Annotated in this window: 55 protein-coding genes (1 of these 55 running past the window's edge); 49 read left to right on the top strand and 6 right to left on the bottom strand. The window is 72.1% G+C overall.

Annotated features, from left to right (window positions below; genetic code table 11):
* Together IE245_RS19920 and IE245_RS19915 are read right to left on the bottom strand one after the other, a co-directional pair.
* Window positions 1–808 carry the start of an AbeC-like domain-containing protein gene (locus tag IE245_RS19920; RefSeq protein WP_189949465.1) on the bottom strand. The gene continues 851 nt to the left of window position 1, outside the view, so only the first 808 of its 1,659 coding nucleotides appear in the window; it begins with the start codon at window positions 806–808; its stop codon lies beyond the left edge, outside the window.
* Between the two features lie 198 nt (window positions 809–1,006).
* Entirely contained in the window at window positions 1,007–3,214 is a 2,208-nt protein-coding gene (locus IE245_RS19915; protein ID WP_189949463.1) for an elongation factor G-like protein EF-G2, read from the bottom strand.
* Between the two features lie 262 nt (window positions 3,215–3,476).
* Here IE245_RS19915 and pgsA point away from each other — a divergent pair, with 262 nt between their 5' ends.
* The 16 genes from pgsA (at window position 3,477) to IE245_RS19835 (ending at window position 19,278) form a co-directional block, all read left to right on the top strand.
* Window positions 3,477–4,139 (top strand): phosphatidylinositol phosphate synthase, encoded by a 663-nt coding sequence (gene pgsA, locus IE245_RS19910; RefSeq protein WP_189949461.1) that lies wholly within the window; start codon window positions 3,477–3,479, stop codon window positions 4,137–4,139.
* On the top strand, window positions 4,136–5,041 hold the full coding sequence (locus IE245_RS19905; protein ID WP_189949459.1) for a phosphatidylinositol mannoside acyltransferase: 906 nt from the start codon (window positions 4,136–4,138) through the stop codon (window positions 5,039–5,041). Before pgsA ends, IE245_RS19905 begins: the two co-directional genes overlap by 4 nt.
* Entirely contained in the window at window positions 5,038–6,192 is a 1,155-nt protein-coding gene (locus IE245_RS19900; RefSeq protein ID WP_189949457.1) for a glycosyltransferase family 4 protein, read from the top strand. The genes IE245_RS19905 and IE245_RS19900 overlap by 4 nt, the downstream gene beginning before the upstream one ends.
* A gap of 165 nt (window positions 6,193–6,357) precedes the next feature.
* Window positions 6,358–6,990: an MBL fold metallo-hydrolase gene (locus tag IE245_RS19895; protein ID WP_189949680.1), complete on the top strand. Its 633-nt coding sequence runs from the start codon at window positions 6,358–6,360 to the stop codon at window positions 6,988–6,990.
* Window positions 6,991–7,001: 11 nt separating this feature from the next.
* Window positions 7,002–7,544 carry a hypothetical protein gene (locus tag IE245_RS19890; RefSeq protein ID WP_189949455.1) on the top strand — a complete coding sequence of 181 codons (543 nt, stop codon included), beginning with the start codon at window positions 7,002–7,004 and terminating at the stop codon, window positions 7,542–7,544.
* Between the two features lie 135 nt (window positions 7,545–7,679).
* The gene (pdxS, locus tag IE245_RS19885; RefSeq protein ID WP_030745427.1) at window positions 7,680–8,588 is read left to right on the top strand and encodes a pyridoxal 5'-phosphate synthase lyase subunit PdxS; all 909 of its coding nucleotides are present in this window, start codon (window positions 7,680–7,682) and stop codon (window positions 8,586–8,588) included.
* 6 nt (window positions 8,589–8,594) lie between these two features.
* Window positions 8,595–9,185: a pyridoxal 5'-phosphate synthase glutaminase subunit PdxT gene (gene pdxT, locus IE245_RS19880; protein WP_189949453.1), complete on the top strand. Its 591-nt coding sequence runs from the start codon at window positions 8,595–8,597 to the stop codon at window positions 9,183–9,185.
* Window positions 9,186–9,248: 63 nt separating this feature from the next.
* Window positions 9,249–10,001 (top strand): YebC/PmpR family DNA-binding transcriptional regulator, encoded by a 753-nt coding sequence (locus tag IE245_RS19875; RefSeq protein ID WP_189949450.1) that lies wholly within the window; start codon window positions 9,249–9,251, stop codon window positions 9,999–10,001.
* Window positions 10,002–10,118: 117 nt separating this feature from the next.
* Window positions 10,119–10,649, top strand: a complete 531-nt coding sequence (gene ruvC, locus IE245_RS19870) for a crossover junction endodeoxyribonuclease RuvC (protein WP_189949449.1) — start codon at window positions 10,119–10,121, stop codon at window positions 10,647–10,649.
* Complete coding sequence (ruvA, locus tag IE245_RS19865) at window positions 10,646–11,278, top strand: Holliday junction branch migration protein RuvA (RefSeq protein WP_189949447.1); 633 nt, start codon at window positions 10,646–10,648, stop codon at window positions 11,276–11,278. Before ruvC ends, ruvA begins: the two co-directional genes overlap by 4 nt.
* 38 nt (window positions 11,279–11,316) lie before the next feature.
* Window positions 11,317–12,408 (top strand): Holliday junction branch migration DNA helicase RuvB, encoded by a 1,092-nt coding sequence (ruvB, locus tag IE245_RS19860; RefSeq protein ID WP_189949445.1) that lies wholly within the window; start codon window positions 11,317–11,319, stop codon window positions 12,406–12,408.
* A gap of 201 nt (window positions 12,409–12,609) precedes the next feature.
* Window positions 12,610–13,044, top strand: coding sequence for a preprotein translocase subunit YajC (gene yajC, locus IE245_RS19855; protein ID WP_189949678.1), 435 nt, complete (start codon window positions 12,610–12,612; stop codon window positions 13,042–13,044).
* 148 nt (window positions 13,045–13,192) lie between these two features.
* Window positions 13,193–14,956: a protein translocase subunit SecD gene (secD, locus tag IE245_RS19850; RefSeq protein WP_189949443.1), complete on the top strand. Its 1,764-nt coding sequence runs from the start codon at window positions 13,193–13,195 to the stop codon at window positions 14,954–14,956.
* A 1-nt stretch (window position 14,957) separates the two neighbouring features.
* Complete coding sequence (gene secF / locus IE245_RS19845) at window positions 14,958–16,034, top strand: protein translocase subunit SecF (protein ID WP_189949442.1); 1,077 nt, start codon at window positions 14,958–14,960, stop codon at window positions 16,032–16,034.
* Window positions 16,031–16,582 (top strand): adenine phosphoribosyltransferase, encoded by a 552-nt coding sequence (locus IE245_RS19840; RefSeq protein ID WP_189949439.1) that lies wholly within the window; start codon window positions 16,031–16,033, stop codon window positions 16,580–16,582. The genes secF and IE245_RS19840 overlap by 4 nt, the downstream gene beginning before the upstream one ends.
* Window positions 16,583–16,827: 245 nt before the next feature.
* Window positions 16,828–19,278 carry a RelA/SpoT family protein gene (locus tag IE245_RS19835; RefSeq protein ID WP_189949437.1) on the top strand — a complete coding sequence of 817 codons (2,451 nt, stop codon included), beginning with the start codon at window positions 16,828–16,830 and terminating at the stop codon, window positions 19,276–19,278.
* A gap of 77 nt (window positions 19,279–19,355) precedes the next feature.
* Here the strand turns inward: IE245_RS19835 and IE245_RS19830 are convergent, their stop codons facing one another.
* A complete protein-coding gene (locus IE245_RS19830) occupies window positions 19,356–20,585 on the bottom strand; it encodes a DUF349 domain-containing protein (protein WP_189949435.1) in 1,230 nt (409 codons plus the stop codon).
* Between the two features lie 227 nt (window positions 20,586–20,812).
* Window positions 20,813–21,565 (bottom strand): peptidylprolyl isomerase, encoded by a 753-nt coding sequence (locus IE245_RS19825; RefSeq protein WP_189949432.1) that lies wholly within the window; start codon window positions 21,563–21,565, stop codon window positions 20,813–20,815.
* 154 nt (window positions 21,566–21,719) lie between these two features.
* Here IE245_RS19825 and IE245_RS19820 point away from each other — a divergent pair, with 154 nt between their 5' ends.
* The 5 genes from IE245_RS19820 (at window position 21,720) to rpsD (ending at window position 26,831) form a co-directional block, all read left to right on the top strand.
* Entirely contained in the window at window positions 21,720–22,427 is a 708-nt protein-coding gene (locus IE245_RS19820; protein ID WP_189949430.1) for an MBL fold metallo-hydrolase, read from the top strand.
* 11 nt (window positions 22,428–22,438) lie between these two features.
* Window positions 22,439–23,701 carry a histidine--tRNA ligase gene (gene hisS / locus IE245_RS19815; protein ID WP_189949427.1) on the top strand — a complete coding sequence of 421 codons (1,263 nt, stop codon included), beginning with the start codon at window positions 22,439–22,441 and terminating at the stop codon, window positions 23,699–23,701.
* Between the two features lie 137 nt (window positions 23,702–23,838).
* Window positions 23,839–24,453, top strand: a complete 615-nt coding sequence (locus tag IE245_RS19810) for a vitamin K epoxide reductase family protein (RefSeq protein ID WP_189949425.1) — start codon at window positions 23,839–23,841, stop codon at window positions 24,451–24,453.
* 46 nt (window positions 24,454–24,499) lie between these two features.
* The gene (locus IE245_RS19805) at window positions 24,500–25,849 is read left to right on the top strand and encodes a replication-associated recombination protein A (protein ID WP_189949423.1); all 1,350 of its coding nucleotides are present in this window, start codon (window positions 24,500–24,502) and stop codon (window positions 25,847–25,849) included.
* A 367-nt stretch (window positions 25,850–26,216) separates the two neighbouring features.
* Window positions 26,217–26,831 (top strand): 30S ribosomal protein S4, encoded by a 615-nt coding sequence (rpsD, locus tag IE245_RS19800; protein WP_030745475.1) that lies wholly within the window; start codon window positions 26,217–26,219, stop codon window positions 26,829–26,831.
* A 34-nt stretch (window positions 26,832–26,865) separates the two neighbouring features.
* Here the strand turns inward: rpsD and IE245_RS19795 are convergent, their stop codons facing one another.
* A complete protein-coding gene (locus tag IE245_RS19795; protein ID WP_189949421.1) occupies window positions 26,866–29,025 on the bottom strand; it encodes an ATP-binding protein in 2,160 nt (719 codons plus the stop codon).
* Window positions 29,026–29,205: 180 nt separating this feature from the next.
* On the opposite strand from IE245_RS19795, the gene IE245_RS19790 reads away from it, so the two are divergent.
* The 15 genes from IE245_RS19790 (at window position 29,206) to nusB (ending at window position 42,838) form a co-directional block, all read left to right on the top strand.
* Entirely contained in the window at window positions 29,206–29,646 is a 441-nt protein-coding gene (locus tag IE245_RS19790; protein WP_189949419.1) for a DUF948 domain-containing protein, read from the top strand.
* A 5-nt stretch (window positions 29,647–29,651) separates the two neighbouring features.
* Window positions 29,652–30,002: a DUF6167 family protein gene (locus tag IE245_RS19785; protein ID WP_189949417.1), complete on the top strand. Its 351-nt coding sequence runs from the start codon at window positions 29,652–29,654 to the stop codon at window positions 30,000–30,002.
* Window positions 30,002–32,671: an alanine--tRNA ligase gene (gene alaS, locus IE245_RS19780; RefSeq protein ID WP_189949415.1), complete on the top strand. Its 2,670-nt coding sequence runs from the start codon at window positions 30,002–30,004 to the stop codon at window positions 32,669–32,671. The genes IE245_RS19785 and alaS overlap by 1 nt, the downstream gene beginning before the upstream one ends.
* A 2-nt stretch (window positions 32,672–32,673) precedes the next feature.
* Window positions 32,674–33,138 (top strand): Holliday junction resolvase RuvX, encoded by a 465-nt coding sequence (ruvX, locus tag IE245_RS19775; RefSeq protein WP_063766091.1) that lies wholly within the window; start codon window positions 32,674–32,676, stop codon window positions 33,136–33,138.
* A 101-nt stretch (window positions 33,139–33,239) separates the two neighbouring features.
* Window positions 33,240–35,003, top strand: a complete 1,764-nt coding sequence (gene mltG / locus IE245_RS19770; protein WP_189949413.1) for an endolytic transglycosylase MltG — start codon at window positions 33,240–33,242, stop codon at window positions 35,001–35,003.
* On the top strand, window positions 35,000–35,827 hold the full coding sequence (locus IE245_RS19765; protein ID WP_189949411.1) for a shikimate dehydrogenase: 828 nt from the start codon (window positions 35,000–35,002) through the stop codon (window positions 35,825–35,827). The genes mltG and IE245_RS19765 overlap by 4 nt, the downstream gene beginning before the upstream one ends.
* 47 nt (window positions 35,828–35,874) lie before the next feature.
* Entirely contained in the window at window positions 35,875–36,102 is a 228-nt protein-coding gene (locus tag IE245_RS19760; RefSeq protein ID WP_189949409.1) for a hypothetical protein, read from the top strand.
* 114 nt (window positions 36,103–36,216) lie between these two features.
* A complete protein-coding gene (aroC, locus tag IE245_RS19755) occupies window positions 36,217–37,401 on the top strand; it encodes a chorismate synthase (protein WP_189949407.1) in 1,185 nt (394 codons plus the stop codon).
* The gene (locus IE245_RS19750) at window positions 37,398–37,916 is read left to right on the top strand and encodes a shikimate kinase (protein ID WP_189949405.1); all 519 of its coding nucleotides are present in this window, start codon (window positions 37,398–37,400) and stop codon (window positions 37,914–37,916) included. Before aroC ends, IE245_RS19750 begins: the two co-directional genes overlap by 4 nt.
* The gene (aroB, locus tag IE245_RS19745; RefSeq protein WP_189949403.1) at window positions 37,913–39,010 is read left to right on the top strand and encodes a 3-dehydroquinate synthase; all 1,098 of its coding nucleotides are present in this window, start codon (window positions 37,913–37,915) and stop codon (window positions 39,008–39,010) included. The genes IE245_RS19750 and aroB overlap by 4 nt, the downstream gene beginning before the upstream one ends.
* Window positions 39,007–39,459 carry a type II 3-dehydroquinate dehydratase gene (gene aroQ / locus IE245_RS19740; RefSeq protein ID WP_189949401.1) on the top strand — a complete coding sequence of 151 codons (453 nt, stop codon included), beginning with the start codon at window positions 39,007–39,009 and terminating at the stop codon, window positions 39,457–39,459. The genes aroB and aroQ overlap by 4 nt, the downstream gene beginning before the upstream one ends.
* 238 nt (window positions 39,460–39,697) lie before the next feature.
* Window positions 39,698–40,600 (top strand): AAA family ATPase, encoded by a 903-nt coding sequence (locus tag IE245_RS19735; protein ID WP_189949399.1) that lies wholly within the window; start codon window positions 39,698–39,700, stop codon window positions 40,598–40,600.
* Window positions 40,601–40,669: 69 nt separating this feature from the next.
* On the top strand, window positions 40,670–41,782 hold the full coding sequence (locus IE245_RS19730) for a M24 family metallopeptidase (protein ID WP_189949397.1): 1,113 nt from the start codon (window positions 40,670–40,672) through the stop codon (window positions 41,780–41,782).
* Window positions 41,783–41,831: 49 nt separating this feature from the next.
* Window positions 41,832–42,398, top strand: a complete 567-nt coding sequence (gene efp, locus IE245_RS19725) for an elongation factor P (RefSeq protein ID WP_189949395.1) — start codon at window positions 41,832–41,834, stop codon at window positions 42,396–42,398.
* A 2-nt stretch (window positions 42,399–42,400) separates the two neighbouring features.
* A complete protein-coding gene (nusB, locus tag IE245_RS19720; RefSeq protein ID WP_189949393.1) occupies window positions 42,401–42,838 on the top strand; it encodes a transcription antitermination factor NusB in 438 nt (145 codons plus the stop codon).
* A 176-nt stretch (window positions 42,839–43,014) separates the two neighbouring features.
* On the opposite strand, the gene bldD is transcribed toward nusB, so the two are convergent.
* A complete protein-coding gene (gene bldD / locus IE245_RS19715; RefSeq protein ID WP_015032294.1) occupies window positions 43,015–43,515 on the bottom strand; it encodes a transcriptional regulator BldD in 501 nt (166 codons plus the stop codon).
* Between the two features lie 257 nt (window positions 43,516–43,772).
* Here bldD and pyrR point away from each other — a divergent pair, with 257 nt between their 5' ends.
* The 13 genes from pyrR to metK form a co-directional block, all read left to right on the top strand.
* Window positions 43,773–44,336 carry a bifunctional pyr operon transcriptional regulator/uracil phosphoribosyltransferase PyrR gene (gene pyrR, locus IE245_RS19710; RefSeq protein ID WP_189949391.1) on the top strand — a complete coding sequence of 188 codons (564 nt, stop codon included), beginning with the start codon at window positions 43,773–43,775 and terminating at the stop codon, window positions 44,334–44,336.
* 85 nt (window positions 44,337–44,421) lie between these two features.
* Window positions 44,422–45,408, top strand: a complete 987-nt coding sequence (locus IE245_RS19705) for an aspartate carbamoyltransferase catalytic subunit (RefSeq protein WP_189949389.1) — start codon at window positions 44,422–44,424, stop codon at window positions 45,406–45,408.
* 2 nt (window positions 45,409–45,410) lie between these two features.
* Entirely contained in the window at window positions 45,411–46,697 is a 1,287-nt protein-coding gene (locus IE245_RS19700) for a dihydroorotase (protein ID WP_189949386.1), read from the top strand.
* Window positions 46,694–47,266 (top strand): PH-like domain-containing protein, encoded by a 573-nt coding sequence (locus IE245_RS19695; protein ID WP_189949384.1) that lies wholly within the window; start codon window positions 46,694–46,696, stop codon window positions 47,264–47,266. Before IE245_RS19700 ends, IE245_RS19695 begins: the two co-directional genes overlap by 4 nt.
* Window positions 47,263–48,402 carry a glutamine-hydrolyzing carbamoyl-phosphate synthase small subunit gene (gene carA / locus IE245_RS19690; protein WP_189949381.1) on the top strand — a complete coding sequence of 380 codons (1,140 nt, stop codon included), beginning with the start codon at window positions 47,263–47,265 and terminating at the stop codon, window positions 48,400–48,402. Before IE245_RS19695 ends, carA begins: the two co-directional genes overlap by 4 nt.
* Window positions 48,395–51,703 carry a carbamoyl-phosphate synthase large subunit gene (gene carB, locus IE245_RS19685; RefSeq protein ID WP_189949373.1) on the top strand — a complete coding sequence of 1,103 codons (3,309 nt, stop codon included), beginning with the start codon at window positions 48,395–48,397 and terminating at the stop codon, window positions 51,701–51,703. The genes carA and carB overlap by 8 nt, the downstream gene beginning before the upstream one ends.
* Window positions 51,704–51,758: 55 nt before the next feature.
* On the top strand, window positions 51,759–52,871 hold the full coding sequence (locus tag IE245_RS19680; protein WP_189949365.1) for a quinone-dependent dihydroorotate dehydrogenase: 1,113 nt from the start codon (window positions 51,759–51,761) through the stop codon (window positions 52,869–52,871).
* Window positions 52,868–53,704 (top strand): orotidine-5'-phosphate decarboxylase, encoded by an 837-nt coding sequence (gene pyrF, locus IE245_RS19675; RefSeq protein WP_189949363.1) that lies wholly within the window; start codon window positions 52,868–52,870, stop codon window positions 53,702–53,704. Before IE245_RS19680 ends, pyrF begins: the two co-directional genes overlap by 4 nt.
* Before the next feature lie 309 nt (window positions 53,705–54,013).
* Window positions 54,014–54,337, top strand: a complete 324-nt coding sequence (locus tag IE245_RS19670) for an integration host factor (protein WP_030493613.1) — start codon at window positions 54,014–54,016, stop codon at window positions 54,335–54,337.
* A gap of 73 nt (window positions 54,338–54,410) precedes the next feature.
* A complete protein-coding gene (gene gmk, locus IE245_RS19665; protein WP_189949361.1) occupies window positions 54,411–54,974 on the top strand; it encodes a guanylate kinase in 564 nt (187 codons plus the stop codon).
* Between the two features lie 75 nt (window positions 54,975–55,049).
* On the top strand, window positions 55,050–55,322 hold the full coding sequence (rpoZ, locus tag IE245_RS19660; protein WP_030493615.1) for a DNA-directed RNA polymerase subunit omega: 273 nt from the start codon (window positions 55,050–55,052) through the stop codon (window positions 55,320–55,322).
* Window positions 55,323–55,378: 56 nt separating this feature from the next.
* Window positions 55,379–56,644, top strand: a complete 1,266-nt coding sequence (coaBC, locus tag IE245_RS19655; protein WP_189949359.1) for a bifunctional phosphopantothenoylcysteine decarboxylase/phosphopantothenate--cysteine ligase CoaBC — start codon at window positions 55,379–55,381, stop codon at window positions 56,642–56,644.
* Window positions 56,645–56,882: 238 nt separating this feature from the next.
* A partial coding sequence (gene metK, locus IE245_RS19650; protein ID WP_189949357.1) for a methionine adenosyltransferase occupies window positions 56,883–57,671 on the top strand: 789 nt, incomplete at its 3' end.

Genomic DNA, 57,671 nt, shown 5'->3' with positions numbered 1-57,671 from the left:
CGAGGATGCCCTTGGGGCCGGCGTAGAAGACCACGTTGGACTGCTGCTCGGCGGAGAGCTTCTCCAGGTTGAGCCGGAGCTCCTCCGCGGACTTCTCGCCCGGGTCGGTGGGGACGGACTTGGGGACATGGGCGCCGACGCCGCCGCCGCTCAGCAGTCCGGTCCACCGCTCGCGCAGGTCCACGGCGGCGCTGAGGCAGATCCGGCTCGCGAGGTACCAGCCGATCACCGGGGCGACCATCATCGCCCGCAGGTAGTTGGGGAGTATGCCGTCGAAGGGGAGCTTGAGGAGGAACAGGACGGCGACGATGCCCATCGCCCACATCAGGACGGTGCCCACGAGGCTGGTCTTCCTGTTCGCCTTCCCGGCGGCCATGCGGCGCAGCTGGATCACGCCGAGCCAGAGCAGAAGCCCGGGCAGGAAGAGGACGCCGCAGACGACCGTGATCACGGTCAGCTTGACGTCGCGGCGCCGGCGGATGTGGGTGGCCGCCAGGCAGTGCTCGACGACCGGCTGGGGCTCGGCGCCGAAGGACTGGATGAGCGCCTTGCGGCCGCCGCCGAGCATCCGGACCTGCACGGCCCGGGAGAACGCCTCGCCGAGGTCGGGGCGGAAGAGCTTCTCCCACTTGCCCTTCTTGACCCCGGTCTTGTAGTGCTCGTTGTCGGCTTCCTGGATGGTCTCCAGGGGGCTGTCCCGGTACGCGGCCGACGCCAGCGCGTTCGTCGCGCCGGTCAGGCCGCTGCCGCCCTGGAGCGGGATCTGTGCCCCCGGTCCGAAACCGTCGATCGCCACTTCCGCCCCCATCACCGCGATTACCTGTGCGGGCCGTTCCCGACTGCCGCGCCCGGCACAGCCGCCGAGCTGGGCACCACAGCGTAACCGGGCGGCGTGGTATGCGTCACCGGCTGTGGACAACCCCGGCCGGAACCTGTGGACGAGCCTGACCGGAACCCGGCCGCCCGGTACGGTGCCGGGTGGCCGGGGCCGCTGACGCCCCGTCGACTAGGAGCGCTTGCCCGCCTGTTCGCGGAGGCGTTCGGCGATCTGGGAGGGCATCGGTTCGTGCCGGGCGTAGCTCCGGTCGAAGCGGCCCGTGCCGTGCGAGACGGACCGCAGGTCGATCGCGTACCGCCCGATCTCGATCTCCGGGACCTCGGCCCTGACCACCGTGCGGCCCGGCCCCGCCTGGTCGGTGCCGACGACCCGGCCGCGCCGTCCGGACAGGTCGCCCATCACGGCGCCCACGTACTCGTCGGGGACGAGCACCCGCACCTCCGCGACCGGCTCCAGGAGGTGCACGGGGGCCTCGGCGGCCGCCTCGCGCAGGGCGAGCGCGCCGGCCGTCTGGAAGGCGGCGTCGGAGGAGTCCACCGAGTGCGCCTTGCCGTCCTTGAGGGTGACCCGGACGTCGACCAGCGGATGCCCGGCGGCGACCCCGCGCGCGGCCTGGGCCCGTACGCCCTTCTCGACGGAGCCGATGAACGGGCGCGGGACCGCGCCGCCCACCACCTTGTCGACGAACTCGATGCCGCTGCCCGGCGGGAGGGGTTCGACGTCGATCTCGCAGATCGCGAACTGGCCGTGCCCGCCGGACTGTTTGACGTGCCGTCCGCGGCCGGAGGCGGGGGCGCCGAAGGTCTCGCGCAGCGGCACCCGGTACGGCACCGCGTCCACGCGCACCCCGTAGCGGCCGCGCAGCCGCTCCAGGACGACGTCCTGGTGCGCCTCGCCCAGGCACCAGAGGACGACCTGGCCGGTGTCCTGGTTCTGCTCCAGGCGCAGGGTCGGGTCCTCGGCGACCAGCTTGGCCAGGCCCTGCGAGAGCCGGTCCTCGTCGGCCTTGCCGTGCGCCTCGACGGCGAGCGGCAGCAGCGGTTCGGGCATCGGCCACGGCTCGATCAGGAGCGGATCGTCCTTGGCGGACAGGGTGTCGCCGGTCTCGGCCCGGCCGAGCCGCGCCACGCAGGCGAGGTCCCCGGCGACGCAGTGCGCCATCGGGCGCTGCTGCTTGCCGAAGGGGGAGGTGAGGGCGCCGACCCGCTCGTCGACGTCGTGGTCCTCGTGGCCGCGGCCGACGAGGCCGTGCCCGGAGACGTGCACCGTCTCGTCGGGGCGGAGCGTGCCGGAGAAGACCCGGACCAGGGAGATCCGGCCCTGGTAGGGGTCGGCGGCGGTCTTCACGACCTCGGCGACCAGCGGCCCGTCGGGGTCGCAGGCGAGCGGCGGGCGGGGCTCGCCGGCCGGGGTGGTGACGGCGGGCGGCTCGTGCTCCAGCGGGGAGGGGAAGCCGCGGGTGATGAGCTCCAGGAGCTCGACGGTCCCGAGGCCCTGGCCCCCGCCGTCGGCGGCGGGGGCGGCCGCGATCACGGGATGGAAGCCGCCCCGGGCGACCGCCTTCTCCAGGTCGGCGACGAGGGTGCCGACGTCGATCTCCTCGCCGCCCAGATAGCGGTCCATCAGGGTCTCGTCCTCGCTCTCGGCGATGATCCCCTCGATGAGCCGGGCCCGCGCCGCGGCGATCGGCTCCCGGTCGCCGTCCCCGGGCGGCCGCTCGCTCCGGACCCCGGTCGCGTAGTCGAAGACCCGCTCGGAGAGCAGGCCGATCAGGCCGGTGGCGGCGGCGTGGCCGTCGGCGCCCTCCGGGCCCTGCACCGGCAGGTAGAGCGGCAGCACGGCGTCCGGGTCGTCGCCGCCGAAGAGCTCGGCGCAGACCCGGGTCAGCTCCTCGAAGTCCGTGCGGGCGGTGTCGAGGTGGGTGACGACGATCGCGCGGGGCATGCCGACGGCCGCGCACTCCTCCCAGAGCATCCGGGTGGAGGCGGCGACCGCGTCGGCCTCCTGGGCGGCCGAGACGACGAAGAGGGCCGCGTCCGCCGCGCGCAGACCGGCCCTCAGCTCTCCGACGAAGTCGGCGTACCCGGGGGTGTCGAGCAGATTGATCTTGATGCCGTCCCAGCCGACCGGCACGAGGGAGAGCTGGACGGAGCGGTGCTGCCGGTGCTCGATCTCGTCGTAGTCGGAGACGGTCGCCCCGTCCTCGACCCGGCCCGGCCTGCCGAGCGCCCCGGCGGTCCGGGCGAGCGCCTCGACCAGCGTCGTCTTGCCCGAGCCGCTGTGGCCGACCAGCACCACGTTCCGTACGTCCGAGGGCCGGTCGGCCGTCGGTGCCCTGCCGGCGGCTCCGGCGGGGGTGTGCGCCTTGTCGCCCATGATGTCCTCCCGACTGCGAGGCGGTGAGGGGAGCGGGCGCGGGGGAGCGGCTTCGCGGTGCGGCTCCGGCGGTGCCCGCGGGGTGCTCCTTCGAGCTTTGCACCGACGCCGGGACGCGTCCATCCGTCGTACACCGGTGGGCCTCCGGGGGTACGGTGACGCGGCGGGACGGGTGCGCTCCCGTGCGGCGCCACGCGCGTGGCTACGATGGGTGAGCCGGTGGTCATGGGACCGCGCGGCCCGCCGAAACCTCGGGAAGGCCATGCTGAACAAGTACGCGCGTGCGTTTTTCACGCGTGTCCTCACACCGTTCGCCGCGTTTCTGCTCCGCCGGGGCGTCAGCCCCGACGCCGTGACGCTGATCGGCACGGCGGGAGTGGTCGCCGGTGCCCTGGTCTTCTTCCCCAGGGGCGAGTTCTTCTGGGGCACGATCGTCATCACCCTCTTCGTCTTCTCCGACCTCGTCGACGGCAACATGGCCCGGCAGGCCGGGATCTCCAGCCGCTGGGGCGCCTTCCTCGACTCGACCCTCGACCGGGTCGCCGACGGGGCGATCTTCGGCGGCTTCGCCCTCTGGTACGCGGGCAAGGGCGACGACGACGTGCTGTGCGCCGTGGCGATCTTCTGCCTGGCGAGCGGCCAGGTCGTCTCGTACACCAAGGCGCGCGGCGAGTCGATCGGCCTGCCGGTCGCGGTGAACGGCCTGATCGAGCGGGCCGAACGGCTCGTGATCTCGCTGGTCGCCGCCGGTCTCGCCGGACTGCACGCCTTCGGCGTGCCGGGGATCGACGTGCTGCTGCCCGTCGCGCTGTGGATCGTGGCCGTCGGCTCCGCCGTGACCCTGGGACAGCGGGTCGTGACGGTCCGCAGGGAATCGGCCGAGGCGGACGCCGCGGCCGCGGGGGGAAGCGGGGCGGCGACGTGAGCGCGCTCAAGGACAAGGTGGCCGACGGGCTCTACGGCCTCGGCTGGGCCACCGTCAAGAAACTTCCGGAACCGGTGGCCAAGAGCCTCGGCCGGAAGATCGCCGACACCGTCTGGAAGCGGCGCGGCAAGGGCGTGCTGCGCCTGGAGGCCAACCTCGCGCGCGTGGTGCCCGACGCCACGCCCGAGCGCCTCGCCGAGCTGTCGAAGGCCGGCATGCGCTCGTACATGCGCTACTGGATGGAGTCCTTCCGGCTCCCCACCTGGAGCCGCGAACGGGCCGCGAACAGCGTCACGATCAAGGGCGAGGACATCCTGAAGGACGCCCTGGCGTCCGACCGCGGCGTGGTCCTCGCCCTGCCGCACATGGGCAACTGGGACCTGGCCGGCGTCTGGGTGACCCGTGCCCTCGGCGTGCCCTTCACCACCGTCGCCGAACGGCTCAAGCCCGAGTCGCTGTACGACCGCTTCGTCGCCTACCGCGAGTCCCTCGGCATGGAGGTGCTCCCGCACACCGGCGGCGCCGCCTTCGGGACCCTCGCCCGCCGGCTGCGCGGCGGCGGCCTGGTCTGCCTGGTCGCCGACCGCGACCTGTCCGCCTCCGGCGTCGAGGTCTCCTTCTTCGGCGAGGCCGCCCGGATGCCCGCGGGACCGGCCATGCTCGCCCTCCAGACCGGCGCGGTCCTGCTGCCGGTGACCCTCTGGTACGACGACACCGACGTCATGCGGGGCGAGGTGCACGCGCCCGTGGAGGTACCCGAGTCAGGCACTCGCGGCGAGAAGGCGTCCCTCATGACACAGGCCCTCGCCGACACCTTCGCCGGGGCCATCGCGGACCACCCGGAGGACTGGCACATGCTCCAGCGCCTCTGGCCGGCCGACCTGGAGGAGCGCACTTCGTGAGGATCGGAATCGTCTGCCCGTACTCCTGGGACGTACCGGGCGGCGTCCAGTTCCACATCCGCGACCTCGCGGAGCACCTGATCCGGCTGGGGCACGAGGTCTCCGTGCTGGCCCCCGCCGACGACGACACCCCGCTGCCGCCGTACGTCGTCTCCGCCGGCCGCGCCGTGCCCGTCTCGTACAACGGCTCGGTCGCCCGGCTCAGCTTCGGCTTCCTCTCCGCCGCGCGGGTCCGCCGCTGGCTGCACGACGGCACCTTCGACGTCGTCCACATCCACGAGCCGACCTCGCCCTCGCTGGGGCTGCTCACCTGCTGGGCGGCGCAGGGCCCGATCGTCGCCACCTTCCACACCTCGAACCCGCGCTCCCGGGCGATGCTCGCCGCCTACCCGATCCTCCAGCCGGCCCTGGAGAAGATCAGCGCCCGGATCGCGGTCAGCGAGTACGCGCGCCGGACGCTGGTGGAACACCTCGGCGGCGACGCCGTCGTCATCCCCAACGGCGTCGACGTCGACTTCTTCGCCGGCGCGGAACCGAAGGCGGAGTGGCAGGGGGAGACGCTGGGCTTCATCGGCCGCATCGACGAACCCCGCAAGGGCCTGCCCGTCCTGATGAAGGCGCTGCCCCGGATCCTCACCGAGCGCCCCGGCGCCCGCCTCCTGGTCGCCGGGCGCGGCGACGAGGAGGAGGCGGTGGCGACGCTGCCGCCCGGGATGCGCTCCCGGGTCGAGTTCCTCGGCATGGTCAGCGACGAGGACAAGGCGCGGCTGCTGCGCAGCGTCGACGTGTACGTGGCGCCCAACACGGGCGGCGAGTCCTTCGGCATCATCCTCGTCGAGGCGCTGTCCGCCGGGGCGCCGGTCCTCGCCGCCGACCTGGACGCGTTCGCGCAGGTCCTGGACCAGGGGGCGGCGGGCGAACTCTTCGCCAACGAGGACGCGGACGCGCTCGCGGACGCGGCGGTCCGGCTCCTCGCCGACCCCGCCCGCCGCGCCGAGCTCAGCGCGCGCGGCTCGGCGCACGTGCGGCGGTTCGACTGGTCGACGGTCGGCGCGGACGTCCTGGCGGTGTACGAGACGGTCACGGACGGCGCGGCCGCCGTCGACACGGACGAAAGGACCGGCGGCCTCCGCGCCAGACTGGGCCTGTAGCCCCGCCGTCCCTGCGCCCGCCTTGGCGCGGCCGGTGCCGCGACGGACCTCCGCCCGTCGTCCCGGTGGGCACACGCCCGCCGGGGCGATCGCCCACGACGAGACGGCGGCGGGTGGGTACGGGGCCTGGCGGAACGGCGGGGGCGCGGCGACCCTGTGGGCATGATGCACGTCACGCGGCTCGACCTCGGCCGCTTCGTCCGTCCCGCCGAGGAGTACGGCGGCTCGCACGCGCGCGTGGAGCCCGCGTTCGTCTACCTCGTCCGGCACCCCGCCGGCACCGTGCTGTTCGACACCGGGATGGGCGAGGGCTCGCCGGAGACCGACGCCCACTACCGGATCGCCCGCCGGCCGCTCACCGTGCCGCCCGCCGAGGTGGACGCGATCGTCAACTGCCACCTCCACTTCGACCACATCGGCGGCAACCAGCGCTTCCCCGCCGCCCCCGCCTTCGTGCAGCGCCGCGAGCTCGCCACCGCGCGGGCGGGCGCGTACACCATCGACAGCCTCCTGCCCGGCGTCGCCTGGACGGAGATCGACGGGGAGCACGAGCTCGCCCCCGGCGTGCGGATCGTGCCGACGCCCGGGCACGTCGACGGGCACCAGTCGCTCGTCCTCGACCACGGCGACCGCGTGACGGTCCTCGCGGGGCAGGCGTACGACACGGCGGGCGAGTTCGGGACGCCGTACCGGCCCTGGCTCGGCCGGCTCGCCGCCCTCGCGGACGGCCGCCCCGCGCGCGTCCTGTTCGCCCATGACCACGCCCTTTGGGAGGGAGTGCTGCCACCGCCCGGGTAGCCTGTGCGCCCGTGACCGAAACCCTGATCTGGACCGTCGCCGCGCTGATCCTCGTCGGCGTCTACCTCAGCTGGACCGCCGGACGGCTCGACCGGCTGCACACCCGCATCGACGCGGCCCGCGCCGCCCTCGACGCCCAGCTGCTCCGCCGCGCCTCGGTCACCCAGGAGCTGGCCACCTCGGGAGTCCTCGACCCGGCCGCCTCGATCGTGCTGTACGAGGCCGCGCACGCGGCCCGGCAGGCCGAGGAGGACCACCGCGAGGTCGCCGAGAGCGAGCTGAGCCAGGCCCTGCGCGCGGTCTTCGGCGAGCCGGAGCAGGTGGAGCTCGTCCGCGAGGCGCCCGGCGGCGAGGAGGCGGCCGGTGAGCTGGCCGCCGCGGTCCGCCGGGTTCCCATGGCCCGCCGCTTCCACAACGACGCGGTCCGCGCCGCACGCGCCCTGCGCCGCCACCGCAAGGTCCGCTGGTTCCGGCTCGCGGGCCACGCGCCCTTCCCGATGGCCTTCGAAATGGACGACGAACCGCCGGTGGCCCTGGCAGATCGTCCTTCGTGATCCACTCCGGCCTCGGATTCACGCGAAAAGGATCCACAGGCTGCACATTGGCCCTTGATGTGGACCGCTCGTGGACTGTTTCCTCGCTCTAGTCGTCAACGTCCCGTTGAACCCGTTGTCACGAGTGAGGTTCCCGTGTCCAGCTCCACCACCCCCCAGTCCCCCGAGACCGGCACCGCGCGCGTCAAGCGCGGCATGGCCGAGCAGCTCAAGGGCGGCGTGATCATGGACGTGGTCAACGCCGAGCAGGCGAAGATCGCCGAGGACGCCGGCGCCGTGGCCGTCATGGCCCTGGAGCGGGTCCCCGCGGACATCCGCAAGGACGGCGGCGTGGCCCGGATGTCCGACCCGAACATGATCGAGGAGATCATCGGCGCGGTCTCCATCCCGGTGATGGCCAAGTCCCGCATCGGCCACTTCGTCGAGGCCCAGGTCCTCCAGTCCCTCGGCGTCGACTACATCGACGAGTCCGAGGTCCTCACCCCGGCCGACGAGGTCAACCACTCCGACAAGTGGGCCTTCACCACCCCCTTCGTCTGTGGCGCCACCAACCTGGGCGAGGCCCTGCGCCGCATCGCCGAGGGCGCGGCCATGATCCGCTCCAAGGGCGAGGCCGGCACCGGCAACGTCGTCGAGGCCGTCCGCCACCTGCGCCAGATCAAGAACGAGATCGCCAAGCTGCGCGGCTTCGACAACAACGAGCTCTTCGCCGCCGCCAAGGAGCTGCGCGCCCCGTACGAGCTCGTCAAGGAGGTCGCCGAGCTCGGCAAGCTCCCCGTGGTCCTGTTCTCCGCCGGTGGCGTCGCCACCCCGGCCGACGCCGCGCTGATGCGCCAGCTCGGCGCCGAGGGCGTCTTCGTCGGCTCCGGCATCTTCAAGTCCGGCGACCCGGCCAAGCGCGCCGCCGCCATCGTGAAGGCCACCACCTTCTACGACGACCCGAAGGTCATCGCGGACGCCTCCCGCAACCTCGGCGAGGCCATGGTCGGCATCAACTGCGACACCCTCCCCGAGTCCGAGCGCTACGCCAACCGGGGCTGGTAGGCACCGATGAGCACCACCCCCGTGATCGGAGTCCTGGCCCTCCAGGGCGACGTACGGGAGCACCTGATCGCCCTGGCCGCGGCGGACGCCGTGGCCAGGCCGGTCCGGCGCCCCGAAGAGCTCGCCGAGGTCGACGGCCTGGTCCTCCCCGGTGGCGAGTCCACCACCATCTCCAAGCTGGCCGTCCTCTTCGGCCTCATGGAGCCGGTCCGTGAGCGGATCGCCGCGGGCATGCCGGTCTACGGCACCTGCGCCGGCCTGATCATGCTCGCCGACAAGATCCTCGACCCGCGCTCGGGCCAGGAGACCTTCGGCGGGATCGACATGATTGTGCGCCGCAACGCCTTCGGGCGGCAGAACGAGTCCTTCGAGGCCGGAGTCACCGTCGCGGGCATCGACACACCCGTCGAGGGCGTCTTCATCCGCGCTCCCTGGGTGGAGTCCGTCGGCGCGGAGGCCGAGGTGCTGGCCCGGCACGACGGCCACATCGTCGCCGTCCGCCAGGGCAAGGTCCTCGCGACCTCCTTCCACCCCGAGCTCACCGGCGACCACCGCGTCCACGAGCTCTTCGTGGACATGGTGCGCGCGGATCGGTGACGTGATCCCGGTAGGATCTCTGGGGTTCGTCCAAGAAGTTGGTTACGCGAAGGAGACAGGCAGATGTCCGGCCACTCTAAATGGGCTACGACGAAGCACAAGAAGGCCGTGATCGACGCCAAGCGCGGCAAGCTCTTCGCGAAGCTGATCAAGAACATCGAGGTCGCGGCCCGCACCGGCGGTGCCGACCTGGACGGCAACCCGACGCTGTTCGACGCCGTGCAGAAGGCCAAGAAGTCGTCGGTCCCCAACAAGAACATCGACTCGGCGATCAAGCGCGGCGGCGGTCTCGAGGCCGGCGGCGTCGACTACGAGACGATCATGTACGAGGGCTACGGCCCGAACGGCGTCGCGGTGCTCATCGAGTGCCTCACCGACAACCGCAACCGCGCCGCCTCCGACGTGCGCGTCGCCATGACCCGCAACGGCGGCTCCATGGCCGACCCGGGCTCGGTGTCGTACCTGTTCAACCGCAAGGGCGTCGTGATCGTCCCCAAGGGCGAGCTGACCGAGGACGACGTCCTCGGCGCCGTCCTCGACGCCGGCGCCGAGGAGGTCAACGACCTCGGCGAGACCTTCGAGGTGCTCAGCGAGGCCACCGACCTGGTCGCGGTCCGCACCGCGCTCCAGGAGGCCGGCATCGACTACGACTCGGCCGACTCCAGCTTCGTCCCGACCATGCAGGTCGAGCTCGACGAGGAGGGCGCGCGCAAGATCTTCAAGCTGATCGACGCCCTGGAGGACAGCGACGACGTGCAGAACGTCTTCGCCAACTTCGACGTCAGCGACGAGGTCATGGAGAAGGTCGACGCCTGAGCGCGGCCTTCCCGACAGCGGGCCGACGGGGACACACCCCGTCGGCCCGCTGCGTTGTCGGTGGCACCCGATAGCCTGCACGAATAGCCGATCGAAGGATCCGAGGGAGGGGTGGGCATGCGCGTACTGGGAGTGGATCCCGGGCTCACCCGGTGTGGCGTCGGCGTGGTCGAGGGCGTCGCGGGACGGCCGCTGACCATGCTCGGGGTCGGCGTGGTCCGCACCCCCTCCGACGCCGACATCGGCCACCGCCTCGTCGGCATCGAGCGCGGCATCGAGGAGTGGATCGACCGCTTCCAGCCCGAACTGGTCGCCGTGGAGCGGGTGTTCAGCCAGCACAACGTCCGTACGGTGATGGGCACCGCCCAGGCCAGCGCGGTCGCCATGCTCTGCGCCGCCCGACGCGACATCCCCGTCGCCCTGCACACCCCCAGCGAGGTCAAGGCCGCCGTCACCGGCTCCGGACGCGCCGACAAGGCCCAGGTGGGCGCCATGGTCACCCGGGTGCTGAGGCTCGCCGCCCCGCCCAAGCCGGCCGACGCCGCCGACGCGCTCGCCCTCGCCATCTGCCACATCTGGCGGGCCCCCGCCCAGAACCGCCTCCAGCAGGCCGTCGCCCTGCACGCCTCGAAAGGCCGCACGTCATGATCGCCTTCGTCAGCGGCCCGGTCGCCGCCCTCGCCCCCACGACAGCGGTCGTCGAGGTCGGCGGCGTCGGCATGGCCGTCCAGTGCACGCCGAACACCCTGGCCGGCCTCCGGGTCGGCGAGCACGCCCGGCTCGCCACCTCCCTCGTCGTCCGAGAGGACTCCCTCACCCTGTACGGCTTCGCCGACGACGACGAGCGCCAGGTCTTCGAGCTGCTCCAGACCGCCAGCGGCGTCGGCCCCCGGCTCGCCCAGGCCATGCTCGGCGTCCACAGCCCCGACGCGCTCCGCCTCGCCGTCTCCACCGGCGACGAGAAGGCCCTCACGGCCGTCCCCGGCATCGGCAAGAAGGGCGCCCAGAAGCTCCTCCTGGAACTGAAGGACAAGCTCGGCCAGCCCCTCGGCAGCAGCGGACTCGTCGGCCAGCAGCGCGCCGTCGCCACCGGCCCGGCCCCCTGGACCGAGCAGCTCACCGCCGCCCTCGTCGGCCTCGGCTACGCGAGCCGCGAGGCCGAGGAGGCCGTCGCCGCCGTCACCCCGCAGGCCGAGGCCGCGCTCGCCGAGACCGGCTCCGCGCCCGTGCCCCAGCTGCTGCGCGCCGCCCTCCAGACGCTCAACCGAGCCCGCTGACCGCGGCCGACCCCGCCCGTACGAAGGAAGACACCACCGTGAACTGGGACGACGAGACGGCGACCGCCGCCGAGGACCGGATCGTCGGCGCCGCCGCCGAGGGGGACGACCAGGCCGTCGAGGCCGCCCTGCGCCCCAAGGACCTCGGCGAGTTCATCGGCCAGGAGAAGGTCCGCCAGCAGCTCGACCTCGTCCTCAAGGCCGCCCGCCAGCGCGGTGCCACCGCCGACCACGTGCTGCTCTCCGGCGCCCCCGGCCTCGGCAAGACCACCCTCTCCATGATCATCGCCGCGGAGATGAACGCGCCGATCAGGATCACCTCCGGCCCCGCCATCCAGCACGCCGGCGACCTCGCCGCGATCCTCTCCTCCCTCCAGGAGGGCGAGATCCTCTTCCTCGACGAGATCCACCGGATGTCCCGGCCCGCCGAGGAGATGCTCTACATGGCGATGGAGGACTTCCGCGTCGACGTCATCGTCGGCAAGGGCCCCGGCGCCACCGCCATCCCCCTCGACCTGCCGCCCTTCACCCTCGTCGGCGCCACCACCCGGGCCGGTCTGCTGCCGCCCCCGCTCCGCGACCGCTTCGGCTTCACCGCCCACATGGAGTTCTACGAGCCGCACGAGCTGGAGCGGGTCGTGACCCGCTCCGCCGGCCTCCTCGACGTCGAGATCGACCCGGCCGGCGCCGCCGAGATCGCCGGCCGCTCCCGCGGCACGCCCCGCATCGCCAACCGGCTGCTGCGCCGGGTCCGCGACTACGCCCAGGTGAGGGCCGACGGAGTGATCACCCGCGAGATCGCCGGAGCCGCCCTCGGCGTGTACGAGGTGGACAGCCGCGGCCTCGACCGCCTCGACCGGGCCGTCCTGGAGGCCCTGCTGAAGCTCTTCGGCGGCGGCCCCGTCGGCCTCTCCACCCTCGCCGTCGCCGTGGGGGAGGAGCGCGAGACCGTCGAGGAGGTCGCCGAACCCTTCCTCGTACGGGAGGGACTGCTGGCGCGCACACCCCGTGGCCGGGTCGCCACGCCGGCGGCGTGGACCCACCTCGGACTGGTTCCCCCGCAGGCAGCGGGCCCGGCAGGGGCTTCCGGAGCGGCGGGATCCGGACAACAGGGGCTCTTCGGCGCCTGAGGCCGCTGTGACGGGTGGGTGACGGCGCGGAGTCTCGCCCGACGAGGAACCACGGTGCCATGCTGGGCGTTGTTCCATCGATGCGGACTCGCCTAGACTCCGCCGATGCCGCCCTTTCCGGCGGCGTACCCACCCCCGAAGACCAGGCCGCGGGTTCTCCGTGACCGTGCGAAGGATTTCCGTCCCGTGAATAACATCGGCATGCTCCTCCCGTTCATCGTGCTCATCGGGGCGATGTTCCTGATGACCCGCTCGGCCAAGAAGAAGCAGCAGCAGGCGGCGGAGATGCGCAACCAGATGCAGCCCGGCACCGGCGTACGCACGATCGGGGGAATGTACGCCACCGTCAAGGAGATCCAGGACGAGACCGTCCTGCTCGAGGTCGCGCCCGGCGTCCACGCCGTCTACGCGAAGAACGCCATCGGCGCGGTCCTCGACGACTCCGAGTACAACCGGATCGTCCACGGCGACACCGACGAGGACGTCGCCGACGACTCCGAGACCGTCGTCCCGGACGACGCCTCCTCGCTGACCGAGGCCGCCGACGAGGCGCCCAAGGCCGACCTGACGAAGAAGTCGGACACGGCCGAGGTCGAGAAGGACGGCAAGGCCGACGGCGAGACCGAGGCGAAGTAAGCCGCATCCGGCACCGCGGCCCCACGCCCACCGGCGCGGCCGCGGCCGGACACGGTCCGACGTCTGCGGGGGATGGTCCCCACACACACTTCGTGGCCTCCGTGCGCCCACCCGGCGCCCGGACGGTTTGGACAGGGAGAAACGACAGGTGGCAGCACCGAAGAAGGGTCGAAGGCCGGCGGGGGGACAGAGCCGGCCCGGCCGCGCCCTGGCGCTCATTCTGATCGCCATGGTCGCGCTCACCGGCGGCATGTTCTGGTCGGGGCACACCACCCCGCGCCTCGGCATCGACCTCGCCGGCGGCACGTCGATCACGCTCAAGGCCAAGGCGGAGCCCGGCCAGGAGTCCGCGGTCAACGAGACCAACATGAACACGGCGGTCGGCATCATCGAGCGCCGTGTCAACGGTCTCGGCGTCTCCGAGGCCGAGGTCCAGACGCAGGGCCGCGAGAACATCATCGTCAACATCCCCAAGGGGACGAACGAGAAGCAGGCCCGCGAGCAGGTCGGCACCACCGCCCAGCTCTACTTCCGGCCCGTTCTCGCTGTCGCTGCCGCCACGCCCGAGCCGGCGCCCACCGCGAGCGGCTCCACTGCGCCGAAGCCCTCCTCGTCCGCGAGCGACAAGAAGTCGGCCACGCCCAGCGCCACCGCTTCCACCCAGGGCCGTGCGCTCTCCGAGGCCCTCAAGGCCCCGAACGCGACGGGCACGCCCACGCCCACCGGCTCCGCCTCCGGCGCGCCGAAGGCGAGTGAGACCCCGAAGGCGAGCGGCACCCCGCAGGCGACCCCGTCGGCGGACGCCGCCACCGCCGCGCTCCAGGAGAAGTTCGCCACGCTGAACTGCCTCGACCCGAAGGCGCGAGCCGCCGTGGGCCAGGGAGTCAAGCCCAGCGAGTCCACCGTGGCCTGTGGCGAGGACGCCCCCGGAGTCTGGTCGAAGTACCTGCTCGGTCCGGCCGAGGTCGAGGGCCGTGACGTCGACGACGCCAAGGGCGTCCTCGACCAACAGCGTGGCATGTGGATCGTGACCATGGACTTCACCGAAGCGGGCTCGAAGAAGTTCCAGTCGATCACCGGCAAGCTTTCGCAGCAGGCCGATCCGCAGAACCGCTTCGCGATCGTCCTCGACGGCAATGTCGTCTCGGCGCCCTCGGTCCGCCAGACGCTCAGCGCCAGTGCGGAGATCTCCGGCAACTTCAACCAGCAGTCCGCCCAGGACCTCGGGAACATCCTGTCCTACGGTGCGCTCCCGCTGACCTTCGACACCCAGAGCGTCGACACCGTCACCGCCGCCCTCGGCGGCGAGCAGCTGGAGGCCGGTCTCATCGCCGGCGCCATCGGCCTCGCCCTGGTCGTCATCTACCTGGTGGTCTACTACCGCGGCCTGTCGTTCATCGCGATCCTCAGCCTCGGCGTCTCCGCCCTGCTCACCTACGTGATCATGGCCCTGCTCGGCCCGGCCATCGGCTTCGCGCTGAACCTGCCGGCCGTCTGCGGCGCCATCGTCGCCATCGGCATCACCGCGGACTCGTTCATCGTGTACTTCGAGCGCATCCGCGACGAGATCCGCGAGGGCCGCACCCTGCGTCCGGCCGTCGAGCGCGCCTGGCCGCGCGCCCGCCGCACCATCCTGGTCTCCGACTTCGTGTCGTTCCTCGCCGCCGCGGTGCTCTTCATCGTCACCGTCGGCAAGGTCCAGGGCTTCGCGTTCACGCTCGGCCTGACCACCCTGCTCGACGTCGTCGTGGTGTTCCTCTTCACCAAGCCGGTGATGACCCTGCTCGCCCGCACGAAGTTCTTCGGCGACGGCCACAAGCTGTCCGGCCTGGACCCGAAGAGCCTCGGCGCCAAGCCGCCGCTGCGCCGCACCCGCCGTACGACCGCCCCCGTCGACCCGAAGGAGGCGTGAGATGTCGAAGCTCGGAGATCTCGGCGCCCGGCTCCACCGCGGTGAGGTCGGTTACGACTTCATCGGCAACCGCAAGATCTGGTACGGCCTGTCCATCCTGATCACCATCACGGCCATCGTCGCCCTGGCCGTCCGCGGCCTCAACATGGGCATCGAGTTCCAGGGCGGCGCCGTCTTCACCACCCCGAAGACGGACGTCACCGTCAGCCAGGCCACCGAGTACGCGGAAGAGGCCTCCGGCCACGACGCGATCGTCCAGCAGCTCGGCAACGGCTCCCTGCGCATCCAGGTCGGCGGTCTCGACACCGAGCAGTCCGACCAGGTCCGCACCGAGCTGGCCAAGGACCTCAACCTCCCCGAGGACAAGATCGCCGCCGAGCTGGTCGGCCCCAGCTGGGGCGAGCAGATCGCCAACAAGGCGTGGACCGGCCTCGGCGTCTTCATGATCCTCGTGGTGATCTACCTGGCCATCGCCTTCGAATGGAGAATGGCCGTCGCGGCGCTGATCGCGCTGATCCACGACCTCACGATCACGGTGGGCATCTACTCGCTGGTCGGCTTCGAGGTCACGGTCGGCACGGTGATCGGTCTGCTGACCATCCTCGGTTACTCGCTGTACGACACCGTCGTCGTCTTCGACTCCCTCAAGGAGCAGACGAAGGACATCACGAAGCAGACCCGCTTCACCTACAGCGACATGGCCAACCGCTCGATCAACGGCACCCTGGTCCGTTCCATCAACACCACCGTGGTGGCGCTGCTGCCCGTCGCCGGCCTGCTCTTCATCGGCGGCGGCGTCCTCGGCGCCGGCATGCTGAACGACATCTCGCTGTCGCTCTTCGTGGGTCTGGCCGCCGGTGCCTACTCCTCGATCTTCATCGCCACCCCGCTCGTCGCCGACCTCAAGGAGCGCGAGCCGGCGATGAAGGCGCTGAGGAAGCGCGTCCTCGCCAAGCGCGCCTCCGCCGCCGACCGCGGCGAGGACGGCCTGGACGACGGCACCGACGCGGGCGAGGCCGCGGTCGTCGGACCGCGCACCGCCGCCCGCCGGGGCCGCGCCGAGGAGCGCCGAGGATGACCGCCGAGGCCCAGGACGTGACCGGCCTGCTGCTCAGCCGGATCCGCGACGTCCCCGACTACCCGAAGCCGGGCGTGCTGTTCAAGGACATCACGCCGCTGCTCGCGGACCCGGAGGCGTTCACGGCCCTCACCGACGCCCTCGCCGCCCTGTGCTCCGCGCACGGCGCGACGAAGATCGTCGGCCTGGAGGCCCGCGGCTTCATCCTCGCGGCACCGGTCGCCGTCCGCGCGGGCCTGGGCTTCGTCCCGGTCCGCAAGGCCGGCAAGCTCCCCGGGGCCACGCTCCGGCAGGCGTACGAGCTGGAGTACGGCACCGCCGAGATCGAGGTGCACGCCGAGGACCTGGCCGCGGGTGACCGCGTCATGGTCATCGACGACGTCCTCGCCACCGGCGGCACCGCCGAGGCCTCCATCGAGCTGATCCGCCGCGCCGGCGCCGAGGTCGCCGGCGTCGCGGTCCTCATGGAACTGGGCTTCCTCCCGGGCCGCGCCCGCCTGGAACCCGCCCTCAAGGGCGCTCCGCTCACCGCGCTGATCACCGTCTGAGAAGCGGCCGCGTCGGATCCATCGGGTTCCGGCCCAGGGGCGCCCCGGGAATTCCCGGGGCGCCCCCGGCGTTTGCCCCGGTACGTTCGCGGAAGGGGCCGGAGAAGCGGTTCCCGGCCCCGGTCCGTCACCCGGGCGCGTGAGCACGGGGCCCCGTGGCTCGATACGATGGCCTTTCCGGGCCTGACCGGGGGACCCGGAACCTCCCCCAGACGCCGTCCGGGGAGACTCCAGAGGAGCGCTCTTTGCCAGACGAGGCCCAGTCACTCTCCGCCGCGCAGCCCGACCCCCAGGCCCACCAGGCCGCGCAGGGGACCGGCACGCCCCAGGACAAGCCCGCGGAGACCAGGCCGAAGCCTGCTGCGCCCGCTCCCGCGCCGAACTCCGCGCCCACCCGCTCCGGCGGGTCCTCCAACCGGGTGCGCGCCCGCCTCGCCCGGCTCGGGGTGCAGCGCTCGTCGCCGTACAACCCGGTCCTCGAACCCCTGCTGCGGATCGTCCGCTCCAACGATCCGAAGATCGAAACGGCCACTTTGCGCCAGATCGAGCGGGCCTACCAGGTCGCGGAGCGCTGGCACCGCGGCCAGAAGCGCAAGAGCGGCGACCCGTACATCACCCACCCGCTCGCCGTCACCACCATCCTCGCCGAGCTCGGCATGGACCCGGCGACGCTGATGGCCGGCCTCCTGCACGACACCGTCGAGGACACCGAGTACGGCCTGGAGGACCTGCGCCGCGACTTCGGCGACCAGGTCACCCTCCTCGTCGACGGCGTCACCAAGCTCGACAAGGTCCGGTTCGGCGAGGCCGCGCAGGCCGAGACCGTCCGCAAGATGGTCGTCGCCATGGCCAAGGACCCCCGGGTCCTCGTCATCAAGCTCGCCGACCGCCTGCACAACATGCGCACCATGCGCTACCTCAAGCGGGAGAAGCAGGAGAAGAAGGCCCGCGAGACCCTGGAGATCTACGCCCCGCTGGCCCACCGGCTGGGCATGAACACCATCAAGTGGGAGCTGGAGGACCTCGCCTTCGCGATCCTCTACCCCAAGATGTACGACGAGATCGTCCGGCTCGTCGCCGAGCGCGCCCCCAAGCGGGACGAGTACCTCGCGATAGTGACCGACGAGGTCCAGACCGACCTGCGCGCCGCCCGCATCAAGGCGACCGTCACCGGCCGCCCCAAGCACTACTACAGCGTCTACCAGAAGATGATCGTCCGCGGCCGTGACTTCGCGGAGATCTACGACCTGGTCGGCATCCGCGTCCTCGTGGACACCGTCCGCGACTGCTACGCGGCCCTCGGCACCGTCCACGCGCGATGGAACCCGGTCCCCGGCCGGTTCAAGGACTACATCGCGATGCCGAAGTTCAACATGTACCAGTCGCTGCACACGACGGTCATCGGTCCCAACGGCAAGCCGGTCGAGCTGCAGATCCGCACCTTCGACATGCACCGCCGCGCCGAGTACGGCATCGCCGCGCACTGGAAGTACAAGCAGGAGGCCGTCGCCGGCGCCTCCAAGGTCCGCACCGACGTGCCGAAGAACGCGGGCAAGGACGACCACCTCAACGACATGGCGTGGCTGCGCCAGCTGCTCGACTGGCAGAAGGAGACCGAGGACCCGGGCGAGTTCCTGGAGTCCCTCCGCTTCGACCTCTCGCGCAACGAGGTCTTCGTCTTCACGCCCAAGGGCGACGTCATCGCGCTGCCCGCCGGCGCCACCCCCGTCGACTTCTCCTACGCCGTCCACACCGAGGTCGGGCACCGCACCATAGGGGCCCGGGTCAACGGCCGCCTCGTGCCGCTCGAGTCCACCCTCGACAACGGCGACCTCGTCGAGGTCTTCACCTCCAAGGCGCCCGGTGCCGGCCCCTCCCGCGACTGGCTCGGCTTCGTCAAGTCCCCGCGTGCCCGCAACAAGATCCGCGCCTGGTTCTCCAAGGAGCGCCGCGACGAGGCCATCGAGCAGGGCAAGGACGCCATCGCGCGGGCCATGCGCAAGCAGAACCTGCCGATCCAGCGGATCCTCACCGGCGACTCCCTCGTCACCCTCGCCCACGAGCTGCGCTACACCGACATCTCCTCGCTGTACGCGGCGATCGGCGAGGGCCACGTCACGGCCCAGTCCATCGTGCAGAAGCTGGTGCAGGCGCTCGGCGGCGAGGAGGCCGCCACCGAGGACATCGACGAGACGGCCCCGCCGGCCCGAGGCCGCTCCAAGCGGCGCTCCAACGCCGACCCGGGCGTGGTCGTCAAGGGCGTCGAGGACGTGTGGGTCAAGCTCGCCCGCTGCTGCACCCCGGTGCCCGGCGACCCGATCATCGGTTTCGTCACCCGTGGCAGCGGCGTCTCGGTCCACCGCAGCGACTGCGTCAACGTCGACTCGCTGTCCCGGGAGCCGGAGCGGATCCTGGAGGTCGAGTGGGCCCCGACCCAGTCCTCGGTCTTCCTGGTCGCCATCCAGGTCGAGGCGCTGGACCGCTCCCGGCTCCTCTCGGACGTCACGCGGGTCCTCTCGGACCAGCACGTCAACATCCTCTCGGCGGCCGTCCAGACCTCCCGCGACCGGGTGGCCACCTCCCGCTTCACCTTCGAGATGGGCGACCCCAAGCACCTGGGGCACGTCCTCAAGGCGGTCCGGGGCGTCGAGGGCGTGTACGACGTCTACCGCGTGACCAGCGCGCGGCGCCCGTAGCCGCACCCCGGTACGCACACGGGAAGGGCCCCCGGCACGCGCCGGGGGCCCTTCCTCGTACCGCTGCTCCTACGGGATCAACCGCCGAACTCCTCCAGGCCCTTCAGGGCCTGGTCGAGCAGGGCCTGGCGGCCCTCCAGCTCCTTGGCGAGCTTGTCGGCCTTGGCGTCGTTGCCCGCCGCCCGGGCCGCGTCGATCTGCTTGCGCAGCTTCTCGACGGCGTCCTGGAGCTGACCGGTGAGACCCGCGGCACGCGCGCGTGCCTCCGGGTTGGTGCGGCGCCACTCGGCCTCCTCGGCCTCCTGGATCGCCCGCTCCACCGCCTGCATCCGGCCCTCCACCTTCGGGCGGGCGTCGCGCGGCACGTGGCCGATGGCCTCCCAGCGCTCGTTGAGCGCGCGGAAGGCGGCACGGGCGGCCTTCAGGTCCGTCACCGGCAGCAGCTTCTCGGCCTCGCCGGCGAGCTCCTCCTTCAGCGCCAGGTTCTCGGTCTGCTCCGCGTCCCGCTCGGCGAAGACCCCGGACCGGGCCGCGAAGAAGACGTCCTGGGCGCCGCGGAAGCGGTTCCACAGGTCGTCCTCGTGCTCGCGCTGCGCGCGCCCCGCGGCCTTCCAGTCGGCCATGAGCTCGCGGTAGCGGGCCGCGGTCGCGCCCCAGTCGGTCGAGTTCTGCAGCGCCTCGGCCTCGGCGACCAGGCGCTCCTTGGTCTTGCGGGCCTCCTCGCGCTGCGCGTCGAGCTGGGCGAAGTGGGCCTTGCGGCGCTTGGAGAAGGCCGAGCGGGCGTGCGAGAAGCGGTGCCACAGCTCGTCGTCGGACTTCCGGTCGAGCCGGGGCAGGCCCTTCCAGGTGTCCACGAGCGCCCGCAGCCGCTCGCCGGCGACCCGCCACTGCTCGCTCTGCGCCAGCTCCTCGGCCTCGGTGACCAGGGCCTCCTTGGCGGCGCGGGCCTCGTCGGCCTGCTTGGCCTTCTGCGCCTTGCGCTCCTCGCGGCGCGAGTCCACCGACGCCACGAGCTTGTCCAGACGGGCGGAGAGCGCGGCCAGGTCGCCGACGGCGTGGTGCTCGTCGATCTGCTGCCGGATGTGCTCGATCGCCGTCTGGGCGTCCTTCGCCGAGAGGTCGGTGGTCTTCACCCGCTTCTCGAGGAGGCCGATCTCGACAACCAGGCCCTCGTACTTGCGCTCGAAGTAGGCCAGCGCCTCCTCGGGGGTGCCCGCCTGCCAGGATCCGACGACCTTCTCACCCTCGGCCGTCCGCACGTACACGGTGCCCGTCTCGTCGACACGGCCCCACGGGTCGCTGCTCACAGCGCCTCCTCACCATGATGCCCTCGTCGGGGTGGTGACCCCCGGGCATCGTCCACAGTTCCTGGGCGGGCCTCGCCCGCCTTCCGCCGCGCGTCCGACGATCGGACCGCGCCGCACAACGCCAATCTAGGCGAACGGCGGCCCGGCTGTCCGCACTCGGCGCCACCGAAATTCCACGGTGACGCGGGTGCGGACGTCCGGGCCGCCGTCGCTCCGGGCCCCCGGCGTCACTTCGCGGAGACGGTCGCCTTCTCGATGGTGACCGGCTTCTTCGGGGCCCCGTCGCCCTGGCCGCCCTCGGCACCCGCGGCGCCGACCTTCTGCACCGCCGCCAGACCCGCCGCGTCGATCGTGCCGAAGGGGGTGTACTGCGGCGGCAGCTTCGAGTCCTTGTAGACGAGGAAGAACTGCGAGCCGCCGGTGCCCGGCTGCCCCGTGTTGGCCATGGCGACCGTGCCGGCCTTGTACGTGACCTTGCCGTCGGCGCCGGCCTTGCCCAGGGCGTCGAGGTTCTCGTCCGGGATGGTGTAGCCGGGGCCGCCCATGCCGGTGCCCTCCGGGTCGCCGCACTGGAGGACGAAGATCCCGGCGGTGGTGAGCCGGTGGCACTTGGTGCCGTCGAAGTACTTCTTGTCGGCGAGGTGCTTGAAGGAGTTCACCGTGCGCGGGGTCTTCGCCGCGTCCATGGTGATCGTGATGTCGCCCTCGTTGGTCTTCAGGGCCATGGCGTAGGAGCCCTTGGCCTCGATGCCCATCTTCGGCTCGCCGCTCGGGGCCTCCGCCTCGGTGTTCTTGGAGTCGTCCCCCAGGAACTGCACCGAGGCGTACACCGCTCCGCCCGCGGCGAGCACCACCGCGAGGGAGGCCGCGATCACGGTGTTGCGGCGTTTGGCCTTGCGCTGCGCCTCCGCCCGTCGCTGCTGCTGGCGCGCGTACTTGTCCCTGGCGAGCTGCCGCCGCCGCTGATCGCTGGTGACCACCGGGTCCGCTCCTTGTCGGTCGTGTGTTCCTGTCCTGGCCGGATGTGCCCGTACCGTATACGGGTTGGCTGTGGAATACGCAGCGCCGGTAGGCTCTGATCTGCTGCATTCCGCAAGGCCGCAGTCATCTGCCGGACGACACAGAAGGACGATCGTGCTGATTGCCGGGTTCCCCGCCGGGGCCTGGGGCACCAACTGCTACGTGGTCGCCCCCGCCGCAGGCGAGGAGTGCGTCATCGTCGACCCGGGCCACCAGGCCGCCCAGGGAGTCGAGGAGACGCTGAAGAAGCATCGGCTCAAGCCCGTCGCGGTGGTCCTCACCCACGGCCACATCGACCACGTCGCCTCCGTCGTCCCGGTCTGCGGCGCCCACGACGTACCCGCGTGGATCCACCCCGCCGACCGGTACATGATGAGCGACCCGGAGCGCGCCCTCGGCCGCTCCATCGGGATGCCGCTCATGGGCGAGCTGACCGTGGGCGAGCCGGACGACGTGCACGAGCTCACCGACGGCGCCGGGCTGAAGCTCGCCGGCATGGAGTTCTCCGTCGCGCACGCGCCCGGTCATACCAAGGGGTCGGTGACCTTCCGGACGCCGGAGACGACGGAGATCCCCTCCGTCCTCTTCTCCGGCGACCTGCTGTTCGCCGGCTCCATCGGACGCACCGACCTGCCCGGCGGTGACATGGACGAGATGCTCGCGTCGCTGACCCGCGTGGTCCTGCCGCTCGACAACTCGACCGTCGTCCTGTCCGGCCACGGTCCCCAGACGACCATCGGCCAGGAGCGCGCCACCAACCCGTACCTGCGGCAGGTGGCCTCCGGCCTCGGGAGCACGGACGCTCCCCGACGAGGAATGTGACGAGAACCTCCGTGAGCACCTTTCAGGCCCCCAAGGGCACGTACGACCTGATCCCCCCGCGCTCCGCCGTCTTCCTGGCGGTCCGGGACGCCATCTCCACCCAGGCGAGGAACGCCGGCTACGGCTACGTCGAGACCCCCGGCTTCGAGGACGTGAACCTCTTCGCCCGCGGCGTCGGCGAGTCCACCGACATCGTCACCAAGGAGATGTACACCCTCACCACGAAGGGCGGCGACCAGCTCGCCCTGCGCCCCGAGGGCACCGCCTCCGTGCTCCGCGCGGCCCTCCAGGCCAACCTCCACAAGCAGGGCAACCTGCCGGTCAAGCTCTGGTACTCCGGCTCCTACTACCGGTACGAGCGCGCCCAGGCCGGCCGCTACCGCCACTTCTCGCAGGTCGGCGCCGAGGCGATCGGCGCCGAGGACCCGGCGCTCGACGCCGAGCTGATCATCCTGGCCGACCAGGCCTACCGCTCCCTCGGCCTGCGCCAGTACCGCATCCTGCTGAACTCGCTCGGCGACAAGGAGTGCCGCCCCGTCTACCGCGAGGCCCTGCAGACCTTCCTGCGCGGTCTCGACCTCGACGAGGAGACGCTGCGCCGCGCCGAGATCAACCCGCTGCGGGTCCTCGACGACAAGCGCGCGGACGTGCAGAAGCAGCTCGTCGACGCGCCGCTGCTCCGCGACTACCTGTGCGACGCCTGCAAGGCGTACCACGAGCAGGTCCGCGAGCTGATCACCGCCGCCGGCGTGGTCTTCGAGGACGACCCGAAGCTGGTCCGCGGCCTCGACTACTACACCCGGACCACCTTCGAGTTCGTCCACGACGGCCTCGGCTCCCAGTCCGCCGTCGGCGGCGGCGGCCGCTACGACGGCCTCTCCGAGATGATCGGCGGCCCCTCGCTGCCGTCCGTCGGCTGGGCGCTAGGCGTCGACCGGACCGTCCTCGCCCTGGAGGCGGAGGGCGTCGAGCTGGACCTTCCGGCCGCCACCAGCGTCTTCGCCGTGGCGATCGGCGAGGAGGCCCGCCGCGTCCTCTTCGGCAAGGTCACCGAGCTGCGCCGGGCCGGCATCGCCGCCGACTTCTCCTTCGGCGGCAAGGGCCTCAAGGGGGCCATGAAGGACGCCAACCGCTCCGGCGCCCGGATCGCCCTGGTCGCCGGCGAGCGCGACCTCGCCGAGGGCGTGGTCCAGGTCAAGGACATGGGGTCCGGCGAACAGCGCGCGGTCGCCCTCGACGGCGTCCTGGACGCCGTCCGGGACCTGCTCGGCTGACGCCCGCACCCGGGGGGAAGGGCCCGGTCCGCCGCGTGCGGCCGGGCCCTTCCTTATGCCCCGCGAACGCCCGATGGCGTACGCCTTGTTGCAGAATGGCGGGGGCCGCCGGGCCCGCGAGCGAGGGAAAAGGACAGATGAGAGAAGCCGCTACGGAGACGACGGGGACGCCGGGGACCATCGGCGCGAGCAAGGGCCTCGCCTGGCTCCTGGTGATCACCGGAGCGGCCGGGCTCCTCGCCGCCTGGGTCATCACCCTCGACAAGTTCAAGCTCCTGGAGGACCCGAACTTCGTCCCCGGGTGCAGCCTCAACCCCATCGTTTCCTGCGGGAACATCATGAAGAGCGAGCAGGCCTCGGTCTTCGGCTTCCCCAACCCCATGCTCGGCCTGGTCACCTACGGCATGGTGATCGCCATCGGCGCCGGCCTCCTCGCGGGCGCCCGCCACCGCCGCTGGTACTGGCTCGGCCTCAACGCCGGCACCCTCTTCGGCGTCGGCTTCTGCACCTGGCTCATGCAGCAGTCCCTGTACGAGATCAACTCGCTGTGCCTCTGGTGCTGCCTCGCCTGGGTCGCCACCATCGTCATGTTCTGGTACGTGACCTCGCACAACGTCCGCGCGGGCGTCGTCCCCGCCCCGGCCGGCCTGCGGACCTTCTTCGCCGAGTTCACCTGGGTCCTGCCCGTCCTGCACATCGGGATCATCGGCATGCTGATCCTGACCCGCTGGTGGGACTTCTGGACGAGCTGACCGGCGGCCCCCGGCTTGTCGGTGGCGTGACCTAGGCTTCATGGACGTGGAGCCCGACCTTTTCACCGCAGCCGCCGAAGAGCGCCAGGAGAAGGACCCGTCCAGCAGCCCGCTGGCGGTCCGGATGCGCCCCCGCACCCTCGACGAGGTGGTGGGCCAGCGGCACCTTCTCAAGCCCGGCTCGCCGCTGCGGCGGCTCGTCGGGGAGAGCGGAGGCCCCGCCGGCGCCTCCTCGGTGATCCTCTGGGGCCCGCCGGGCATCGGCAAGACCACCCTCGCGTACGTGGTCTCCAAAGCCACCGACAAGCGCTTCGTCGAGCTCTCCGCGATCACCGCCGGCGTCAAGGAGGTCCGGGCCGTCATCGACGGCGCCCGCCGCGCCTCCGGCGGCTACGGCAAGGAGACCGTCCTCTTCCTCGACGAGATCCACCGCTTCTCCAAGGCGCAGCAGGACTCCCTGCTCCCCGCCGTCGAGAACCGCTGGGTCACCCTCATCGCCGCCACCACCGAGAACCCCTACTTCTCGGTGATCTCCCCGCTCCTCTCCCGCTCCCTGCTCCTCACCCTGGAACCGCTCACCGACGAGGACCTCAGCGGCCTCATGGACCGGGCCGTCACCGAGGAGCGCGGCCTCGGCGGCGCCGTGGAGCTCCAGGACGACGCCCGCGCCCACCTGCTGCGGATCGCCGGCGGCGACGCCCGGCGCGCCCTCACCGCCCTGGAGGCCGCCGCCGGCGGCGCCCTCGCCAAGGGCGAGCGGGAGATCACCCTGCGGACCGTGGAGGAGGCCGTCGACCGGGCGGCCGTGACGTACGACCGGGACGGCGACCAGCACTACGACGTCGCCAGCGCCCTCATCAAGTCCATCCGCGGCTCCGACGTGGACGCGGCGCTGCACTACCTCGCCCGCATGATCGAGGCGGGGGAGGACCCCCGCTTCATCGCCCGCCGCCTGATGATCTCCGCCAGCGAGGACATCGGCCTCGCCGACCCGCAGGCCCTGCCGCTCGCCGTCGCCGCCGCCCAGGCCGTCGCCATGATCGGCTTCCCGGAGGCCGCCCTCACCCTCAGCCACGCCACCATCGCCCTGGCGCTGGCCCCCAAGTCCAACGCCGCGACGACCGCGATCTCCGCCGCCCGCGAGGACGTCAGGAACGGCCTCGCGGGACCCGTACCGGCCCACCTCCGCGACGGCCACTACAAGGGCGCCGCCAAGCTCGGCCACGCCCAGGGGTACGTCTACCCGCACGACGTGCCCGGCGCGATCGCCGCCCAGCAGTACGCCCCCGACGCCCTGCACGGCAAGCGGTACTACGAGCCCACCCGCTACGGCGCCGAGGCCCGCTACGCGGACGTGGTCGAGAAGGTCCGCGGGCGCCTGAAGGGCGACGGCTGACCGACGGCCGGGCCGGCCCGGGACCCCGGGCGGCGGCACTCCGGGGAGCCGGTACACTGGTCGGGATCGCTGCGTCCCGTGTCCGGCCCCAGGCCGGCGCCACCAGAGCGGGACGATCAGCAGGAGACCCGGCCCCCGGGCGGGGTCTCCAGGAGTGTCGCGCACCTCGAAGGTGTCGCGTGCCACCCACCACCCCCCGGGTTCCCGGGACCGGCGGTGGGTCGTTCGCGTGCTGCACGTACGTGCCCAGACCGGGAAGCGGCTGCCCGACGGGTCCCTCGCGGACCCGGAGGGTTTTTCCGGCTGCGGATTGCGACCTCCCTAACCACTGGTGAAGCCGTATTCGTTCAGATAGAGAGGTTGGTTCATGGCGAACCAGGCCCGCCCCAAGGTCAAGAAGTCGCGTGCCCTCGGCATCGCGCTGACGCCGAAGGCCGTCAAGTACTTCGAGGCCCGCCCCTACCCGCCGGGCGAGCACGGCCGCGGCCGCAAGCAGAACTCGGACTACAAGGTCCGTCTGCTCGAGAAGCAGCGTCTGCGTGCCCAGTACGACATCAGCGAGCGCCAGATGGCGCGCGCCTACGACCGCGCCAAGAAGGCCGAGGGCAAGACGGGCGAGGCGCTGGTCGTCGAGCTCGAGCGCCGCCTCGACGCCCTGGTCCTGCGTTCGGGCATCGCCCGCACCATCTACCAGGCCCGTCAGATGGTCGTCCACGGCCACATCCAGGTCAACGGCGGCAAGGTCGACAAGCCGTCCTTCCGCGTCCGTCCCGACGACGTCGTGATGGTCCGCGAGAAGTCCCGCGCGAAGACCCTGTTCCAGGTCGCCCGCGAGGGTGGCTTCGCCCCCGACGGCGAGACCCCGCGCTACCTCCAGGTCAACCTGAAGGCCCTGGCCTTCCGCCTGGACCGCGAGCCGAACCGCAAGGAGATCCCGGTCATCTGCGACGAGCAGCTGGTCGTCGAGTACTACGCCCGCTGATTTCGGCAGCGCGCAGGACTCACCCCCGCGGTGTTCAGCCCGCCGCTTCCCCGCCCTTGCCGGTGGGGGAGCCGGCGGGCTTCCGCGTTCCCGGCACCACCGGCGGACGCGCGGAGCGGAACGGCCGCCGCGCCGCCTCCTCCTCGGGCCGCCCGCCCTCCCCTCCCGGCCGCCGGTCCGCGAGCGCCCGCTCCACCGTCTCGTCCAGGGACAGCCCCTGGCCGAACCGCAGCGCCTCCTCGTACCGCTCCGCCCCCAGCTCCTCCACCGCCCGCCCCGCGCACAGCGCCCGCGGCCCGTCGAAGGAGACGGAGCCGAAGAGCTGGATCCCCACCGCGTCCCACACCGGCAGCGCCGCCCCCTGGAGCACCGCGGCCTCCACCGCGTCGCCCTCGCTCACCGTCACCAGCGCGAGCAGCTCCACGGCGAGGACCACGCCCACCAGGTCGCGGAAGAGGTGGTTGATCGTCACGCACTCCACGAGCAGTTCCCGCGCCTGCGCCAGTGCGTCCCGCGTCCACGCCGAGTACGCGAGCACATAGAGCGCGTACGCCCGCGTCCACCGCTCCCCGCGCTCCTCGCAGACCTCCCGCACCTCCCGGCAGATCGCCGTCGCGCCCTCCAGATCGCCCCGGAAGGCCCGCGCCATCGCCAGCTCCACCCGGCCCATCAGCACGTTGCTGTTCAGCTCGCCCAGCTCGCCGTACGCGTCGAGCGCCCGGCCCAGCAGCTCCTCGGCGCGCGGGAAGTCGTCCGTGAGCAGCGCCAGACAGCCCATCCGGTGTGTCGCGTACGCCTCCGCCAGCCGGTTCCGCGAGGCCCGCGCCCGCTCCCGGCAGGAGTGCAGCGCCGCCACCGCCGCCGTCGCGTCGCCCTGCAGGACCGCCACGTGGCCGAGCACCCACAGCGCCTTCAGCCGCGCCTCCTCGTGCCCCGACTCCAGGGCCAGCGCCCGGTCGAGCCAGTGCCGCCCCTCCGCGAGCCGCCCGCACCCCACCCACGCGAACCAGAGCGTCCCCGCCAGGTGCTGGGCCAGGTGCGCGTCCTCCGGCAGCTCCAGGCACAGGTCGAGCGCCGCCCGCAGGTTCGGCAGCGCCGCCGCCGTCCGCGCCGCCACCTCCGCCTGCCGGGGGCTGAACCACTCCAGCTCGCACCAGGTCGCCAGGCCCATGTACCAGTCCCGGTGCCGCCGCCGCATCCGCTCGGTGTCCCCGAGCTGCGCCAGCCACTCCGCCCCGTACGCCGCCACCGTGTCGAGCATCCGGTAGCCCGGGCCCGCCGCCGTGTCCTCCCGGGTCACCAGCGACTGTGCGAGCAGCCCGCCCAGCAGGTCGAGGATCCCGTCCTGCGGCAGGTCCGGGCCCCCGCACACGTACTCCACGGCCTCCAGGTCGAAGGGGCCGGCGAAGACCGAGAGGCGCGCCCACAGCAGTCGCTCCTCCGGCGTGCACAGTTCGTGGCTCCAGCCGATCGCGGTGCGCAGCGTCTGGTGGCGGGGGAGGGCCCCGCACCCGCCGTCGAGCAGCCGGAAGCGGTCGTCGAGCCGAGCCAGCAGCTGTTCCACGGAGAGCAGCGGCAGCCGGCCGGCGGCCAGTTCGAGGGCGAGCGGGATCCCGTCGAGCCGTCGGCACAGTTCCCGCGCCGACGCGTCGGCGTCGAGGACGGGCGCGCCGGCCCCGGCCGCCCGGGCGGTGAGCAGGGCGAGGGCGTCCGGCTCGGTCATCGGCGCCAGCCTCAGCACCGCCTCGCCCGGCAGCCGCAGCGGCCGGCGCCCGGCGGCCAGCACGGTCAGCCCCGGAGCCGCCGTGAGCAGCTCGTGGACGAGCGGGGCGCAGGCCTCCACCAGGTGCTCGAAGCCGTCGAGGACGAGGAGCAGCCGGCGCTCGGCGAGGTGCTCCCCCAGCACCTCGCGGGGCGCGCGACGCGTGTGGTCGGTGAGGCCGAGCGCCTCGATCAGGGCGTGCTCGACGAGCCCGGGATCGCGCAGCGGCGCCAGCTCCGCGAGCCGGACCTCGTCGCCGTAGCGTTTCTGCACCTCGGCGGCGGTCTTCAGGGCGAGTCGGGTCTTGCCCACCCCGCCCACGCCGAGGACGGTGACGAGACGTGACTCGGCCAGGAGCGCGGCCAGTTCGGCCCGCTCCCCGGTGCGGCCCACGAACCGGTTGAGCTCCGCCGGCAGGTTGCTGCGTCGCATGGGACACGGAGCGTACTCATCCGCGCGCGCTCCGTACAATCCGATCGCACGCCTCCCGTGCGGGGGACGGCAACGCGGGCGCTAATGCGGTACGGCGTCCCAGCCCCGGCGCGATAGGCTCGGGGAACGACTTTTCGCAGGACCCCAACGACCGATGACGACAGCAGAGAGCGGTGCGGAGTGACCGGTGGAGAGGTTGCCGGGATCCTGGTGGCCGTGTTCTGGGCGATCCTCGTCTCCTTCCTCGCCGTGGTGCTGGGGAGGCTGGCGCAGACGCTCAGGGCGACCACCCGGCTCGTGGCCGAGGTGACCGAACAGGCCGTGCCGCTGCTCGCCGACGCGTCGGCGACGGTCCGCTCGGCGCAGACCCAGCTGGACCGGGTCGACGCCATCGCCTCGGACGTCCAGGAGGTCACCGCCAACGCCTCCGCGCTCTCGACGACCGTCGCCTCCACCTTCGGGGGCCCGCTCGTCAAGGTCGCCGCCTTCGGCTACGGGGTCCGCAAGGCGCTCGGCCGCGACCGGGACCGCGGGGAGGGGGCGCCCGCCGCCGGGCGCCGTACTGTGATCGTCGGCCGTACCGTGCCGGTCGCACGGCGCCGGAAGCAGAAGGGCCGATAGCCGCGATGTTCCGCCGTACGTTCTGGTTCACGGCCGGCGCAGCCGCCGGCGTCTGGGCCACCACCAAGGTCAACCGCAAGATCCAGCAGCTGACCCCCGAGAGCCTCGCGGCACAGGCCGCGAACAAGGCGGTCGAGGCGGGCCACCGGCTCAAGGACTTCGCCCTCGACGTGAGGGCGGGCATGGTCCAGCGGGAGGCCGAACTGGGCGAGGCACTCGGCCTCGACGCAGCGCCTCCCGCGGACCGGGAGCTCCCCGAGCCCCGCCGCCGGGCCGCCCTCGGCCCCACCCCGCACAAGACCACGACCACGTTTTCGTCGCGCACGATCTCGTACAACCGGAATGAGGACCACTGATGGAGTCGGCTGAAATCCGCCGCCGCTGGCTGAGCTTCTTCGAGGAGCGCGGGCACACCGTCGTCCCTTCGGCGTCGCTCATCGCGGACGACCCGACTCTGCTGCTCGTCCCCGCCGGCATGGTGCCCTTCAAGCCCTACTTCCTGGGGGAGGTCAAGCCGCCCTTCACGCGCGCCTCCAGCGTGCAGAAGTGCGTCCGCACGCCCGACATCGAAGAGGTCGGCAAGACCACCCGCCACGGCACGTTCTTCCAGATGTGCGGCAACTTCTCCTTCGGCGACTACTTCAAGGAAGGCGCCATCAAGCTCGCCTGGGAGCTGCTGACCACCCCGGTCGAGCACGGCGGCTACGGGCTCGAGCCGGAGAAGCTCTGGATCACCGTCTATCTGGAGGACGACGAGGCCGAGCGCATCTGGCGCGACGTCGTCGGCGTCCCCGCCGAGCGCATCCAGCGCCTCGGCAAGAAGGACAACTACTGGTCGATGGGCGTCCCCGGCCCCTGCGGCCCCTGCTCCGAGATCAACTACGACCGCGGCCCCGAGTTCGGCGTCGAGGGCGGCCCGGCCGTCAACGACGAGCGGTACGTGGAGATCTGGAACCTCGTCTTCATGCAGTACGAGCGCGGCGAGGGCTCCGGCAAGGAGGACTTCCCGATCCTCGGCGAGCTGCCGTCGAAGAACATCGACACGGGCCTCGGCCTGGAGCGCCTGGCGATGATCCTCCAGGGCGTCCAGAACATGTACGAGACGGACACCCTCAAGGTCGTCATCGACAAGGCCACCGAGCTCACCGGCGTCGCCTACGGCAAGGCCAAGGACAGCGACGTCTCGCTGCGCGTGGTCGCCGACCACATGCGCACCTCGGTCATGCTCATCGGCGACGGCGTCACCCCGGGCAACGAGGGCCGCGGCTACGTGCTCCGCCGCATCATGCGCCGCGCCGTCCGCAACATGCGCCTGCTCGGCGCCACCGGCCCGGTCGTCGGCGAGCTCGTCGACACGGTCATCAGGACCATGGGCGAGCAGTACCCGGAGCTGGAGACCGACCGCAAGCGCATCGAGACGGTCGCCCTCGCCGAGGAGGCCGCGTTCCTGAAGGCCCTCAAGGGCGGCACGAACATCCTCGACACGGCCGTCACCGAGACCAAGGCCGCCGGCGGCACGGTCCTCGCCGGCGAGAAGGCCTTCCTGCTCCACGACACCTGGGGCTTCCCGATCGACCTCACCCTGGAGATGGCCGCCGAGCAGGGCCTCTCCGTGGACGAGGCCGGCTTCCGCCGCCTGATGCAGGAGCAGCGGGACCGGGCCAAGGCCGACGCCAAGGCCAAGAAGACCGGTCACGCCGACGTCTCCGCCTACCGCGAGATCGCCGACACCTCCGGCGCCACCCAGTTCACCGGCTACACCAACACCGAGGGCGAGTCCACGGTCGTCGGCCTCCTGGTGAACGGCGTCCCGTCCCCGGCCGCCTCCGAGGGCGACGAGATCGAGGTCGTCCTCGACCGCACTCCCTTCTACGCCGAGGGCGGCGGCCAGATCGCCGACCAGGGCCGCATCCGGCTGCACTCCGGCGCCGTGATCGAGGTCCGCGACGTACAACAGCCCGTCCCGGGCGTCTCGGTGCACAAGGGCTCGGTCCAGGTCGGCGAGGTGACCGTGGGCTCCACCGCCTACGCCACGATCGACGTGCGCCGCCGCCGGGCCATCGCCCGCGCCCACTCGGCCACCCACCTCACCCACCAGGCGCTGCGCGACGCCCTCGGCCCGACGGCCGCCCAGGCCGGTTCCGAGAACCAGCCCGGCCGCTTCCGCTTCGACTTCGGTTCGCCGAACGCCGTCCCCGGCACGGTCCTCATGGACGTCGAGCAGAAGATCAACGAGGTCCTCGCGCGCGAGCTGGAGGTCCACGCCGAGGTCATGCCGATCGACGAGGCCAAGCGCCAGGGCGCCATCGCCGAGTTCGGCGAGAAGTACGGCGAGCAGGTCCGCGTCGTCACCATCGGCGACTTCTCCAAGGAGCTGTGCGGCGGCACGCACGTCCACAACACCGCCCAGCTGGGTCTGGTGAAGCTGCTCGGCGAGTCCTCCATCGGCTCCGGCGTGCGCCGCATCGAGGCCCTGGTCGGCGTCGACGCGTACAACTTCCTCGCCAAGGAGCACACGGTCGTCGCCCAGCTCCAGGAGCTGGTCAAGGGCCGCCCGGAGGAGCTGCCGGAGAAGATCTCCTCCATGCTCGGCAAGCTGAAGGACGCCGAGAAGGAGATCGAGAAGTTCCGCGCGGAGAAGGTCCTCCAGGCCGCCGCCGGCCTGGTCGACTCCGCCAGGGACATCCGCGGCCTCGCCCTGGTCACCGGCCAGGTCCCGGACGGCACCGGCGCCGACGACCTGCGCAGGCTCGTCCTCGACGTGCGCGGCCGCATCCCGTCCGACCGCCCGGCCGTCGTGGCCCTCTTCACCACGGCCAACGGCAAGCCGCTGACGGTCATCGCCACCAACGAGGCCGCCCGCGAGCGCGGTCTCAAGGCCGGCGAGCTGGTCCGCACCGCCGCCAAGACCCTCGGCGGCGGTGGCGGCGGCAAGCCGGACGTCGCCCAGGGCGGCGGCCAGAACCCGGAGGCCGTCGGCGAGGCCATCGCCGCCGTCGAGCGTCTCGTGGTGGAGACGGCGTGACGATGCGCCGCGGCCGCCGCATCGCGGTCGACGTCGGGGACGCCCGGATCGGGGTCGCCTCGTGCGACCCCGACGGGGTCCTCGCCACGCCGGTGGAGACCGTGCCGGGACGCGACGTCCCGGCCGCCCACCGGCGGCTCCGCCAGATCGTCGAGGAGTACGAGCCGATCGAGGTCGTCGTGGGCCTGCCCCGCTCGCTCAGCGGGCGGGAGGGCCCCGCGGCCACCAAGGTCCGGGCCTTCGCGAAGGAGATGGCGAAGGGCGTCGCCCCGGTGCCGGTCCGTCTGGTCGACGAGCGGATGACCACGGTGACGGCCACCCAGGGGCTGCGGGCCTCGGGCGTGAAGTCCAAGAAGGGGCGGTCCGTCATCGACCAGGCCGCCGCCGTGATCATCCTTCAGAACGCTCTTGAGTCCGAACGGGTATCAGGTAATCCGCCCGGCGAGGGCGTCGAAGTGGTCATCTGATCGCGATACGGTAACGTTCCGCGCGATGCGGCGGTGTTCGAACAGCTGCCGCACTACGTAGAGGCGGATCGTCCGGAAGCCTCGCGGCTGTTTGGGGATCGATGACTGAGTATGGCCGGGGCCCTGGCTCCGAACCGTGGCACCCCACGGACCCGTTGTACGGGGACCAGGGGTGGGAAGGTCAGCAGCAGTACCACCAGCAGCCGCACCAGGCGACGCCGTACGCGCAGGGTGACCAGGCCTACCAGGACCCGTACGCCCAGCAGGGCTACGGGGCCGACCCGTACGCCCAGCAGCAGGCCGCGTACCAGCAGCAGTACCAGCAGCAGGGGTACGCCGACCCGCAGCAGGCGCAGCCGCAGGCGTACGGACAGACCGGCTGGGACCAGGGCCCCCCGGGGCACGAGGCGTACCAGGAGCAGGGCTACGACACGCCCGGGCATCCCGGACACGTGTATGACGGCAACTGGGAGACCGGTCAGGCCGCCATGGCCTACAACGCCCCGCCCGCCGATCCGTACGGCGGCCGGCAGCCCGACCTCTACGGCACGCCCGAGGCGTACCCGCCGCCGCAGCCGCCCGGCCGCCGGCAGCAGCCGCCGCAGCCCGAGCCCGCCCACCCGGAACCGGAGCCCGAGCCGGAGCCGGAGGAGTCGCACCCCTTCTTCGGCGGTGACGACGACGGCCCCTACGAGGACGAGGAACCGGCCCCGCGCCGAGGCCGGGGCGGCGACGCCCGCGACCGCGAGCGCCGCGGCAAGGAGCGGAAGCGCAAGGGCAAGAACGGCATGGCCTGCCTCGTCGTCGCCGCCGTCCTCGTGGGCGGCGTCGGCGGCATCGGCTACTTCGGCTACCAGTTCTGGCAGGGCCAGTTCGGCGAGGCCCCCGACTACGTGGGCAGTGGCACCGGCGAGGTCCAGGTCGAGATCCCGAAGGGCGCCTTCGGCAACGAGATCGGCAACATCCTCAAACAGGCCGGCGTCGTGAAGAGCGTCGACGCCTTCGTCGCGGCCCAGAACAAGAACGAGAAGGGCAACTCGATCCAGGCCGGCGCCTACACCCTGAAGAAGGAGATGTCGGCGGAGAGCGCGGTCGCGCTGATGCTGGATCCGGCGAGCCAGGCCAACCTCATCATCCCCGAGGGCAAGCGCAACGCCTGGGTGTACGAGCAGATCGACACCCGCCTCGGCCTCGACCCCGGCAGCACCAAGGAGATCGCCGTCTCGAAGGCGGACTCCCTGGGCCTGCCGGACTGGGCGAAGAACCACAAGAACGTCAAGGACCCCCTGGAGGGCTTCCTCTTCCCCGCGAGCTACCCGGTGGCGAAGGGCTCCAAGCCCGAGGACGCCCTCAAGAAGATGGTCAGCCGCGCCAACCAGGAGTACACGAAGCTGGACCTGGAGGGGAAGGCGTCGGCCCAGGGCCTGAAGGGGCCGTGGGAACTGCTGACGGTCGCGAGCCTCGTGCAGGTCGAGGGCAAGTACAAGCACGACTTCGACAAGGTGGCGCGGGTCGTCTACAACCGCCTCCAGCCGGACAACGCGGAGACGGCGGGACGCCTGGAGTTCGACTCCACGGTCAACTACCTCCGCGGCAAGAGCACCCTCGACGTCGGCACCGTCGAGGAGATGCGCAAGATCGTGGACCCTTACAACACGTACGCGTACGACGTGAAGGGCCTCGTCCCCGGTCCCATCAGCAACCCCGGCCTCGAGGCGCTGAACTCGGCCATCGCTCCGGCGGACGGCCCGTGGTACTACTTCGTGTCGATCAACGAGAACAAGACCGTGTTCTCCAAGACGCTCAAGGAACACAACGAGAACGTGGCGGAGTACCAGAAGGAACGAGAGAAGTCAGGCCAGTGAGTACCCAGCACCGCGCCGCCGTCCTCGGTTCGCCGATCGCGCACTCGCTCTCCCCGGTCCTGCACCGGGCCGCGTACGCGGAGCTCGGTCTCGACGACTGGTCCTACGAGCGCTTCGAGGTCGACGAGGCGGCGCTGCCCGGTTTCGTCGCGGAGCTCGACGGCTCGTGGGCGGGGCTCTCGCTGACCATGCCGCTGAAGCGGGCGATCATCCCGCTGCTCGACGAGGTCAGCGAGACGGCCGCCTCGGTGGAGGCGGTGAACACGGTGGTCTTCCGGGAGGACGGCCGCCGGGTCGGCGACAATACCGACATCCCCGGCATGATCGCCGCCCTGTGCGAGCGCGGCGTCGAGAAGGTGGAGTCCGCGGCGATCCTCGGCGCGGGCGCCACGGCCTCCTCCGCGCTCGCCGCGCTGGCCCGTGTCTGCGCGGGCCCCGTCACCGCCTACGTACGCGGCGAGGCGCGGGCCGCGGAGATGCGCGGCTGGGGCGAACGCCTCGGCGTCGACGTCCGCACCGCCGCCTGGGACGACGCGGCGGAGGCCCTCGCGGCGCCGCTGGTCGTCGCCACCACCCCGGCGGGCGCCACGGACGCGCTGGCGGACGCGGTCCCCGACCGCCCCGGAACCCTCTTCGACGTCCTCTACGATCCCTGGCCCACCCGGCTCGCCGCCGCCTGGTCCGCACGCGCCGGTAAGATCATCGGCGGCCTGGACCTCCTGGTCCACCAGGCGGTGCTCCAGGTCGAACAGATGACGGGCACCCCGAAGGCCCCGCTGGCCGCCATGCGCGCCGCCGGCGAGACCGCGCTCGCCGCGCGCTGACCCCGCGCGGCCGCCCCGGGGTGCCATGACACCCAGGGGGAACGGGGATGGACGGGGACATCACGCTCGCGTCGAAGGCGGACCTCGCCTTCGACGCGCTGCGCTTTCTGTACGTGGGCTTCCTCAGCTCACTGCCCGCGTGGGCGCGGTACACCGTGCTCGCGCTCTTCGCACTGACCGTGGTGTACGGCTTCGTCGGCTGGCTGCGGAAACGGTCCGCCGGAAGGCCCGCGACCACCGCCGACGTCCACGAGGACGAGGCGCGCGTCCGATAGCTGGACCGGAGGCCGAGGTCAGGGCCCGGACGTGGGAGGATCGGGGGTGGCGGGTCAGGGCCGCGCGCCCGGTCCTGCCGTCGCAGTGCCCAGGCGCGAGCATGAGGAGCATCGTTGAGCAGGTTGCGTTGGCTGACCGCTGGGGAATCCCACGGACCCGCGCTGGTCGCGACGCTGGAGGGTCTTCCCGCCGGCGTCCCGGTCACCACTGAGCTGGTGGCGGACCACCTCGCGCGGCGGCGCCTCGGCTATGGGCGCGGCGCCCGCATGAAGTTCGAGCAGGACGAGATCACCTTCCTCGGCGGCGTCCGGCACGGGCTCTCGCTGGGTTCGCCGATCGCCGTGATGGTCGGCAACACCGAGTGGCCCAAGTGGGAGAAGGTCATGTCGGCCGACCCGGTCGACCCCTCGGAGCTGAAGGAGACCGGCCGCAACGCGCCGCTCACCCGGCCCCGCCCCGGCCACGCCGACCTCGCCGGCATGCAGAAGTACGGCTTCGACGAGGCCCGGCCGATCCTGGAGCGCGCCAGCGCCCGCGAGACCGCCGCCCGCGTCGCCCTCGGCGCCGTCGCCCGGTCCTTCCTCAAGGAGGCCGCCGGCATCGAGATCGTCAGCCACGTGGTCGAGCTGGCCTCCGCCAAGGCCCCGTACGGCGTCTACCCGGTCCCCGGCGACGTCGAGCGGCTCGACGCCGACCCGGTCCGCTGCCTCGACGCCGACGCGTCGAAGGCGATGGTCGCCGAGATCGACCAGGCCCACAAGGACGGCGACACCCTCGGCGGCGTCGTCGAGGTCCTCGCCTACGGCGTGCCCGTCGGCCTCGGCTCGCACGTCCACTGGGACCGCCGCCTCGACGCCCGGCTCGCCGCCGCGCTCATGGGCATCCAGGCCATCAAGGGCGTCGAGGTCGGCGACGGCTTCGACCTCGCCCGGGTGCCCGGCTCCCAGGCCCACGACGAGATCGTGAAGACCGAGGACGGCATCAAGCGCACCTCCGGCCGCTCCGGCGGCACCGAGGGCGGCCTCACCACCGGCGAACTGCTGCGCGTCCGCGCCGCCATGAAGCCGATCGCGACCGTCCCCCGCGCTCTCGCCACCGTCGACGTCGCCACCGGCGAGGCCGCCGCGGCCCACCACCAGCGCTCCGACGTCTGCGCCGTCCCGGCCGCCGGCATCGTCGCCGAGGCCATGGTCGCCCTCGTCCTCGCCGACGCCCTCGTCGAAAAGTTCGGTGGCGACTCGGTCCCCGAGACCCGGCGCAACGTCCAGTCGTACCTCGACAACCTGCGCATCCGGTGACCGGCGGCCCGCTGGTCGTCCTCGTCGGCCCGATGGGCTCCGGCAAGTCCACGGTGGGCGCGCTCCTGGCCGAACGGCTCGGCGCGCCCTACCGGGACACCGACGCCGACATCGTCGCCGCCGAGGGCCGCGAGATCTCCGACATCTTCGTCGAGGACGGCGAGGAGCGCTTCCGCGCCCTGGAGAAGGCCGCCGTCGCGAAGGCCGTCGCCGAGCACGGGGGCGTCCTCGCCCTCGGCGGCGGCGCGGTCCTCGACGCCGACACCCGCGCCCTGCTGGCCGGGCAGCCCGTCGCGTACCTCTCGATGGACGTCGAGGAGGCCGTGCGAAGGGTCGGGCTCGGCGCGGCCCGCCCGCTGCTCGCCGTCAATCCGCGCCGGCAGTGGCGCGAGCTGATGGACGCCCGGCGCCACCTGTACGAAGAAGTCGCCCGCGTCGTGGTCGCCACCGACGCGCGCACCCCCGAAGAGGTCGCCGAGGCGGTCCTCGACGCACTGGAGCTGAAGGACGCATGACCACGGACCAGGAAGTCACCCGCATCCACGTCGGCGGCAGCGCGGGCACGGATCCGTACGAGGTGCTGGTCGGCCGGCAGCTGCTCGGCGAACTGCCCGCCCTCATCGGCGACAAGGCCAGGCGGGTCGCCGTCATCCACCCCGAGGCGCTCGCCGAGACCGGTGAGGCGCTCCGCGAGGACCTCGCCGAGCAGGGGTACGAGGCCGTCGCCATCCAGGTGCCGAACGCCGAGGAGGCGAAGACCGCCGAGGTCGCCGCGTACTGCTGGAAGGCGCTCGGTCAGACCGGCTTCACCCGCACCGACGTCATCGTCGGCGTCGGCGGCGGCGCCACCACCGACCTGGCCGGCTTCGTCGCCGCGACCTGGCTCCGGGGCGTCCGCTGGGTCGCCGTGCCGACCACCGTCCTCGGCATGGTCGACGCCGCCGTCGGCGGCAAGACCGGCATCAACACCGCCGAGGGCAAGAACCTCGTCGGCGCCTTCCACCCGCCCGCCGGAGTCCTCTGCGACCTCGCCGCCCTGGACTCGCTGCCCGTCCACGACTTCGTCAGCGGCCTCGCCGAGATCATCAAGGCCGGCTTCATCGCCGACCCGGTGATCCTCGACCTGATCGAGGAGGACCCGCAGGCCGCCCGCACGCCCGCCGGACCGCACACCGCCGAGCTGATCGTCCGCTCGATCCAGGTGAAGGCCGACGTGGTCTCCGGCGACCTCAAGGAGTCCGGTCGCCGCGAGATCCTCAACTACGGGCACACCCTCGCGCACGCCATCGAGAAGAACGAGCGGTACAAGTGGCGCCACGGCGCCGCCGTCTCCGTCGGCATGGCCTTCGCCGCCGAGCTGGGCCGCCTCGCCGGCCGCCTCGACGACGCCACCGCCGACCGGCACCGCGCCGTCCTGGAGTCCGTCGGCCTGCCGCTCACCTACCGCGGCGACCAGTGGCCCAAGCTCCTGGAGACGATGAAGGTGGACAAGAAGTCCCGCGGCGACCTGCTGCGCTTCATCGTCCTCGACGGGCTCGCCAAGCCGTCCGTCCTGGAGGGCCCGGACCCGGCCGTCCTCGTCGCCGCCTACGGGGAGATCTCCGCATGAGCGGAACGCGGCGCGTCCTCGTGCTGAACGGGCCGAACCTCGGCCGGCTGGGCTCGCGCGAGCCCGACATCTACGGCGCGACCTCCTACAAGGGGCTCGTGGAGTCCTGCCGGGAGCTCGGCGCCGCGCTCGGCTTCGACGTCGAGGTCCGCGAGACCAACGACGAGGGCGAGATGATCCGCTGGCTGCACGAGGCGGCCGACGGGCGCGTCCCGGTCGTGCTCAACCCAGGCGCCTTCACGCACTACTCGTACGGGATGCGGGACGCGGCCGCGCAGCGGACCGCCCCGCTCGTCGAGGTGCACATCTCGAACCCGTACACCCGCGAGGAGTTCCGGCACACCTCGGTGGTGGCCGCCGTCGCGACCGGCACCATCGCCGGCTTCGGCATCGGCTCCTACCGGCTCGCCCTGCGCGCCCTCGCCGAGGAGCTCGACGCCCAGGTCTGAGCGGGTACGCGGGACTCGGGGCGGTCGCCGTGCGGTGACCGCCCCTCGCACGGGCCCGGCCCGCGACGGCCGGACACTTCCGGCCGGGCACTTCCGGCGGGGCCCCGCCCGTTCCCCGAGCGGGGGGACGGGGCGGTAACGTTTTGGCATCCCCGGGGGACCGGAGCGGGGCCGACGGCGGCACCGTGTCCGGCCGCCCGCACCGACCTACCAGGCCGACGAGACGGAGTGGCACCGGATGCAGCACGCAGTGGGGGGACCGCTGCCACCGCCCGAGGGGCCGGGTCGCGCGCCCGGCCAGGGCCCGGCGGGCGGCCACGGCCCCGTACCCCCGCTCCCGCCGACCGCGCCCTACCCGGGACCGCCGTCCGGCGCGCCCGGCGGCCGGCTCGGGGTGCACCCCGCCGTGCGCCCGGGGCAGCCCCCGGCGGCCGGCGGCACGGGCTGGGGCGCCGCCCCCGGAGCCGTACCGCCGCACGCCGGCGGAGGCGTGCCGCCGCACGCCGCGGGCTCCCCGCACACCACCGGGGCCGTGCCGCTCGCCCCGCCCGTTCCGGTCGTCGAGCACCGGCCCGGCACCGGGGGCGCCACGCTGGCCGTGCTGCTCATCGGGCCCGCCGGCGCCGGCAAGACGACCGTCGCCCGGCACTGGGCGACCCGACGGCCCGTCCCCACCGCCCACATCAGCCTCGACGACGTCCGGGAATGGGTCTGCTCCGGCTTCGCCGACCCGCAGTCGGGGTGGAACGAGCACTCCGAGGCGCAGTACCGGCTGGCCCGCCGCACCTGCGGCTTCGCCGCCCGCAACTTCCTCGCCAACGGCATCTCCTGCATCGTCGACGACGCCGTCTTCCCCGACCGGCCCGCCGTCGGGCTCGGCGGCTGGAAGCGGCACGTCGGACCCGGCCTGCTGCCGGTGGTCCTCCTCCCCGGTCTGGAGGTCGTCCTGGAACGCAACGCCCAGCGCGCCGGCAACCGGCGGCTCTCCGACGAGGAGGTCGCCGCGATCCACGGCCGGATGGCCGGCTGGTACGGCTCCGGGCTGCCGATCATCGACAACTCCACGCTCGACGTGGAGTCCACGGCCCGGCTCATCGACGAGGCCCTGGCCCGGGCGATAGCCGCGCCGCCCACCGGCTGACCGGCGGGCCTTCCCCGGTCGGGCGCCGCCGACAGGCCGGGCCGGGGTCCGGCTCGTAGGCTCGGAGGCATGTCACAGGTGTATGCGGACCGCCGGATCAGGCTGCGCGACCGGGTCGCGGCAGCGGGCAGCGCGGCGGCCCTGGTGTCCCGTCCTGCCAACGTCCGCTATCTCGCGGGCGGCGCCCCGCCCGGGGCCGTCCTCCTCGTCGGCCCCGATCCCGGCGCGGACCTGCTGATCCGGCCGCTCGCGGCCGAGGGCGAGCCCTCCGACGGACGGCTCGACGAACTGCTCCGGCAGCAGCAGCTGCCGCTCGGCGGCGGCGACCCGGCCGTCGCCGCCGCCGAACTCGCCCGCCGCTCCGGCGCCGACGGGCTCGCCGTCGAGGAGCACGACCTGACGGTGGCCCGCCACCGCAGCCTCGCCGCCGCCGCTCCCGGTCTCCGCCTCGCCGACCTCGCCTGCGCCGTCGAACAGCTCAGGGTGGTCAAGGACGAGGACGAGATCGGCTGCCTGCGGATCGCCGCCGAGATCGCCGACCAGGCCCTCGGCGAGCTCCTGGAGTCCATCCTCGTCGGCCGCACCGAACGCCACCTCGCCCTCGAACTGGAGCGCCGGCTCGTCGACCACGGCGCGGACGGCGCCGCCTTTCCCACCTCCGTCGCCGCCGGGCCGCACTCCGGCCGGCGCGGCCACCGGCCCACCGACCGCCGGGTCGAGGAGGGCGACTTCCTCTCCGTCTGCCTCGGCGCCGACTACCACGGCTACCGCTGCGAGATCGGCCGGACCTTCGTCATCGGCACCGCGCCCGCCGACTGGCAGATCGAGCTGTACGAGCTCGTCTTCGCCGCCCAGCGGGCCGGCCGGGAGTCCCTCGTGCCCGGTGCCGGGTACCGTGACGTGGACCGTGCGGCCCGCCAGATCCTCGATGCCGCGGGCCATGCGGAGACCGCCGTTCCGCTCACCGGACACGGGGTGGGGCTCGAAATCGACGAGGACCCGCAGTTGTCGCCCTCGGCCATGGGTAAACTGGACGCTTGTGTGCCGGTCACCGTCGAACCGGGGGTCCACCTCCCGGGCCGGGGCGGAGTCCGGATCGATGACACGCTCGTCGTGCGCCAGGAGGCGGACGGCGGACCCGAGCTACTCACCATCACGACCAAGGAGCTGCTCGCGCTGTGAGGCGCGTACGCCTCCTCGGTCCCACGTCAGTCCAGGAGATTCCGCAACCGTGGCTTCCACGAACGACCTCAAGAACGGCATGGTGCTCAAGCTCGAAGGCGGCCAGCTCTGGTCCGTCGTCGAGTTCCAGCACGTCAAGCCCGGCAAGGGCCCGGCCTTCGTGCGCACCAAGCTCAAGAACGTGCTGTCCGGCAAGGTCGTCGACAAGACCTTCAACGCCGGCGTGAAGGTGGAGACCGCGAACGTCGACAAGCGCGACATGCAGTTCTCCTACATGGACGGCGACTACTTCGTCTTCATGGACCTGGACACCTACGACCAGCTCCACATCGACCGCAAGGTCGTCGGCGACGCCGCCAACTTCCTCATCGAGGGCTTCACCGCGCTCGTCGCGCAGAACGAGGGCCAGGTCCTCTACGTCGAGCTGCCGGCCGCCGTCGAGCTCGTCATCGCCGAGACCGAGCCGGGCGTCCAGGGCGACCGCTCCACCGGTGGCACCAAGCCCGCCAAGCTGGAGACCGGCCACGAGATCCAGGTCCCGCTCTTCATCACCACCGGTGAGAAGGTCAAGGTCGACACCCGCACCAGCGACTACCTCGGCCGGGTGAACAGCTAACCGTGGCTGCCCGGAGCAAGGCCCGCAGGCGGGCCTTCCAGATCCTGTTCGAGGCCGACCAGCGCGGCACTTCGGTCCAGGAGGTCCTCGCGGACCAGATCCGGCTCCACCGTGCCGACGAGCGTCAGCCCGCGGTGGGTGACTTCACCATGCAGCTGGTCGAGGGATACGCCCAGTACGTGGCCCGGATCGACGAGCTCATCGCCACCTACGCGGTGGACTGGGACCTCGACCGGATGCCGGCCGCCGACCGGAACATCGTGCGCCTCGGCGCGTACGAGCTGATCTGGGAGGACGGCACGCCGGACGCGGTGGCCATCGACGAGGCCGTGCAGCTCGCCAAGGAGTTCTCCACGGACGACTCCCCGGCCTTCGTCAACGGTCTCCTCGGGCGCTTCAAGGACCTGAAGCCCCGTCTCCGCCGCGACGCGGACGTCTAGTCCCGCACACGGCCCTGCGAAGGGGCCCGCCGCACCGTTCGGTGCCGCGGGCCCCTTCGCGTTCCGCCGAACGGGTGAAAGCGGGATCGGCGCGGGCGCGGAAAAGCGCCGGGCCCGTGGCGTCGGATGACGTCCACGGGCCCGGCGGCACGTTTCTGCAGAGGGTGCGGAGAAGGTCAGTTCTCCTCGTGGGCGACCGCTCGGCGCGCGTCCGCGTCGAGCACGCCCCAGCTGATCAGCTGCTCGGTGAGGACCGAGGGGGACTGGTCGTAGATGACGGCCAGGGTGCGCAGGTCGTCCTGGCGGATCGACAGCACCTTGCCGTTGTAGTCGCCGCGCTGCGACTGGATCGTCGCCGCGTAGCGCTGGAGGGGGCCGGCCTTCTCCTGCGGGACGTGGGCCAGTCGCTCCAGGTCCAGGACCAGCTTCGGCGGGGGCTCGGCGGCGCCGCCGGGGGTCGTACCGGGCAGCAGCTCCTGCACCGGCACGCCGTAGAAGTCCGCCAGCTCGGCCAGACGCTGCACGGTCACGGCGCGGTCGCCGCGCTCGTACGAGCCGACCACCACGGCCTTCCAGCGGCCCTGGGACTTCTCCTCCACCCCGTGGAGGGACAGGCCCTGCTGGGTGCGGATCGCGCGGAGTTTGGCCCCGAGCTGCTTTGCGTATTCGCTGGACATAACGCTCCCGGACGCTGTGACGACATGCGGCTGCGCCGCGCGGCTGGTAACTCACTGTGAGGTTACGCAGCGTTACTCTTTCCCGTCAAGCCGAAAGGGGCCCGCCACCCCCGCCCGGGGGACGGTCCGCCGCAGGTGGGAGCGGGGGAGGGGGAGCCCCGGGAAAGCCTGTGCGAGCGTCCCTGCTAAAGTGGACGCCGTACATCCGACGTCCTTTAAGAACCGTCCCGTGAGGCGGAGAAGGAGGTCCTTTCTTCATGGACACGCACGAGCACACCGACGCGGCGCGGCCCGTTCTCGAGGCCCCCGACATCGCCCGGGTCCTGACCCGGATCGCCCACGAGATCGTCGAGCGCGCCAAGGGCGCCGACGACGTGGTCCTCCTCGGCATCCCCACCCGCGGCATCCACCTCGCCCGCCGGCTCGCCGAGAAGCTCGAATCGATCACCGGCGCGAAGATCCCGGTCGGTTCCCTCGACATCACCATGTACCGCGACGACCTCCGGATGAAGCCGGCGCGCGCCATCGGCCGCACCGAGATCCCCGGGGAAGGCGTCGACGGCCGTCTCGTCGTCCTCGTCGACGACGTCCTCTTCTCGGGCCGCACCATCCGCGCCGCCCTCGACGCCCTCGGCGACATCGGCCGCCCCCGCGCGGTCCAGCTCGCCGTCCTCGTCGACCGCGGCCACCGCGAGCTCCCGATCCGCGCCGACTACGTCGGCAAGAACCTCCCCACGTCGCTGCGGGAGACCGTCAAGGTCCAGCTCGCCGAGGAGGACGGTCGCGACACCGTCCTGCTCGGCGGCAAGTCCGCCTCCTAGCCGGACCGGCCACCCCGCGGAGCCCGGGCACCCCGCCCGCGCCCCCGCATGCCCTGATGCCTCCCCACCCCGGAGAGAAACCCCGATGATGCGTCACCTCATCTCGGCCGCCGACCTCACCCGCGACGACGCCGTCCTGATCCTCGACACCGCCGAGGAGATGGCCCGGGTGGCCGACCGGCCCATCAAGAAGCTGCCGACCCTGCGCGGCCGGACCATCTGCAACCTGTTCTTCGAGGACTCCACCCGGACCCGGATCTCCTTCGAGGCGGCCGAGAAGCGCCTCTCCGCCGACGTCATCAACTTCGCGGCCAAGGGCTCCAGCGTCTCCAAGGGCGAGTCGCTGAAGGACACCGCGCAGACCCTGGAGGCGATGGGCGTCGACGCCGTCGTCATCCGGCACGGCGCCTCCGGCGCCCCCTTCCGCCTCGCCACCTCCGGCTGGATCGACGCCCCCGTCATCAACGCCGGCGACGGCACCCACCAGCACCCCACCCAGGCCCTCCTGGACGCCTTCACCATGCGCCGCCGCCTCGTCGGCCGCGACGCCGGCCTCGGCAAGGACCTGGCCGGCAAGCGCGTCACCCTCGTCGGCGACGTCCTGCACAGCCGGGTCGCCCGCTCCAACGTCGACCTGCTGCACACCCTCGGCGCCGAGGTCACCCTGGTGGCCCCGCCCACCCTCGTCCCCGTCGGCGTCGAGACCTGGCCCTGCGAGGTCTCCTACGACCTCGACGGCGTGCTGCCGAAGTCCGACGCGGTGATGATGCTGCGCGTGCAGCGCGAGCGGATGAACGCCGCCTTCTTCCCGACCGAGCGCGAGTACTCGCGCCGCTACGGCCTGGACGGCGAGCGGATGGCGAAGATGCCCGAGCACGCCATCGTCATGCACCCCGGCCCCATGGTCCGCGGCATGGAGATCACCGCCGAGGTCGCCGACTCCGACCGCTGCACGGTCGTCGAGCAGGTCGCCAACGGCGTCTCCGTCCGGATGGCCGTCCTCTACCTGCTGCTCGGCGGCTCCGAGCCCGCCGTCGCCCCCGCCACCACCCGTACCGAGGAGAGCAAGTGAAGATGAGCAAGATCCTTATCCGTGGTGCGAAGGTGCTGGGCGGCGAGCCGCAGGACGTCCTCCTCGACGGCGAGACCGTCGAGGCGGTCGGAACCGGCCTGACCGCCGAGGGCGCCACCGTGATCGAGGCCGACGGCCAGATCCTCCTCCCCGGCCTCGTCGACCTCCACACCCATCTGCGCGAGCCCGGCCGCGAGGACTCCGAGACCGTCCTCACCGGCACCCGCGCCGCCGCCTCCGGCGGTTATACCGCCGTCTTCGCCATGGCCAACACCCACCCGGTGGCCGACACCGCCGGCGTCGTGGAGCAGGTCTACCGGCTCGGCAAGGAGGCCGGTTACTGCGACGTGCAGCCCATCGGCGCCGTCACCGTCGGCCTGGAGGGCAAGAAGCTCGCCGAGCTCGGCGCCATGCACGACTCCGCCGCCGGCGTCACCGTCTTCTCCGACGACGGCAAGTGCGTCGACGACGCCGTGATCATGCGCCGCGCCCTGGAGTACGTGAAGGCCTTCGGCGGCGTCGTCGCCCAGCACGCCCAGGAGCCCCGCCTCACCGAGGGCGCCCAGATGAACGAGGGCGTCGTCTCCGCCGAGCTCGGCCTCGGCGGCTGGCCGGCCGTCGCGGAGGAGTCGATCATCGCCCGCGACGTCCTCCTCGCCGAGCACGTCGGCTCCCGCGTCCACATCTGCCACCTCTCCACCGCCGGCTCCGTCGAGATCGTCCGCTGGGCCAAGTCCCGCGGCATCGACGTCACCGCCGAGGTCACCCCGCACCACCTCCTCCTCACGGACGAGCTGGTCCGCACGTACGACCCGGTCTACAAGGTCAACCCGCCGCTGCGCACCGAGCGCGACGTGCTGGCCCTGCGCGAGGCCCTGGCCGACGGCACCATCGACATCGTCGCCACCGACCACGCCCCGCACCCGCACGAGGACAAGGACTGCGAGTGGGCCGCCGCCGCCATGGGCATGGTCGGCCTGGAGACCGCCCTCTCCGTCGTCCAGCAGACGATGGTGGAGACCGGCCTCCTCGACTGGGCCGGCGTCGCCGACCGGATGTCCTTCGCCCCGGCCCGCATCGGCCGCGCCACCGGCCACGGACGACCCGTCTCGGCTGGTGAGCCCGCGAACCTCGTCCTGGTCGATCCGGCTTACCGTGGGACGGTGGACCCCGCGGACTTCGCCTCCCGCAGCCGCAACACCCCCTACGAGGGCCGTGAGCTGCCGGGTCGCGTCACCCACACCTTCCTGCGGGGCCGGGCAACGGTCATGGACGGGAAGTTGGCGTGACACACACCATCGCAAGCGCGGCCCTCGCCGCGGAGCAGAAGTCGGCCGAGGTGACCGACTGGGCCGGCCGCATCGGCTGGGTCGTCGGACTCCTGCTCTTCGTCGCCTTCGTCTACTGGCTGATGCGCCAGGGCTGGAAGTGGCGCGGCAGCCTCCAGTCGGACCTCCCCGAGCTCCCCGAGGTGCCGCCGACGCCCGGTGAGGCGAAGCTGACGATGGAGGGCCGCTACCACGGCTCCACCACCGCCGGGCAGTGGCTCGACCGGATCGTCGCCCACGGCCTCGGCACCCGCAGCCGCGCCGAGCTCACGCTCACCGAGGCCGGGATCTCGGTCGTCCGCCCCGGGGCGAACGACTTCCTGATCCCCGTCGCCGCCCTGCGCGAGGCCCGCCTCGACAAGGGCATCGCCGGCAAGGTCCTCGCCGAGGGCGGGCTCCTGATCGTCACCTGGGAGCACGGCACCGCCCTCCTCGACTCCGGCTTCCGCTCCGACCGGGCCGCCGAGCACACCGCCTGGGTCGAGACCCTCAACTCCATGATCAACACGACGGAAGGCATCGCACGATGACGACCTCCACAAGGGGAGCCCAGGCTCCCGCCGTACTCGTCCTGGAGGACGGCCGCACCTTCCGCGGCCGCGCCTACGGGGCCGTGGGGGAGACCTTCGGCGAGGCCGTGTTCTCCACCGGCATGACCGGCTACCAGGAGACCCTGACCGACCCCTCCTACGACCGCCAGATCGTCGTCGCCACCGCCCCCCAGATCGGCAACACCGGCTGGAACGACGAGGACGACGAGTCCAGCCGCATCTGGGTCTCCGGCTACGTGGTCCGCGACCCCGCCCGCATCCCGTCGAACTGGCGCGCCAAGCGCAGCCTCGACGACGAGCTGGTCGCCCAGGGCGTCGTCGGCATCTCCGGCATCGACACCCGCGCCCTCACCCGCCACCTGCGCGAGCGCGGCTCCATGCGCGCCGGCGTCTTCTCCGGCGAGGCCCTCGCCCCCGAGGCCGAGCTGCTCGCCCGTGTGCAGGCCCAGCCGCACATGAAGGGCGCCAGCCTCTACGAGGAGGTCGCCACCAAGGAGCCGTACGTGGTCCCCGCGGTCGGCGACAAGAAGTTCACCGTCGCCGCGATCGACCTCGGCATCAAGGGCATGACCCCGCACCGGATGGCCGAGCGCGGCATCGAGGTCCACGTGCTGCCCGCCACCGCCTCGGTCGAGGACGTGTACGCGGTGGACCCGGACGGCGTCTTCTTCTCCAACGGCCCGGGCGACCCGGCCACCGCCGACGGCCCGGTCGCGCTCATGACCGCCGTCCTGGAGCGGAAGACCCCGCTCTTCGGCATCTGCTTCGGCAACCAGATCCTCGGCCGCGCGCTCGGCTTCGGCACCTACAAGCTGAAGTACGGCCACCGGGGCATCAACCAGCCCGTCCAGGACCGGACCACCGGCAAGGTCGAGGTCACCGCGCACAACCACGGCTTCGCCGTCGACGCGCCCCTCGGCAAGGTCTCCGAGACCCCCTTCGGCCGCGCCGAGGTCTCCCACGTCTGCCTGAACGACGACGTCGTGGAGGGCCTCCAGCTGCTCGACCAGCCGGCCTTCTCCGTCCAGTACCACCCCGAGGCGGCCGCGGGCCCGCACGACGCCGCGTACCTCTTCGACCGCTTCGTGACCCTCATGGAGGCCGAGCGTGCCTAAGCGCACCGATATCCAGTCCGTCCTGGTCATCGGCTCCGGCCCGATCGTCATCGGCCAGGCCGCCGAGTTCGACTACTCCGGCACCCAGGCCTGCCGGGTCCTCAAGGCCGAGGGCCTGCGGGTCATCCTGGTCAACTCCAACCCGGCGACGATCATGACCGACCCGGAGATCGCCGACGCCACCTACGTCGAGCCGATCACCCCCGAGTTCGTCGAGAAGATCATCGCCAAGGAGCGCCCCGACGCCCTCCTGCCCACCCTCGGCGGCCAGACCGCGCTCAACACCGCGATCTCCATGCACGAGCAGGGCGTCCTGGAGAAGTACGGCGTCGAGCTCATCGGCGCCAACGTCGAGGCCATCCACAAGGGCGAGGACCGCGACCTCTTCAAGGGCGTCGTCGAGGCCGTCAAGGCCAAGATCGGGTACGGCGAGTCCGCCCGCTCGGTCATCTGCCACTCCATGGACGACGTCCTCAAGGGCGTCGAGACGCTCGGCGGCTACCCCGTCGTCGTCCGCCCCTCCTTCACCATGGGCGGCGCCGGCTCCGGCTTCGCCCACGACGAGGAGGAGCTGCGCCGCATCGCCGGCCAGGGCCTCACGCTCTCCCCGACCACCGAGGTGCTCCTGGAGGAGTCCATCCTCGGCTGGAAGGAGTACGAGCTGGAGCTCATGCGCGACAAGCACGACAACGTCGTGGTCGTCTGCTCCATCGAGAACTTCGACCCGATGGGCGTCCACACCGGCGACTCGATCACCGTCGCCCCGGCGATGACGCTCACCGACCGCGAGTACCAGATCCTCCGCGACGTCGGCATCGCGATCATCCGCGAGGTCGGCGTCGACACCGGCGGCTGCAACATCCAGTTCGCGGTCAACCCCGAGGACGGCCGCGTGATCGTCATCGAGATGAACCCGCGCGTCTCCCGCTCCTCGGCCCTCGCCTCCAAGGCCACCGGCTTCCCGATCGCCAAGATCGCGGCCCGGCTCGCCGTCGGCTACACCCTGGACGAGATCCCGAACGACATCACGGAGAAGACCCCGGCGTCCTTCGAGCCCACGCTCGACTACGTCGTCGTCAAGGCCCCGCGCTTCGCCTTCGAGAAGTTCCCCTCCGCCGACTCCACGCTGACCACGACCATGAAGTCGGTCGGCGAGGCCATGGCCATCGGCCGGAACTTCCCCGAGGCCCTCCAGAAGGCCCTGCGCTCCCTGGAGAAGAAGGGCAGCCAGTTCGCCTTCACCGGCGAGCCCGGCGACAAGGACGAACTCCTCCGCGAGGCGGTCCGCCCCACCGACGGCCGCATCAACACCGTCATGCAGGCGATCCGCGCCGGCGCCACCCCCGAGGAGGTCTTCGACTACACGAAGATCGACCCGTGGTTCGTCGACCAGCTCTTCCTGATCAAGGAGATCGCCGACGAGCTCGCCGGCGCCGAGAAGCTGGAGCCCGCGCTCCTCGCCGAGGCCAAGCGCCACGGCTTCTCCGACGCCCAGATCGCCGAGATCCGCGGCCTGCGCGAGGACGTCGTCCGCGAGGTCCGGCACGCGCTCGGCGTCCGCCCGGTCTACAAGACGGTCGACACTTGCGCCGCCGAGTTCGCCGCGAAGACGCCGTACTTCTACTCCTCCTACGACGAGGAGACGGAGGTCGCGCCGCGCGAGAAGCCCGCCGTGATCATCCTCGGCTCCGGCCCGAACCGCATCGGCCAGGGCATCGAGTTCGACTACTCCTGCGTCCACGCCTCCTTCGCCCTGAGCGACGCCGGCTACGAGACCGTGATGGTCAACTGCAACCCGGAGACCGTCTCGACGGACTACGACACCTCCGACCGCCTGTACTTCGAGCCGCTGACGCTCGAGGACGTGCTGGAGATCGTCCACGCCGAGTCCCTCGCGGGCCCGATCGCCGGTGTCGTCGTCCAGCTCGGCGGCCAGACCCCGCTCGGCCTCTCCCAGGCGCTCAAGGACAACGGCGTGCCGGTCGTCGGCACCTCCCCGGAGGCCATCCACGCCGCCGAGGACCGCGGCGCCTTCGGCCGCGTCCTGGAGGAGGCCGGCCTGCCGGCCCCCAAGCACGGCACCGCCACCACCTTCGCCGGCGCCAAGAAGATCGCCGACGAGATCGGCTACCCGGTCCTGGTCCGCCCCTCGTACGTGCTCGGCGGCCGCGGCATGGAGATCGTCTACGACGAGGCGCGCCTGGAGGCGTACATCGCCGAGTCCACCGAGATCAGCCCCACCCGGCCGGTCCTGGTCGACCGCTTCCTCGACGACGCCATCGAGATCGACGTCGACGCCCTCTACGACGGCGAGGAGCTCTACCTCGGCGGCGTCATGGAGCACATCGAGGAGGCCGGCATCCACTCCGGCGACTCGGCCTGCGCCCTGCCCCCGATCACCCTCGGCGGCTTCGACATCAAGCGGCTGCGCGCCTCCACCGAGGCCATCGCCAAGGGCGTCGGCGTCCGCGGTCTGATCAACATCCAGTTCGCCATGGCCGGTGACATCCTCTACGTCCTGGAGGCCAACCCGCGCGCCTCCCGGACCGTGCCCTTCACCTCCAAGGCCACCGCCGTCCCGCTCGCCAAGGCCGCCGCCCGCATCTCGCTGGGCGCGACCATCGCCGAGCTGCGCGCCGAGGGCCTGCTGCCGAAGAACGGCGACGGCGGCACCCTGCCGCTCGACGCGCCGATCTCCGTCAAGGAGGCCGTGATGCCGTGGAGCCGCTTCCGCGACGTGCACGGCCGCGGCGTGGACACCGTCCTCGGCCCGGAGATGCGCTCCACCGGCGAGGTCATGGGCATCGACGCCGTCTTCGGCACCGCCTACGCCAAGTCGCAGGCCGGCGCCTACGGCCCGCTGCCCACCAAGGGCCGCGCGTTCATCTCCGTCGCCAACCGCGACAAGCGCTCGATGATCTTCCCGGCGCGCGAGCTGGTCGCCCACGGCTTCGAGCTGCTCGCCACCTCCGGCACCGCCGAGGTCCTCAAGCGCAACGGCATCAACGCCACCGTCGTGCGCAAGCTCAGCGAGGGCGAGGGCCCCGGCGGCGAGAAGACCATCGTCCAGCTCATCCACGACGGCCAGGTCGACCTCATCGTCAACACCCCGTACGGCACCGGCGGCCGCCTCGACGGCTACGAGATCCGTACGGCGGCGGTGGCCCGCGGCGTCCCGTGCCTCACCACGGTCCAGGCGCTCGCCGCGGCCGTCCAGGGCATCGAGGCCCTGGGCCACGGCGACGTCGGCGTCCGTTCCCTCCAGGAACACGCCGAGCACCTGACCGCGGCCCGCGACTAGCAGCCACCGAGGGGGACACCGGAAACGGTGTCCCCCTCTTCATGAGGACACCACCATGTACAAGCTCTTCTTCCAGCTCGTCTTCCGGCGCATGGACCCGGAGAAGGCCCACCACCTGGCCTTCCGCTGGATCCGGCTCGCGGTTCGCGTCCCGGTCCTGCGCACCTTCGTCGCCGCCGTCCTCGCCCCCCGGTACGAGGAGCTGCGCACCGAGGCCCTGGGCCTGCGCATGCACGGCCCCTTCGGTCTCGCCGCCGGCTTCGACAAGAACGCCGTCGCCATCGACGGCATGGCCATGCTCGGCTTCGACCACGTCGAGATCGGCACCGTCACCGGCGAGGCCCAGCCCGGCAACCCGAAGAAGCGGCTCTTCCGCCTCGTCCCCGACCGGGCCCTGATCAACCGCATGGGCTTCAACAACGAGGGCTCCGCCGCCGTCGCCGCCCGCCTCCACGCGCGCGTGCCGGTCTTCAAGACGGTCGTCGGCGTCAACATCGGCAAGACCAAGGTCGTCGAGGAGGCCGACGCGGCCGCCGACTACGTGAAGTCCACCGAGCGGCTCGCCGCCCACGCCGACTACCTCGTCGTCAACGTCTCCTCGCCGAACACCCCCGGCCTGCGCAACCTCCAGGCCACCGAGTCGCTGCGCCCGCTGCTCGCCGCCGTGCGCGAGGCCGCCGACCGCACGGTCACCGACCGCCGCGTCCCGCTCCTGGTGAAGATCGCCCCCGACCTCGCCGACGAGGACGTGGACGCCGTCGCCGACCTCGCCGTCGAGCTCGGCCTGGACGGCATCATCGCCACCAACACCACCATCGCCCGCGAGGGCCTCGGCCTGAGCTCCGCCCCGGCCCTCGTCCAGGAGACCGGCGGCCTCTCCGGCGCCCCGCTCAAGGAGCGCTCCCTGGAGGTCCTGCGCCGCCTGTACGCGCGCGTGGGCGACCGGATCGTCCTGGTGGGCGTCGGCGGCATCGAGAACGCCGAGGACGCCTGGCAGCGGATCCTGGCCGGCGCCACCCTCGTCCAGGGCTACAGCGCCTTCATCTACGAGGGGCCGTTCTACGCCCGCGCGATCCACAAGGGCCTCGCCGCGCGCCTCGCCGCCTCCCCGTACGCCACGATCGCCGAGGCCGTCGGCGCCGACCACCGAAAGGCCACCACCTCGTGACTCCCTCCTTCGGCACCCGTCTGCGCTCCGCCATGGACGAGCGCGGCCCGCTCTGCGTCGGCATCGACCCGCACGCCTCCCTGCTGGGCTCCTGGGGCCTCGGCGACGACATCGCGGGCCTGGAGCGCTTCACGTACACCGTGGTCGAGGCGCTGGCGGACACCGTCGCCGTCTTCAAGCCGCAGGCCGCCTTCTTCGAGCGCTTCGGCTCGCGCGGCATCGCCGTCCTGGAGCGCGCCACCGCCGACCTGCGGGCCGCCGGCGGCCTGGTCGTCATGGACGCCAAGCGCGGCGACATCGGCTCCACCATGGCCGCCTACGCGGAGACCTTCCTCCGGAAGGACTCCCCGCTCTTCTCCGACGCCCTCACGGTCTCCCCGTACCTCGGCTACGGCTCCCTGAAGCCGGCCGTCGACCTGGCCCGCGAGTCCGGCGCCGGCCTCTTCGTCCTCGCGCTCACCTCCAACCCGGAGGGCGCCGAGGTCCAGCGGGCCGTGCGGGAGGACGGGCGCACCATCGGCGCGACCATGCTCGCCCACCTCGCCGAGGAGAACGCGGGGGAGACGCCCCTGGGCTCCTTCGGCGCGGTCGTCGGCGCCACTCTCGGCGACCTCTCCTCCTTCGACCTCGACATCAACGGCCCGCTGCTCGCCCCGGGCATCGGCGCCCAGGGGGCGACCCCGGCCGACCTCCCGGTCGTCTTCGGGGACGCGGTCCGCAACGTGGTCCCGAACGTGAGCCGGGGCGTGCTGCGCGCCGGACCGGACGCGTCCGCCCTGCGGGACGCGGCGACGCGCTACGCGGACGAGATCCGGGCCGCCGTCGCCGGCTGACCCCGCCGGCCCGCCCCCGGGTCATCCCCGCAGGTGGGAGCGGACGGCGGGCCCGGAGGGCGTCCCGTCGTGCCACTTGACGAAATCTTGGCAGAAATCCGGGTCGTTATGTCGGAAAAGTCCTGGTCGGCGGAGGCTGACCAGGACTTTTCCGCTGTTCTCGCTGACTGGAGCGGCCATGGCCGCTAGTCTCCGGGGCAGAGCAGGTGTCCGACGGCCGCGCGTCGTCGGGCGTTGCTCCACTGGTGTGGGTCGACCAGGTCCCCACCGGTCCGTATCCGACAGATCGACATCCGAGGTGACGTAGGCGTGGCTCTTCCGCCCCTTACCCCTGAACAGCGCGCAGCCGCGCTCGAGAAGGCCGCCGCGGCTCGCCGGGAGCGGGCCGAGGTCAAGAATCGACTCAAGCACTCCGGCGCCTCCCTCCACGAGGTCATCAAGCAGGGCCAGGAGAACGACGTCATCGGCAAGATGAAGGTCTCCGCCCTCCTCGAGTCCCTGCCCGGCGTCGGCAAGGTCCGCGCCAAGCAGATCATGGAGCGGCTCGGCATCTCCGAGAGCCGTCGCGTCCGCGGTCTCGGCTCCAACCAGATCGCCTCCCTGGAGCGCGAGTTCGGCGGCGCCGGCGCCTGACCCGGCGCCCCGGCGGGTGCCCGATCCGGGACACGCGTCCCGGGCACCCCGGCGATACTGGAATAATCGCTGCATGGCAGCAGAGGTACGTCCGCGGCTGACCGTGCTCTCCGGCCCCTCAGGGGTCGGCAAGAGCACGGTCGTCGCTCATATGCGCAAGGTCCACCCCGAGGTCTGGCTCTCGGTGTCGGCCACGACACGAAAGCCCCGCCCCGGCGAGAAGCACGGCGTCCAGTACTTCTTCGTCTCGGACGACGAGTTCGACAAGCTGATCGCCAACGGTGAGCTCCTCGAGTGGGCCGAGTTCGCGGGCAACCGCTACGGCACCCCTCGCGGCGCGGTCGTCGAACGCCTGGAGAAGGGCGAGCCCGTGCTCCTGGAGATCGAACTCCAGGGCGCGCGTCAGGTGAAGGAGTCCATGGCCGACTCCCGCCTGGTCTTCCTGGCTCCGCCGAGCTGGGAGGAGCTGGTCCGCCGGCTCACCGGCCGCGGCACCGAGTCGCCCGAGGTCATCGAGCGCCGCCTGGCGGCCGCCAAGGTGGAACTCGCCGCCGAGTCGGAGTTCGACACCACGCTCGTCAACACCTCCGTCGAGGACGTCGCACGCGAGCTGCTAACGTTGATGCACGTAGTCTGATCTTTCTGATCATTCTGCTCACTCTGAGTCTTCAGAGTCTTTCTGAGTCTTTTATCCATCTTCGGAAGGTAGAGCGTGTCCTCTTCCATCACCGCGCCCGAGGGCATCATCAACCCGCCGATCGACGAGCTGCTCGAGGCCACGGACTCGAAGTACAGCCTCGTGATCTACGCGGCCAAGCGCGCGCGTCAGATCAACGCGTACTACTCGCAGCTCGGTGAGGGCCTGCTGGAGTACGTCGGTCCCCTCGTCGACACCCACGTCCACGAGAAGCCGCTCTCGATCGCCCTGCGCGAGATCAACGCGGGCCTGCTGACCTCCGAGGCCGTCGAGGGCCCCGTCCAGTAAGCATTGCGTTCGTCACTCCAGGCCCGGCGGTCCCTCCGCCGGGCCTGTGGTGTCTCATGGAGCCGTACGTCATCCGAGAGCGCGCACCCGCGTGGGGAGAGGCAGTCGTGACCAAGCCGAAGGTCGTCCTGGGCGTGAGCGGCGGGATCGCCGCCTACAAGGCGTGCGAGCTGCTGCGCCGGCTCACCGAGTCGGGCCACGACGTCCGTGTCGTCCCCACCGACTCCGCGCTCCACTTCGTCGGCGCCGCCACCTGGTCCGCGCTCTCCGGCAACCCCGTCTCCACCGAGGTCTGGGAGACCGTCCACGAGGTGCCGCACGTCCGCATCGGCCAGGCCGCCGACCTCGTCGTCGTCGCCCCCGCCACCGCCGACATGCTCGCCAGGGCCGCCCACGGCCTCGCCGACGACCTCCTCACCAACACGCTGCTCACCGCGCGCTGTCCGGTCGTCTTCGCCCCCGCCATGCACACCGAGATGTGGGAGCACCCGGCCACCCAGGAGAACGTGGCCACGCTCCGCCGCCGCGGCGCCGTCGTCATCGAGCCCGCCGTCGGCCGCCTCACCGGCGTCGACACCGGCAAGGGCCGGCTCCCCGACCCCGGCGAGATCTTCGAGGTCTGCCGCCGGATCCTGACCCGCGGCGTCACCGCCCCCGACCTCGCCGGCCGCCACGTCGTGGTGTCCGCCGGCGGCACCCGCGAGCCCCTCGACCCGGTCCGCTACCTGGGCAACCGCTCCTCCGGCAAGCAGGGCTACGCCCTCGCCAAGGCCGCCGCCGCCCGCGGCGCCCGGGTCACCCTCGTCGAGGCCAACACCGGCCTCCCCGACCCGGCCGGCGTCGACGTCGTCCACGTCGGCACCGCCGTCCAGCTCCGCGAGGCCGTCCTCAAGGCCGCCGCCGACGCCGACGCGGTCGTCATGGCCGCCGCCGTCGCCGACTTCCGCCCGGCCGCGTACGCCCCCGGCAAGATCAAGAAGACCGACGACGGGGGCGCGCCCACCATCGAGCTGGTCCGCAACCCCGACGTCCTCGCCGAGCTCTCCGCCGACCGCGCCCTGCCGGGCCAGGTCGTCGTCGGCTTCGCCGCCGAGACCGACGACGTGCTCGCCAACGGCCGCGCCAAGCTCGCCCGCAAGGGCTGCGACCTCCTCGTCGTCAACGAGGTCGGCGAGCGCAAGACCTTCGGCTCGGAGGAGAACGAGGCCGTGGTCCTCGCCGCCGACGGCACCGAGACCCCGGTCCCGTACGGCCCGAAGGAAGCCCTCGCCGAGACCGTCTGGGACCTCGTCCTGCCCCGTCTGGGAGAGCGCTCCTCCTGAGGACGGGGGCGGCCGGGGCGCGCGAAACGCCGGGGCGCGAGTGATCTCCGCCCTACGGAACGTGCCCCCCGGACCCCTCCCGCGGCCGGTTCGCCCGACCTGATCACATTCGTCAGGCGAGACACCTGGTCCATCCGGCGACCTGGCCCGATAGACTGTCCGTGGAACGTCGCGGGGCGCAGCCCCCTGCCGGTCCGCGAAGAGATAGCCAGCAGCCGCTGCAACCCCAGGGAGCGTTGTGTCCCGTCGTCTGTTCACCTCGGAGTCCGTCACCGAGGGGCACCCCGACAAGATCGCTGACCAGATCAGCGACACCATCCTCGACGCGCTGCTCCGGGAGGACCCCACCTCCCGCGTCGCCGTCGAGACGCTGATCACCACCGGCCTCGTGCACGTCGCGGGCGAGGTGACGACCAAGGCGTGGGCGGACATCCCCACCCTCGTCCGCAACAAGATCCTCGAGATCGGGTACGACTCCTCGAAGAAGGGCTTCGACGGCGCCTCCTGCGGCGTCTCGGTCTCCATCGGGTCGCAGTCCCCCGACATCGCGCAGGGCGTGGACACCGCCTACGAGAAGCGCGTCGAGGGCGACGAGGACGAGCTGGACAAGCAGGGCGCCGGCGACCAGGGCCTCATGTTCGGCTACGCCTCGGACGAGACCCCCGAGCTGATGCCGCTGCCGATCCACCTCGCGCACCGGCTCTCCCGCCGCCTCACCGAGGTCCGCAAGAACGGCACCATCCCGTACCTGCGCCCCGACGGCAAGACCCAGGTCACCATCGAGTACGACGGCGACAAGGCCGTCCGCCTCGACACGGTCGTCGTCTCCTCGCAGCACGCCTCGGACATCGACCTCGACTCGCTGCTCGCGCCCGACATCCGCGAGTTCGTCGTCGAGCACGTCCTGAAGGAGCTCGTCGAGGACGGCATCAAGCTCGACACCGACGGCTACCGCCTGCTGGTCAACCCGACCGGCCGCTTCGAGATCGGCGGCCCGATGGGCGACGCCGGCCTCACCGGCCGCAAG

Source organism: Streptomyces roseolus (genome assembly GCF_014649855.1).
GTDB classification, from domain to species: Bacteria; Actinomycetota; Actinomycetes; order Streptomycetales; family Streptomycetaceae; genus Streptomyces; species Streptomyces roseolus.
Note: the sequence above shows the minus strand (reverse complement) of the source record. Positions and strands in the feature narration are given on the sequence as shown.

Bases quoted from the DNA above. Each gene is read 5' to 3' on its own strand.
- IE245_RS19915 (WP_189949463.1), bottom strand. From the start codon at position 3,214: ATGGGCGACAAGGCGCACACCCCCGCCGGAGCCGCCGGCAGGGCACCG.
- pgsA (WP_189949461.1), top strand. From the start codon at position 3,477: ATGCTGAACAAGTACGCGCGTGCGTTTTTCACGCGTGTCCTCACACCG.
- IE245_RS19895 (WP_189949680.1), top strand. From the start codon at position 6,358: ATGCACGTCACGCGGCTCGACCTCGGCCGCTTCGTCCGTCCCGCCGAG.
- pdxT (WP_189949453.1), top strand. From the start codon at position 8,595: ATGAGCACCACCCCCGTGATCGGAGTCCTGGCCCTCCAGGGCGACGTA.
- IE245_RS19875 (WP_189949450.1), top strand. From the start codon at position 9,249: ATGTCCGGCCACTCTAAATGGGCTACGACGAAGCACAAGAAGGCCGTG.
- ruvC (WP_189949449.1), top strand. From the start codon at position 10,119: ATGCGCGTACTGGGAGTGGATCCCGGGCTCACCCGGTGTGGCGTCGGC.
- ruvA (WP_189949447.1), top strand. From the start codon at position 10,646: ATGATCGCCTTCGTCAGCGGCCCGGTCGCCGCCCTCGCCCCCACGACA.
- yajC (WP_189949678.1), top strand. From the start codon at position 12,610: ATGCTCCTCCCGTTCATCGTGCTCATCGGGGCGATGTTCCTGATGACC.
- secF (WP_189949442.1), top strand. From the start codon at position 14,958: ATGTCGAAGCTCGGAGATCTCGGCGCCCGGCTCCACCGCGGTGAGGTC.
- IE245_RS19840 (WP_189949439.1), top strand. From the start codon at position 16,031: ATGACCGCCGAGGCCCAGGACGTGACCGGCCTGCTGCTCAGCCGGATC.
- IE245_RS19810 (WP_189949425.1), top strand. From the start codon at position 23,839: ATGAGAGAAGCCGCTACGGAGACGACGGGGACGCCGGGGACCATCGGC.
- rpsD (WP_030745475.1), top strand. From the start codon at position 26,217: ATGGCGAACCAGGCCCGCCCCAAGGTCAAGAAGTCGCGTGCCCTCGGC.
- IE245_RS19795 (WP_189949421.1), bottom strand. From the start codon at position 29,025: ATGCGACGCAGCAACCTGCCGGCGGAGCTCAACCGGTTCGTGGGCCGC.
- IE245_RS19785 (WP_189949417.1), top strand. From the start codon at position 29,652: ATGTTCCGCCGTACGTTCTGGTTCACGGCCGGCGCAGCCGCCGGCGTC.
- alaS (WP_189949415.1), top strand. From the start codon at position 30,002: ATGGAGTCGGCTGAAATCCGCCGCCGCTGGCTGAGCTTCTTCGAGGAG.
- ruvX (WP_063766091.1), top strand. From the start codon at position 32,674: ATGCGCCGCGGCCGCCGCATCGCGGTCGACGTCGGGGACGCCCGGATC.
- mltG (WP_189949413.1), top strand. From the start codon at position 33,240: ATGACTGAGTATGGCCGGGGCCCTGGCTCCGAACCGTGGCACCCCACG.
- IE245_RS19760 (WP_189949409.1), top strand. From the start codon at position 35,875: ATGGACGGGGACATCACGCTCGCGTCGAAGGCGGACCTCGCCTTCGAC.
- aroB (WP_189949403.1), top strand. From the start codon at position 37,913: ATGACCACGGACCAGGAAGTCACCCGCATCCACGTCGGCGGCAGCGCG.
- aroQ (WP_189949401.1), top strand. From the start codon at position 39,007: ATGAGCGGAACGCGGCGCGTCCTCGTGCTGAACGGGCCGAACCTCGGC.
- IE245_RS19735 (WP_189949399.1), top strand. From the start codon at position 39,698: ATGCAGCACGCAGTGGGGGGACCGCTGCCACCGCCCGAGGGGCCGGGT.
- IE245_RS19730 (WP_189949397.1), top strand. From the start codon at position 40,670: ATGTCACAGGTGTATGCGGACCGCCGGATCAGGCTGCGCGACCGGGTC.
- bldD (WP_015032294.1), bottom strand. From the start codon at position 43,515: ATGTCCAGCGAATACGCAAAGCAGCTCGGGGCCAAACTCCGCGCGATC.
- pyrR (WP_189949391.1), top strand. From the start codon at position 43,773: ATGGACACGCACGAGCACACCGACGCGGCGCGGCCCGTTCTCGAGGCC.
- IE245_RS19705 (WP_189949389.1), top strand. From the start codon at position 44,422: ATGATGCGTCACCTCATCTCGGCCGCCGACCTCACCCGCGACGACGCC.
- IE245_RS19700 (WP_189949386.1), top strand. From the start codon at position 45,411: ATGAGCAAGATCCTTATCCGTGGTGCGAAGGTGCTGGGCGGCGAGCCG.
- carA (WP_189949381.1), top strand. From the start codon at position 47,263: ATGACGACCTCCACAAGGGGAGCCCAGGCTCCCGCCGTACTCGTCCTG.
- IE245_RS19680 (WP_189949365.1), top strand. From the start codon at position 51,759: ATGTACAAGCTCTTCTTCCAGCTCGTCTTCCGGCGCATGGACCCGGAG.
- gmk (WP_189949361.1), top strand. From the start codon at position 54,411: ATGGCAGCAGAGGTACGTCCGCGGCTGACCGTGCTCTCCGGCCCCTCA.
- coaBC (WP_189949359.1), top strand. From the start codon at position 55,379: ATGGAGCCGTACGTCATCCGAGAGCGCGCACCCGCGTGGGGAGAGGCA.